54 protein-coding genes and 1 pseudogene (1 of these 55 cut by a window edge) are annotated in these 57340 nt (G+C 66.6%); 29 read left to right on the top strand and 26 right to left on the bottom strand.

Annotated elements, in window-relative coordinates; translation table 11 throughout:
* A partial coding sequence (locus KF871_RS05380) for a methylmalonyl-CoA mutase family protein (protein WP_291139267.1) occupies positions 1-324 on the top strand: 324 nt, incomplete at its 5' end.
* A complete protein-coding gene (locus KF871_RS05385) occupies positions 321-1247 on the top strand; it encodes a diacylglycerol kinase family protein (RefSeq protein WP_291139270.1) in 927 nt (308 codons plus the stop codon). The genes KF871_RS05380 and KF871_RS05385, both read left to right, overlap by 4 nt.
* On the opposite strand, the gene KF871_RS05390 is transcribed toward KF871_RS05385, so the two are convergent.
* Together KF871_RS05390 and KF871_RS05395 are read right to left on the bottom strand one after the other, a co-directional pair.
* Positions 1201-2301, bottom strand: coding sequence for a DUF6352 family protein (locus KF871_RS05390; protein WP_291139273.1), 1101 nt, complete (start codon positions 2299-2301; stop codon positions 1201-1203). The two genes, KF871_RS05385 and KF871_RS05390, sit on opposite strands and share 47 nt — an antisense overlap.
* A gap of 66 nt (positions 2302-2367) precedes the next feature.
* Complete coding sequence (locus KF871_RS05395) at positions 2368-3375, bottom strand: right-handed parallel beta-helix repeat-containing protein (protein WP_291139276.1); 1008 nt, start codon at positions 3373-3375, stop codon at positions 2368-2370.
* A gap of 107 nt (positions 3376-3482) precedes the next feature.
* Between KF871_RS05395 and KF871_RS05400 the strand changes: the two genes are divergently transcribed.
* Positions 3483-3830 carry a hypothetical protein gene (locus KF871_RS05400; RefSeq protein WP_291139279.1) on the top strand — a complete coding sequence of 116 codons (348 nt, stop codon included), beginning with the start codon at positions 3483-3485 and terminating at the stop codon, positions 3828-3830.
* A gap of 319 nt (positions 3831-4149) precedes the next feature.
* Positions 4150-5079 (top strand): arginase, encoded by a 930-nt coding sequence (rocF, locus tag KF871_RS05405; protein WP_291139282.1) that lies wholly within the window; start codon positions 4150-4152, stop codon positions 5077-5079.
* 3 nt (positions 5080-5082) lie between these two features.
* Here rocF and KF871_RS05410 read toward each other — a convergent pair whose 3' ends face one another.
* Entirely contained in the window at positions 5083-5382 is a 300-nt protein-coding gene (locus KF871_RS05410; protein WP_291139285.1) for an antibiotic biosynthesis monooxygenase, read from the bottom strand.
* Complete coding sequence (locus KF871_RS05415) at positions 5327-7021, bottom strand: choline dehydrogenase (protein ID WP_291139288.1); 1695 nt, start codon at positions 7019-7021, stop codon at positions 5327-5329. Before KF871_RS05415 ends, KF871_RS05410 begins: the two co-directional genes overlap by 56 nt.
* Before the next feature lie 163 nt (positions 7022-7184).
* On the opposite strand from KF871_RS05415, the gene KF871_RS05420 reads away from it, so the two are divergent.
* The 3 genes from KF871_RS05420 to gorA all read left to right on the top strand — a co-directional run bounded on the left by KF871_RS05420 (position 7185) and on the right by gorA (position 10197).
* Positions 7185-8042: a 3-hydroxybutyryl-CoA dehydrogenase gene (locus tag KF871_RS05420; protein ID WP_291139291.1), complete on the top strand. Its 858-nt coding sequence runs from the start codon at positions 7185-7187 to the stop codon at positions 8040-8042.
* Positions 8043-8156: 114 nt separating this feature from the next.
* Positions 8157-8699: a hemerythrin domain-containing protein gene (locus KF871_RS05425; RefSeq protein ID WP_291139295.1), complete on the top strand. Its 543-nt coding sequence runs from the start codon at positions 8157-8159 to the stop codon at positions 8697-8699.
* A gap of 97 nt (positions 8700-8796) precedes the next feature.
* Positions 8797-10197 (top strand): glutathione-disulfide reductase, encoded by a 1401-nt coding sequence (gene gorA, locus KF871_RS05430; protein ID WP_291139297.1) that lies wholly within the window; start codon positions 8797-8799, stop codon positions 10195-10197.
* Positions 10198-10222: 25 nt separating this feature from the next.
* Here gorA and KF871_RS05435 read toward each other — a convergent pair whose 3' ends face one another.
* On the bottom strand, positions 10223-11494 hold the full coding sequence (locus tag KF871_RS05435; RefSeq protein WP_291139299.1) for an MgtC/SapB family protein: 1272 nt from the start codon (positions 11492-11494) through the stop codon (positions 10223-10225).
* Between the two features lie 34 nt (positions 11495-11528).
* On the opposite strand from KF871_RS05435, the gene KF871_RS05440 reads away from it, so the two are divergent.
* From KF871_RS05440 to KF871_RS05450, 3 genes are read left to right on the top strand one after another with little or no spacing between them, the layout of a single operon-like run.
* Complete coding sequence (locus tag KF871_RS05440; RefSeq protein ID WP_291139302.1) at positions 11529-13037, top strand: AMP nucleosidase; 1509 nt, start codon at positions 11529-11531, stop codon at positions 13035-13037.
* 18 nt (positions 13038-13055) lie between these two features.
* Positions 13056-15329: a molybdopterin cofactor-binding domain-containing protein gene (locus KF871_RS05445; RefSeq protein WP_291139305.1), complete on the top strand. Its 2274-nt coding sequence runs from the start codon at positions 13056-13058 to the stop codon at positions 15327-15329.
* Between the two features lie 10 nt (positions 15330-15339).
* A complete protein-coding gene (locus KF871_RS05450; RefSeq protein WP_291139308.1) occupies positions 15340-15810 on the top strand; it encodes a (2Fe-2S)-binding protein in 471 nt (156 codons plus the stop codon).
* A 20-nt stretch (positions 15811-15830) separates the two neighbouring features.
* Here the strand turns inward: KF871_RS05450 and KF871_RS05455 are convergent, their stop codons facing one another.
* The 7 genes from KF871_RS05455 to asd all read right to left on the bottom strand — a co-directional run bounded on the left by KF871_RS05455 (position 15831) and on the right by asd (position 22446).
* Complete coding sequence (locus KF871_RS05455) at positions 15831-16973, bottom strand: ABC transporter substrate-binding protein (protein WP_291139311.1); 1143 nt, start codon at positions 16971-16973, stop codon at positions 15831-15833.
* A 286-nt stretch (positions 16974-17259) separates the two neighbouring features.
* The gene (locus KF871_RS05460) at positions 17260-18180 is read right to left on the bottom strand and encodes a LysR substrate-binding domain-containing protein (protein ID WP_291139314.1); all 921 of its coding nucleotides are present in this window, start codon (positions 18178-18180) and stop codon (positions 17260-17262) included.
* Between the two features lie 186 nt (positions 18181-18366).
* Complete coding sequence (locus KF871_RS05465; protein WP_291139317.1) at positions 18367-19095, bottom strand: anti-sigma factor; 729 nt, start codon at positions 19093-19095, stop codon at positions 18367-18369.
* Positions 19092-19664 (bottom strand): sigma-70 family RNA polymerase sigma factor, encoded by a 573-nt coding sequence (locus tag KF871_RS05470; RefSeq protein ID WP_291139320.1) that lies wholly within the window; start codon positions 19662-19664, stop codon positions 19092-19094. The genes KF871_RS05465 and KF871_RS05470 overlap by 4 nt, the downstream gene beginning before the upstream one ends.
* A 21-nt stretch (positions 19665-19685) precedes the next feature.
* Positions 19686-20234, bottom strand: a complete 549-nt coding sequence (locus KF871_RS05475; protein ID WP_291139323.1) for a DUF3455 domain-containing protein — start codon at positions 20232-20234, stop codon at positions 19686-19688.
* Between the two features lie 123 nt (positions 20235-20357).
* Positions 20358-21560: a formate-dependent phosphoribosylglycinamide formyltransferase gene (gene purT / locus KF871_RS05480; protein WP_291139326.1), complete on the bottom strand. Its 1203-nt coding sequence runs from the start codon at positions 21558-21560 to the stop codon at positions 20358-20360.
* 22 nt (positions 21561-21582) lie between these two features.
* The gene (gene asd / locus KF871_RS05485; protein WP_291139329.1) at positions 21583-22446 is read right to left on the bottom strand and encodes an archaetidylserine decarboxylase; all 864 of its coding nucleotides are present in this window, start codon (positions 22444-22446) and stop codon (positions 21583-21585) included.
* A gap of 69 nt (positions 22447-22515) precedes the next feature.
* On the opposite strand from asd, the gene KF871_RS05490 reads away from it, so the two are divergent.
* Entirely contained in the window at positions 22516-23451 is a 936-nt protein-coding gene (locus tag KF871_RS05490; protein WP_291139332.1) for an ATP-binding cassette domain-containing protein, read from the top strand.
* Complete coding sequence (locus KF871_RS05495) at positions 23451-24272, top strand: ABC transporter permease (protein ID WP_291139335.1); 822 nt, start codon at positions 23451-23453, stop codon at positions 24270-24272. The genes KF871_RS05490 and KF871_RS05495 overlap by 1 nt, the downstream gene beginning before the upstream one ends.
* A 40-nt stretch (positions 24273-24312) precedes the next feature.
* Here the strand turns inward: KF871_RS05495 and KF871_RS05500 are convergent, their stop codons facing one another.
* The 4 genes from KF871_RS05500 to KF871_RS05515 form a co-directional block, all read right to left on the bottom strand.
* Positions 24313-24570: a hypothetical protein gene (locus KF871_RS05500; RefSeq protein ID WP_291139338.1), complete on the bottom strand. Its 258-nt coding sequence runs from the start codon at positions 24568-24570 to the stop codon at positions 24313-24315.
* A 161-nt stretch (positions 24571-24731) separates the two neighbouring features.
* Positions 24732-25856 (bottom strand): YbdK family carboxylate-amine ligase, encoded by a 1125-nt coding sequence (locus tag KF871_RS05505; protein WP_291139340.1) that lies wholly within the window; start codon positions 25854-25856, stop codon positions 24732-24734.
* A gap of 4 nt (positions 25857-25860) precedes the next feature.
* A complete protein-coding gene (locus KF871_RS05510; RefSeq protein ID WP_291139343.1) occupies positions 25861-27081 on the bottom strand; it encodes a cation:proton antiporter in 1221 nt (406 codons plus the stop codon).
* An 81-nt stretch (positions 27082-27162) separates the two neighbouring features.
* Positions 27163-28047 carry an SAM-dependent methyltransferase gene (locus KF871_RS05515; RefSeq protein WP_291139346.1) on the bottom strand — a complete coding sequence of 295 codons (885 nt, stop codon included), beginning with the start codon at positions 28045-28047 and terminating at the stop codon, positions 27163-27165.
* 64 nt (positions 28048-28111) lie between these two features.
* Between KF871_RS05515 and KF871_RS05520 the strand changes: the two genes are divergently transcribed.
* The 3 genes from KF871_RS05520 to KF871_RS05530 all read left to right on the top strand — a co-directional run bounded on the left by KF871_RS05520 (position 28112) and on the right by KF871_RS05530 (position 30245).
* The gene (locus tag KF871_RS05520; protein ID WP_291139350.1) at positions 28112-29140 is read left to right on the top strand and encodes a serine/threonine protein kinase; all 1029 of its coding nucleotides are present in this window, start codon (positions 28112-28114) and stop codon (positions 29138-29140) included.
* Positions 29141-29319: 179 nt separating this feature from the next.
* Entirely contained in the window at positions 29320-29769 is a 450-nt protein-coding gene (locus KF871_RS05525) for a MarR family winged helix-turn-helix transcriptional regulator (protein ID WP_291139353.1), read from the top strand.
* Between the two features lie 47 nt (positions 29770-29816).
* Positions 29817-30245, top strand: a complete 429-nt coding sequence (locus KF871_RS05530; RefSeq protein ID WP_291139356.1) for an organic hydroperoxide resistance protein — start codon at positions 29817-29819, stop codon at positions 30243-30245.
* A gap of 72 nt (positions 30246-30317) precedes the next feature.
* On the opposite strand, the pseudogene KF871_RS05535 reads toward KF871_RS05530, so the two are convergent.
* From KF871_RS05535 to KF871_RS05575, 9 genes and pseudogenes are all read right to left on the bottom strand, one after another.
* Positions 30318-30653 (bottom strand): annotated as a pseudogene (locus KF871_RS05535) (hypothetical protein); the annotation flags it as partial.
* A 77-nt stretch (positions 30654-30730) separates the two neighbouring features.
* On the bottom strand, positions 30731-31690 hold the full coding sequence (locus tag KF871_RS05540; RefSeq protein WP_291139362.1) for a response regulator: 960 nt from the start codon (positions 31688-31690) through the stop codon (positions 30731-30733).
* Positions 31687-32868: a hybrid sensor histidine kinase/response regulator gene (locus KF871_RS05545; RefSeq protein WP_291139365.1), complete on the bottom strand. Its 1182-nt coding sequence runs from the start codon at positions 32866-32868 to the stop codon at positions 31687-31689. The genes KF871_RS05540 and KF871_RS05545 overlap by 4 nt, the downstream gene beginning before the upstream one ends.
* On the bottom strand, positions 32865-34190 hold the full coding sequence (locus KF871_RS05550; protein ID WP_291139368.1) for an ATP-binding protein: 1326 nt from the start codon (positions 34188-34190) through the stop codon (positions 32865-32867). The genes KF871_RS05545 and KF871_RS05550 overlap by 4 nt, the downstream gene beginning before the upstream one ends.
* The gene (locus KF871_RS05555) at positions 34187-35623 is read right to left on the bottom strand and encodes a class I SAM-dependent methyltransferase (RefSeq protein WP_291139371.1); all 1437 of its coding nucleotides are present in this window, start codon (positions 35621-35623) and stop codon (positions 34187-34189) included. Before KF871_RS05555 ends, KF871_RS05550 begins: the two co-directional genes overlap by 4 nt.
* 100 nt (positions 35624-35723) lie before the next feature.
* Positions 35724-37586 carry a molecular chaperone HtpG gene (gene htpG / locus KF871_RS05560; protein ID WP_291139374.1) on the bottom strand — a complete coding sequence of 621 codons (1863 nt, stop codon included), beginning with the start codon at positions 37584-37586 and terminating at the stop codon, positions 35724-35726.
* Between the two features lie 117 nt (positions 37587-37703).
* On the bottom strand, positions 37704-38978 hold the full coding sequence (locus KF871_RS05565) for an alpha/beta hydrolase (protein ID WP_291139377.1): 1275 nt from the start codon (positions 38976-38978) through the stop codon (positions 37704-37706).
* A gap of 76 nt (positions 38979-39054) precedes the next feature.
* Positions 39055-39825, bottom strand: coding sequence for a pseudouridine synthase (locus KF871_RS05570; protein WP_291139379.1), 771 nt, complete (start codon positions 39823-39825; stop codon positions 39055-39057).
* 727 nt (positions 39826-40552) lie between these two features.
* Positions 40553-41269 (bottom strand): Crp/Fnr family transcriptional regulator, encoded by a 717-nt coding sequence (locus KF871_RS05575; protein WP_291139382.1) that lies wholly within the window; start codon positions 41267-41269, stop codon positions 40553-40555.
* Positions 41270-41410: 141 nt separating this feature from the next.
* On the opposite strand from KF871_RS05575, the gene KF871_RS05580 reads away from it, so the two are divergent.
* The 13 genes from KF871_RS05580 to KF871_RS05640 all read left to right on the top strand — a co-directional run bounded on the left by KF871_RS05580 (position 41411) and on the right by KF871_RS05640 (position 55688).
* A complete protein-coding gene (locus KF871_RS05580) occupies positions 41411-43357 on the top strand; it encodes an AMP-binding protein (RefSeq protein ID WP_291139385.1) in 1947 nt (648 codons plus the stop codon).
* 11 nt (positions 43358-43368) lie between these two features.
* Entirely contained in the window at positions 43369-44211 is an 843-nt protein-coding gene (locus KF871_RS05585; protein WP_291139881.1) for an ABC transporter ATP-binding protein, read from the top strand.
* A 126-nt stretch (positions 44212-44337) separates the two neighbouring features.
* Positions 44338-45267, top strand: a complete 930-nt coding sequence (locus KF871_RS05590; RefSeq protein WP_291139388.1) for a branched-chain amino acid ABC transporter permease — start codon at positions 44338-44340, stop codon at positions 45265-45267.
* 47 nt (positions 45268-45314) lie between these two features.
* Positions 45315-46391 carry a branched-chain amino acid ABC transporter permease gene (locus tag KF871_RS05595; protein WP_291139391.1) on the top strand — a complete coding sequence of 359 codons (1077 nt, stop codon included), beginning with the start codon at positions 45315-45317 and terminating at the stop codon, positions 46389-46391.
* Between the two features lie 142 nt (positions 46392-46533).
* Positions 46534-47871, top strand: coding sequence for an ABC transporter substrate-binding protein (locus tag KF871_RS05600; RefSeq protein WP_291139395.1), 1338 nt, complete (start codon positions 46534-46536; stop codon positions 47869-47871).
* Between the two features lie 127 nt (positions 47872-47998).
* Positions 47999-48808, top strand: a complete 810-nt coding sequence (locus tag KF871_RS05605) for an ABC transporter ATP-binding protein (RefSeq protein WP_291139399.1) — start codon at positions 47999-48001, stop codon at positions 48806-48808.
* Positions 48809-48907: 99 nt separating this feature from the next.
* Positions 48908-50155 (top strand): phenylacetate--CoA ligase family protein, encoded by a 1248-nt coding sequence (locus KF871_RS05610; RefSeq protein ID WP_291139402.1) that lies wholly within the window; start codon positions 48908-48910, stop codon positions 50153-50155.
* A gap of 107 nt (positions 50156-50262) precedes the next feature.
* A complete protein-coding gene (locus tag KF871_RS05615) occupies positions 50263-51243 on the top strand; it encodes a TRAP transporter substrate-binding protein (RefSeq protein ID WP_291139406.1) in 981 nt (326 codons plus the stop codon).
* A 65-nt stretch (positions 51244-51308) separates the two neighbouring features.
* A complete protein-coding gene (locus tag KF871_RS05620; protein WP_291139411.1) occupies positions 51309-51836 on the top strand; it encodes a TRAP transporter small permease in 528 nt (175 codons plus the stop codon).
* Positions 51833-53116 (top strand): TRAP transporter large permease, encoded by a 1284-nt coding sequence (locus tag KF871_RS05625; RefSeq protein WP_291139414.1) that lies wholly within the window; start codon positions 51833-51835, stop codon positions 53114-53116. The genes KF871_RS05620 and KF871_RS05625 overlap by 4 nt, the downstream gene beginning before the upstream one ends.
* A 127-nt stretch (positions 53117-53243) precedes the next feature.
* On the top strand, positions 53244-54227 hold the full coding sequence (locus KF871_RS05630; protein ID WP_291139417.1) for a tripartite tricarboxylate transporter substrate-binding protein: 984 nt from the start codon (positions 53244-53246) through the stop codon (positions 54225-54227).
* Between the two features lie 103 nt (positions 54228-54330).
* Entirely contained in the window at positions 54331-54702 is a 372-nt protein-coding gene (locus tag KF871_RS05635) for a hypothetical protein (RefSeq protein ID WP_291139420.1), read from the top strand.
* Positions 54699-55688: a tripartite tricarboxylate transporter substrate binding protein gene (locus tag KF871_RS05640; RefSeq protein WP_291139423.1), complete on the top strand. Its 990-nt coding sequence runs from the start codon at positions 54699-54701 to the stop codon at positions 55686-55688. The genes KF871_RS05635 and KF871_RS05640 overlap by 4 nt, the downstream gene beginning before the upstream one ends.
* A gap of 33 nt (positions 55689-55721) precedes the next feature.
* Here KF871_RS05640 and KF871_RS05645 read toward each other — a convergent pair whose 3' ends face one another.
* Positions 55722-56048 (bottom strand): DUF1840 domain-containing protein, encoded by a 327-nt coding sequence (locus KF871_RS05645; RefSeq protein ID WP_291139426.1) that lies wholly within the window; start codon positions 56046-56048, stop codon positions 55722-55724.
* A 129-nt stretch (positions 56049-56177) separates the two neighbouring features.
* Here KF871_RS05645 and KF871_RS05650 point away from each other — a divergent pair, with 129 nt between their 5' ends.
* Positions 56178-57340, top strand: the 5' portion of a protein-coding gene (locus tag KF871_RS05650) for a bifunctional salicylyl-CoA 5-hydroxylase/oxidoreductase (protein ID WP_291139428.1). The gene runs 1195 nt beyond the window's last position; the window shows 1163 of its 2358 coding nt (coding positions 1-1163); its start codon is at positions 56178-56180; the stop codon falls past the right edge of the window.

The following is a 57340-nucleotide window of genomic DNA, read 5'->3' on the forward strand; positions in this document are numbered from 1 at the left end:
CACTACGAGATGCTCAAGCACACCGGCGAGCTGCCCATCATCGGTGTCAACACCTTCCGCAACCCGCACGGCGACCCGATCCCGCAATCGCTCGAACTCGCGCGCTCGACCGAAGACGAAAAGCAAAGCCAGCTCCAGCGCCTGCAGGATTTCCACACCCGCCACGCCAGCGAAGCACCGGCCATGCTCGAGCGCCTGAAGCAGGCCGTGATCGAGAACCGCAACGTCTTCGAGGTGCTGATGGACGCGGTGCGCTGCTGCTCGCTGGGTCAGATCACCAGCGCCCTGTTCGAAGTGGGCGGCCAGTACCGGCGCAACATGTGAGGGTTGTCCTCGCCAACCCGCGCGCCCTGGGCGGGCGCGTCGCACGCTGGTTGCCCGCGTTGCAAGCGGCGTTGCCGCCCGACGCACAGTTTCACGCCCCGGACCGGCTGGACGCCGCACTGGCCATCCTGCACGACTTGCCGCGTGGCACACGCGTGGTGGCCGTGGGCGGTGATGGCACCCTGCACCATTGGTTGCCAGCGCTGCTGGCCCGCGATCACGAACTCGGCGTGGTGCCGCTGGGCAGTGGCAACGACACAGCCCGGGCGATGGGCGTGCGCGGTGCCACCCCTTTGCAATGGCTCACCCACGGCCTGAACGGCGCTACCAGCGCCATGGACACAGGCCTTGTGGTCTGGCACGACCACCTCGGCGAACGACGCGAGGTGCCTTTCCTGTCCAGCCTGAGCGCCGGCTTCGACGCTGCCGTGGTGGCGCGCTCGCTCAATGGACCTAGCTGGCTCAGCGGCCTGCCGCGCTACTTGTGGGCCACACTCAACGAACTGGCGGCGCTGCGCACCTGGTCCATCGACATCACGGTGGATGGCAGCCACTGCCACGATGGCCCTGCCTTGTTCGCCGCCTCGCTGAACACCCCCACCTTTGGCGGCGGGATGCGGGCCACACCCGCGGCACGCACCCACGATGGCTTGCTCAACCTTTTGCTGGCAGGCCCGTTCACGCGCACGGGTGCCCTGGTCATGCTGCCGCGCTTGCTACTGGGCTGGCACCTGAGCCACCCGCGCATTCATACCCAGGCGTACGAAAGGATGACCCTGCTGGCGCAAGGCGATCTGCCATTGGCTGCCGATGGCGAATGGCTGGGTCATGCACGCACGGTCACGGTCGAGGCCAGGGTCGGCTCCCTGCGGGTGGTCAGAGCGATTGGGCGTGCTCGGTCGACGCGCTCAAGGGAAGGTTGAGCAACAGGTTCTGAGGCTTCAGTCGGAGCTGCTGCTGCGCGTTCATGGCCAGGCCGAGATAGACCGATTTGCCCCGGACGTCCTCACGCTGCTGGTCGGGGTCCGCAAACCGCAGGCGAAACAGGCTGAGCAAGCGACGCTGGCGGTCGTCGCTCAGTGTCTCGCCGTTGTAGAGGTCGTTGAGCAACAAAGTGGCTTCGGCATCCAGCCCCACGTGCCAGCGCCACGCCGGATCCTCCACGCGCGTCTGCACCTCGATGTGCACCTGCACCCCATGCAGGTGTTGAATCCAGCGCTCCAGCACCCGCGCCAACGCGGTCAAACCCGACTGCGCCCGGTCCATGGTCAGCACCAGGCCGTGGGGAAGGTTCTGTTGCACCGTATGAGTCAGGTCGAGCAAGTGACGAGAAGGTGCATCGCGCTGCACCGACCCCATGTAGGTCTCGGCATTGTCCGCACCCAGCACCGCCACCTCGACGCCAGCCAGGTGGGCACCCGCCTGTCGCAGCAAGCTGCCGATGCTGCCCAGACCGCCCGTCTCGTTGAGCATGTCCAGCGCCTGCTCGTCGCCACACAGCACACGCCCTTCGTGCAACTGGATGCGCTGGCGGCGAAACAGCAGCTCGGCCGCACGCCACACCAGCGCGTCGCGCTCACCCTCAAGCAGCCTGGCCACCATGGCCTGAACCAGCAAGTCCAGAAACAGCGGCGGCACATCGACAGCACCGCGGGCAAAGAAGCCGGCCCAGGCCGCCTCCAGTGTGCCGGCCTTTCTCACCGCATCGCGCAGGCGCAGAAAGTGCCGCCAGTTCTCACGCACGTCGGGGTCGCGCATGGCGTCGATCTGCCCGGCCATGACGCTGCGCGACGGTTGGTCGAGCATGGCGGCGTGCAAGGCCTCTTCGGCCACACAGGACTCGGGCACCAGGGCCAGCTCGGGGCGCCGCAACCAGGCGCGCCAGTAGTCGTCACTGGGGGACAACCAGGCGCGCTCGGAAACGCTCAGATGCTGCGCGCCAACGGAGGGCCAGGGAACAAGAGATGAATCGGGCATTTGGACAACCAGAGGAGGAGAGTTGTGCCTCCTCGGGTCGCCATTGTCGGTGTATTGCCCCAGGCTTCAGGGCGTCGACTGGATGGCGCCCGCGACCCGCGATGCACCCAAGGTGCGCAAGGTGTAGGGCTGCGGCGCATCGCTCACGTAGGACGCATCGGGAATCCCGCTGAGACCGATCTGGCCCTGCAAAGTGGCATTGGGCCAGAAGTTGGGGCTGGACACACTCGATGCGCCCGGAATGTTGCTGGCCGAGCTGGTCACGTTGCCGCTCTGAATGGCGTTGCCACTCGCAAAGCCCCCGGTGATCAGCGAAGGACTGCCCGTGCCTGCAAACAGGTTGGCCGTGAGGCGCACGGTGGTGGTGCCTGACGGCGCCGCCAGGAACGCGCCGCCGGAACGGGTGGACACCACCGTGTTGTGATAGAGCTCAAGCGTTCGCGTGCTGTTGCTGAACCCCTCCAGGGCATAGGCGATCACCGTGCCGTTCTGGCCGTTGGGTCCCTTCTGGAACAAGTTGCCGCGCAGAACGACGCGTCCGCCGTTCGGAAAGTCCGCCTGGTAGCTGGCAGTGCCGCTGCCACCATCCATGAAATAGCTGTGCTCGACGAGGTTGTCGCGCGCGCGGCTCTTCAGGTTGTGGCCGACCTTGGCTTCATGGAAGAAACTGCGTCGTACCGTCAACTGGTCGATCTGCCCAACGTAGATGTTGTGGCTGTAGCCATCGCCATAGCCATTGCGCGCGAACTCCGAGCCCTCAATGGTGATCGTGGACGAGCCGGCATTGGAGAGGATGCCGTTCTCGTTGTCGTAGAAGCCACTGTTGAGCACACGCAGCGCGCCCGTGTGCTCGGCGCGAATGCCTGCGCCGTTCTGATCGGGCACGGTGGCGTCGTGGAATTCGATGCTGTCGACCGTGACGTTGGCGCCTGAGATGACCCAGATGCCTTTGCCCGACGCGTTGCGTCCATTGGCGTACAGGCGCGCACGCCCGCCCTCGCCGCAGATGGTCAGGTTGCTGCGACTCCAGGATGCAACGTCACCCACATAGCTGCCAGCATCGATGCGGATCACATCGCCATTCTGCGAAGCCGCCGCCGCGGCACTTGGCGTCTGGTAGGTGCGGCTGGGACCGACCCGCAGGACACGGCCAGAGGCCGAATCACAGGCGGTGGTTCCAGGTGCAGGTGCAGGTGCAGGTGCAGGTGCAGGTGCAGGTGCAGGCGCTGGTGCAGGCGCTGGCGCTGGCGCTGGCGCTGGCGCTGGTGCAGGCGCTGGCGCTGGCGCTGGCGCTGGTGCAGGCGCTGGTGCAGGCGCTGGTGCAGGCGCTGGTGCAGGCGCTGGTGCAGGCGCTGGTGCAGGCGCTGGTGCCGAACTGGTCTGGGCAACATCGGAGGCCCCGCCGCCGCCGCCACCTCCGCCGCAGGCAGCCAGGGTCGCTGCAAACAGCGTGGCCAGGGTCAGGCGGGGCAAGGACGAGGTGGACGAGGATTCCATGGAGATTCGGGCAGGCAAAGGCGGCGAGATAAGCGATGGCGGGGAACCGTCGGCGCGAACAGCCGAGGTGCGGCGGCGTGTCAGGTCAGTTTGCTGGTAACCGCCAGCGTGATTTCCGTCACACCGATTGACGGGCAGAGGCGACGAGCGAAGCGAGTGTCGACCGCCATGCGGCCTCGAGGGGGCTACAGAAGGTTGGAATTCGTAAGTCGCCGAGCGCATTCAGTGGAGTCCGGCAAGGTGACTCGGGCTGGCGTGGTGACAATCGATACAGCTGGATACGCTTGGCGCCGTGACGCAGGCCAGCGTCGCCCAGTGCTTACCCATACTTTTGTACTCAGGCATGCAGTCATGACGACCTCCATCTCGCTCATTGGCGTCCCCACGGACATTGGCGCTGGCGCGCGCGGCGCCTCCATGGGCCCTGAAGCCCTGCGCGTGGCTGGCCTGGCCCAGGTGCTGAGTTCGCACGGACTCGACGTGCATGACGTTGGCAACCTGAGCGGTCCGGGCAACCCTTGGGAAGCACCCGTGCAGGGATACCGCCACCTGCCCGAGGTTGTGGCCTGGAACGTCGCACTGCACGAGGCCGTTTACACCGGACTCTCACGCGGGCACTTGCCCATCGTCCTGGGCGGTGACCATTGCCTCGGCCTGGGCTCCATCAGTGCGGTGGCGCGCCACTGCCGGGAGCAACGTCGCAAACTGCGGGTGCTCTGGCTCGACGCACACGCCGACTTCAACACCGCCACCCTCACCCCCAGCGGCAACATCCACGGCATGCCGGTGGCCTTGCTGTGCGGCCTGGGTCCCGCGGAACTGACCGGAATTGGCGGGCACACACCCGCCATCACACCCGACGTGGTGCGACAGATCGGCATTCGAAGCGTGGACCCAGGCGAAAAGCAGCTGGTGCACGAACACGGCCTGGAGGTGTTCGACATGCGCTACATCGACGAGATGGGTATGCGCCAGACCATGGAGCGCGCGCTCGCCGGCCTGGACGACAACACCCACCTTCACGTGAGCTTCGATGTCGACTTTCTCGACCCGGAGATCGCACCCGGCGTCGGCACAACCGTGCCCGGTGGTCCGACCTATCGCGAAGCGCAGCTGTGCATGGAAATGATTGCCGACACCGGGCGCCTGGCCTCGCTCGACGTGATGGAGTTGAACCCGGCGCTCGACGTGCGCAACCGAACGGCCGAACTCGCGGTCGACCTCATTGAAAGCCTGTTCGGCAAGTCCACCTTGATGCGCCAGCAGGCGCCGCGCGGCTGAGCCTCAGCTCTTGCCGACCAGCTCGAGGTGTTCGACCACCGGGGCTTGCGCGAAGTACGGGCCGACGATGGCGCGCCATTCGGCAAAGGCGGGCGAGCCACGGAAACCCACGGTGTGGTCTTCCAGCGTGTCCCAGTAGATCAACAGCAGGTAGCGGCCGGGGCTTTCAATGCTGCGGTTGACCTTGAAGCCCTTGAACCCCTTGGCCTTGGAGACGACGGTGTTCACCCCGAGCAGGATGGCTTCTTCAAACGCCGAGGCCTTCGAGGGATCGATGCGGATGTCCGCGTGTTCCAGGATCATGGGCTGTCTCCGATGGGTTGCTTCGCTCGGCCAGGATCATATCGACGGCCTTCTCGGCCATCATGATGACGGGGGCATTGGTGTTGCCACCGACGATCTGCGGCATCACCGAGGCATCGACCACGCGCAGGCCCCGCACCCCATGCACGCGCAGACTGGCATCCACTACAGCGTTGGCGTCGGCGCCCATGCGGCAGGTGCCGACCGGGTGATAGATCGTGTCGGCATGGCCACGCACAAACTGCTCAATCTGCGCATCGGTCTGTGCATCGGCCGACGCACGCGATTCGCTGCCGCCGAAACGCGCCAGCGCTGGCTGCCCCAGCAGTGCGCGCATGCGCTTGAAGCCCAGCACCAGCCGCGCCACGTCGTCCGGGTCGCTCAAAAACGCCGGGTCGATCAGCGGCATCACCTGCGGATTGGCGCTGGCCAGGCGCAAGCTGCCGCGACTGCGCGGGCGCAGCAGACACACGTGGCAGGAGTAGCCATGCCCGAACACCGTCTTGCGCCCATGGTCAACCAGCTTGCCGATCACGAAGTGCAACTGCAGGTCGGGGATGGCTTCATCGGGTGCGCTCTTGATGAAGCCACCGGCCTCGGCGAAGTTGGTGGTCAGCATGCCGGTGCGCGCGCGGCGCCATTCGCCCACGCCACGCAGCATGTTGGCCACGCCCTTGAGCGACAACCCGAACAGGTCGGTGGCGCGCGGCGCGTTGACCACCTGCACCACGTCCACATGGTCGTGCAGGTTGCTGCCCACACCGGGCAGGTCTTTCACCACGCCAATCGCGTGCTGCTGCAAATGCTCTGCCGGGCCGATGCCCGATAGCATCAGCAACTGTGGCGACCCGAACGCCCCCGCGCTGAGCACCACCTCCCCTGTGGCATGGCATTGCAGCCGCTGCACCTGGCCGCGCCCGCCCTGTGCACGGAACTCAACGCCCACCGCGCGCGGCGCTTCGCCGTCGCGCTGGTCCATCACCACTCGGGTCACCAGCGCGTCGGTGACGACGGTGAGATTGGGACGCGCAAGGTGCGGCGTCAGGTAGGCCTTGGCGGCACTGAACCGCTCGCCCTGGCGGTGAGTGACCTGGTAGGCCCCCACGCCCTCTTGCTCGGCGCCGTTGAAATCGGCATTGACGGGGTAGCCGGCTTCGCGCCCCGCGGCCACGAAGTGGGCAGCGAACGGATTGGGGCTGGTGAGGTCCTGCACGTGCAGTGGCCCACCAACACCGTGGTAAGTGTCAGCACCGCGCTGGTTGTCTTCGGCGCGCTTGAAGTACGGCAGTACGTCGGCCCAGGCCCAGCCCGGGTTGCCGGCCGCGGCCCAGCCGTCGTAATCGCTGGCGTGGCCACGCGCATAGATCATGGCGTTGACCGAGCTCGATCCGCCCAGCACCTTGCCGCGAGGCTGGTAGCCACGCCGACCATTGAGCCCGGCTTGCGGCACCGTCTCCAGGCACCAGTTCGCCTGACCCGTCTTGGCCAACACCGCCAGACCGGCCGGGCAGTGGATGAGCACGCTGCGGTCGGGCGGGCCCGCTTCGATGAGGGCCACGCGCATGGCCGGGTCCTCACTCAGGCGACCCGCCAGCACACAACCGGCCGAGCCACCGCCCACAATGATCACGTCGTACATGCTGTCTCCTGCGTCGCTGCAGCGCAGCACGGCTGCGCGACAATCGGCGGCCAAGTTAACAGGCGACCCGCGCAGGGTGTAGGTGGGCTCACCTAGGGGCGACACCTTCGCGACGCGGGTTTTCCCGACCCCAGCGCAACCATTCACTCAGAGGTTTCATCGCATGAGCAGCAACAGCATCCAGACCGTCGGCATCATCGGCTCGGGCACCATGGGCAACGGCATCGCCCAGGCCTGTGCGGTCAGCGGCATCCGCGTGGTCATGGTCGACATCGCCCAGGCCGCCCTCGACAAAGGCATGGCCACCGTCGCCGGCAGTCTCGATCGGCTCATCAAGAAGGAGAAGATGACCGCCGAGGGCAAGGCCCAGGCGCTGTCGCTGATCAAGGCCAGCACCAGCTACGACGACCTCAAGGGCGCGCAACTGGTGATCGAGGCGGCCACCGAGAACGAAGGCCTGAAGGTCAAGATCCTGCAACAGCTCGATGGCTTGCTGGCGCCCGAGGTGATCGTCGCCACCAACACCAGCTCGATCAGCATCACCAAGCTGGCCGCCGCCACCCAGCGCGCCGACCGCTTCATCGGCATGCACTTCTTCAACCCGGTGCCGATGATGGCGCTGGTGGAGATCATCCGCGGCCTGCAGACCAGCGACGCCACGCACGACACCGTCAAGGCCCTGGCCGAAGCGCTGGGCAAGTCGCCCATCACGGTCAAGAACGCGCCCGGCTTCGTGGTCAACCGCATCCTGGTGCCCATGATCAACGAGGCCTTCTTCGTGCTGGCCGAAGGCCTGGCCACGCCCGAAGACATCGACGCCGGCATGAAGCTCGGCACCAACCAGCCCATTGGCCCGCTGGCGCTGGCCGACATGATCGGCCTGGACGTCTGCCTGGCAGTGATGAACGTCTACATGGCCGAGTTCAACGACAGCAAGTACCGCCCCGCGCCGCTGCTGAAAGAGATGGTGGCCGCCGGCTGGCTGGGTCGCAAAACCGGGCGCGGGGTCTACGCCTATTGAGTCCGGTCAAGCCGCACGGCAGATCACCAGCCGTGCGGCCCGCGGATTTGCGCCAGATCAAAGCCCCCTGCGCAGGGCGCCCAAAAAATGCGGGCGTCACTTCAGGAGGTCGACATGGGCAAAACCACCACCAGCGCCGCACCGGTCTTCGAGTTTCTCGATGCGGCACACCGCGAGATCCAGGTTCAGTTGGTCGCACTGCGCGATTTGGCGCTGGCCATCGTCGATGACCGCTTCGGCCCTGCCGAGCAGTTGCAGGCCAAGGCCGTGCTGGCGCATTTCAATGGCGCGGCGCGCGACCACCACCTGGACGAAGAGAAGCACATTTTCCCCGCGCTGCTGCGCAGCCACAGCCCCGATCTGGTGCAGGCCACCGAGCAGCTGGTGCAGGACCACGGCTGGCTCGAAGCCATGTGGCTGCAGATCGAACCGTCGCTCGATGCCGCGCGCCACGGCAACACCTGGTTCGATCCCAGCGAAATGCTGCAGGCCGTCGAGGTGTTTCAGCAGCTCTATCACGAGCACATCGAGCTGGAAGAGTCGATCGCGTACCCACAGGCCCGCAAGTTGGTGGCGCCCGGCGACGCGCTGACCATGGGACGCGAGATGGCCAAGCGCCGCGTCGTGGCGCAGACGGCGGCGTCGGCCGGCGCCTGAATTCACTGACATTCAGGGCCCGCATGGCCCTGTGGCGTGCGGGCCCTTGCGCCGACCCATCGCACGCGCGCAGCCAGGCCTGCCTACCATCGCACCCATGAGCAATTTCGACTTCGATCTCTTTGTCATCGGTGGCGGCAGTGGCGGCGTGCGCGCCGCCCGCATGGCGGCCCAACGTGGCCTGCGCGTGGCGCTGGCCGAGGTGCTGGGTACCGATGGCCTTGGCGGCACCTGCGTCAATGTGGGCTGCATTCCCAAGAAGCTCTACAGCTACGCGGCGCACTACCACGACGCGTTCAACGAATCGCGCGGCTTTGGCTGGTCGGTCGATGGCGTGCGCTTCGACTGGGCGACGCTCAAGGCCAACCGCGCCAAAGAGATCACCCGCCTCAATGGCGTGTACGGCAATCTGCTGCGCGGCGCAGGCGTCACCCAGCTCGATGGGTTCGCGCGCTTGGTGGGCGACCACGAGATCGAAATCGCCACGCTCAACGCCGACGGCTCGCCCGGGCATCAGCGCTTGAGCGCCGCCAACATCCTGATCGCCACTGGCGGCACGCCACACGTGCCGCATTTCACCGGTCGCGAGTTCGTGCTCACCAGCAACGACATCTTCGACATCGACCCCTTCCCGCAACGCCTGGCCATCGTGGGCGGCGGCTACATCGCCAGCGAGTTCGCCTCGATCTTCAACGGCCTGGGCTCGCGCGTGACGCAGCTCTACCGGGGCGAGCAGATCCTGCGTGGCTTCGACGACGAGGTGCGCCATTTCGTCGCCGCCGAAATGATCAAGTCGGGTGTGGACCTGCGTCTGAACGCCGGTGTGGTGGACATCCGCCGCCAGGACGATGGTCTGCATATCGAATGCGAGGGCGGCAACCGCTTGGTGGTTGACGCCGTGCTCTACGCCACGGGGCGGGTGCCCAACACGCGCGACCTGGGGCTTGACGCCGTGGGCGTGGCCACCGGGGCGCAGGGCGAGGTGCTGGTTGATGCGCACTACCGGACCAACGTGCCACACATCTGGGCCGTGGGCGACGTGACCAACCGCGTGCAATTGACACCGGTGGCACTGGGCGAGGCCATGGTGGTGGTTGACCAGCTGTGTGGGCCGGCACCGGGCAAGGCCGCGCGCAGCATGGCCTACGACTTCATTCCCACAGCGGTGTTCACGCACCCCAACATCGGCACCGTCGGCCTCACCGAGGCACAGGCCCGCGAACGCCATGGCGAGGTCACCGTTTTTCGCAGCGAGTTCAAGGCCCTCAAACACACTCTGTCCGGCAGCAGCGAACGCACCCTGATGAAACTGGTGGTCGACACCGCCAGCGACCGCGTGGTGGGCCTGCACATGGTCGGCGCCGACGCGGGCGAGGTGGTCCAAGGCTTTGCGGTGGCGCTCAAGGCCGGCGCCACCAAGGCGGTGTTCGACAGCACCATCGGCATCCACCCGACGGCCGCCGAAGAGTTCGTCACCATGCGCGAGCCCGCGCGCTGAGACCGAGCAACAAGCGAACGCTGCCTCAGCCCAGCACCAGCCAGGCCATGGCCAGCGCCGTGTGCACCCAAAGGCCGGGTGCCAACCAACGCAGGTAGGCACCACGCCCCGCCACATAGGCGGTAATCGACTTGCTTGCCGCATGCAGCCCCAGCGCCAGGGCCAGCGCGTGTCGGGCCACGGGCGACGGCGCCGCATCGGCAAACACGGCCGCGGCCGACGCGTGCAGGTCGGCCAGCGAACCCAGGGCCACAGCCACAGTGAGGCCGGCATCCCCCATCCACTGCTGCAGCCCATGCACCAGGGCCTGGATGCCGACCAGCAGCCCCGCCACCATGAGCGCGCCGCCCAGGCTGAACATGCGGTCCTCGTGCGCGGCGGGCAGCGCCTCGGCGCGCGGTGTGGCCCCCGACACTGCCACCGAGGCCCCGTCGCCGCGCACCAGCCAGCCACCCCACAGCAGCGCGATCAGGGCCGAGACCGACACCGGCAACCACAATGCAGCCAGCCAGGCCGGGCGAACCGCTGAGGCCACCACCACCAGCTGCAGCAAGGTGCTCACGCACGAGAGCAAACCACCCCCGGCCAGCACCCTGGCTGGCGCCTTGCCCTGCCGGGCGGCCAGACCGAGGCTGGCGATGGTCGCGGTGCTGGAAACAAAACCCGACGCCAGCGATGACAGCGCCAGGGCGTGCTGCGCCGCCAGCAGACGGCGCCCGAGATGGGCCACGGACTGCAGCGTCAACAACAGCGCCAGCAACTGGCCGATGCCGCGCGGGTTCAGCGCGTCGCCCCACAAGGGCACATCAGGCAACAAGGGCAACCCCAGCAGCACCAACGCAGCGAGCAACAAGCCGTCGCGCATCTCGCTCGGCCGCAGCCATTGGGTCACGGCGCGGTGCGCTCGCTCGCGCAGGAACAGCACCACGGTCAGCACCACCGCCAGGCCGGCCGCCAGCGCCGTGCTGTGTGCGGCCAGCACGCCGATCAGGTAGGTCAGCAGCAGTGCCACCTCGGTGGTCACACCGGGGTCGTTCGATCGGTCCTTCGCGTAGGCCACCACGGCCAGCCCCGCCACAAAGGCCGCACCCGCGACCACCACGCCCGCCAGGCCGGTCAATGCCGCAGCGGCGCCTGTGACGCAGGTGAGCGCAAAACTGCGCAAGCCGGCCAGCGCCCGACCCGGCCCACTGCCCTTGCGGCGCTCGCGCTCCACGCCCACCAGCAAGCCACAGCCCAGTGCAACGGCCAGCACGGTGGCCGCGCGGGTAATGTCAGGTGAGGCGAGTTCGTTCAAACAAAGGTCCGATTTGGCGGTTCACAATAGGTGCATGCAACGCTCGCCCGACTTTACCGCCCCGCAACTGTTCACCGACCCCGACGCTGCGCTGGCGCAGGTGCGACGCATCTACGACCAGAACGTGGATTTCCTGCGCCGATCCATGCACGAGTACGTCAGTGGCGCCCCCTTCGATGGCGTGCGCGTGCGTGCGTGCTACCCCTATGCCCGCCTGCACACACACAGCAACCTGCGCCAGGGCGATGGCCTGGACGAAACCGGCCGCAAGCGCCTGAGCTACGGCTTTGTGGCCGGCCCCGGCCGCTACGAAACCACACTGACACGCCCTGACCTGTACATCGACTACTACCGCGAGCAGTTCGCCTTGCTGCTGGCCAATCACGGCGGCGAACTCGAAATCGGCACCAGCACGCAGCCCATTCCGATCCACTTCTCGTTTGCCGAACACGACCACGTTGAAGGTCAGATGAGCGCCGAGCGGCGCGCCTTCATGCGCGATGTGTTCGACCTGCCCGACCTCACCACCATGGATGACGGCATCGCCAACGGCACTCACGAACCCGGCCCGGGCGAAGCCCATCCGCTGTCGCTGTTCACCGCGCCCAGGGTGGACTATTCCCTGCAGCGGCTGCGCCATTACACCGGCACCTCGCCCGACTGGTTCCAGAACTTCGTGCTGTTCACCAACTACCAGTTCTACATCGACGAGTTCATTCAGCTTGGGCGTGCCGAGATGGCCAAGGCCGACAGTCCTTACGTGGCCTTTGTCGAACCGGGCAACGTCGTGACCCGGCGCGTGGGCCTGGCCAGCGAGCCCGGAGATGAACTCGGCCATGCCCCGCCGCGCTTGCCGCAAATGCCGGGCTACCACCTGATGCGAGAAGACCGCAGCGGCATCACCATGGTCAACATCGGCGTTGGCCCGGCCAACGCCAAGAACATCACCGACCACATTGCCGTGTTGCGCCCGCACGCGTGGCTCATGCTGGGTCATTGCGCCGGTCTGCGAACCACCCAGCAGCTGGGTGACTATGTCTTGGCGCATGCGTATGTGCGCGAGGACCACGTGCTCGACGAGGAACTGCCCCTGTGGGTGCCGATCCCCGCACTGGCCGAAATCCAGCTCGCCCTGGAAGCCGCCGTGGCCGACGTGACCGGCGTGGCGCCCGGCGAGCTCAAGCGCATCATGCGCACCGGCACCGTGGCCAGCACCGACAACCGCAACTGGGAGCTGTTGCCCGACAACACGCCGCAGCGGCGCTTCTCGCAGTCGCGCGCGGTGGCGCTCGACATGGAAAGCGCCACCATCGCCGCCAACGGCTTTCGTTTTCGGGTGCCCTACGGCACCTTGCTGTGCGTGAGCGACAAGCCACTGCATGGCGAGATCAAGCTGCCCGGCATGGCCAATCACTTCTACCGCGAACGCGTCGACCAGCACCTGCGCATCGGCATCCGCGCGGTCGAGCGGCTGCGCGAAGGCGGTGTGGATCAGCTCCACAGCCGCAAGCTGCGCAGCTTTGCCGAAGTGGCGTTCCAGTAAGGCAGCGGAGGCAAACAGATGGGCACGCGACGCAAGTTCATTCTCGGCACGCTGGGTGTGACGGGGGCGCTGGCCATCGGCTGGGGCGTGCTGCCACCGCGCCAACGCCTCAATACCGCCACGCCTTTGCCCACCGATGAAGGCGAGGTGGCATTCAACGGCTGGGTGAAGATTGCGCGCGACGGCACTGTCACGGTCACGCTGGCCAAGAGCGAGATGGGGCAAGGCGTCGTCACCGCACTGTGCATGCTGCTGGCCGACGAACTCGATGCCGACTGGTCGCGCGTGCGATGGCAGCAGTCGCCCATCGACAAGATCTACAACAACATCGCCACGGTGATCGACGGCCTGCCCGTGCACCCCGACACACACAACCTGGCACTGGACGTGGTGCGCTGGCTTGCGGCCAAGACCATGCGCGAAGTCGGCGTCATGATGACCGGGGGTTCGTCCAGCGTGAAGGACCTGTGGCTGCCGATGCGCCAGGCGGGCGCCGCCGCCCGGCAGATGCTGGTGGCAGCAGCTGCTGCGCAATGGGGCGTTGAGGCCGCCAGCTGCAGCGCCGAGAACGGCGAGGTGATTGCCCCCGATGGTCGTCGCATGGCCTATGGCGCGCTGGCCGCTGCGGCGGCTCAGCAGCCGATGCCCTCCACGCCCGCCCTCAAGTCGCCCGAGCAATTCAAGCTGATCGGGCAAGCCACGCGCCGCATCGACACGCCGGGCAAGATCGATGGCAGCGCACGCTTTGGCATCGACGCCCTGCCCGACAAACTGCACTACGCCAGCGTGCGGATGTGCCCCACCCTGCGCGGCCAGGCAATGCACCACGACGATGCCGCGGCGCGCCAGCATCGCGGCGTGAAAGCCGTGGTGGTGGTGCCACCGCTCAACGGCGGCACCGGTGGCGTGGCGGTGATCGCCGACCACCCGTGGCGCGCGCGCCAGGCGGCCGACACCCTGGATGTGACCTGGGACCACGGTGAACTCGCCACCTTCAGCAGTGCCGCCGCGCTGGCGCAAATTGCCCAGGCCACGCGCAGCGACAAGGGCTTCGCTTTCTATGAGACCGGTGAGGTGGACGCCGCGCTGGCGGCTGCCAGCCAACGCATCGAGGCCGAGTACCGTGCCCCCTGGCTCGCCCACGCTGCACTCGAACCCATCAACTGCACCGTGCTGTTCGAAGGCAACAAGGCCACGGTGTGGGTCTCCACCCAGGTGCCCGGCCTGGCGCGCAGCGCTGCCGCAGACGCGCTGCGCCTGCCTGCCGAAGCGGTGACCGTGAACGTGATGCTCCTGGGTGGAGGCTTTGGTCGCCGACTGGAAGTGGATTTCGTTGCCCAGGCCGCCGCGATAGCCAAGGCCTTGCCAGGCCTGCCGGTGCAGACGATCTGGAGCCGGGAGCAGGACACGAAGCACGACCTCTACCGCCCGGCCTGCGTGGCGCGATTCGAGGCCGGGTTTGACGCCGCCCAGCGACTGGTGGCCTGGAAGAACACCAGCGCCGGTCAGGCCATCGTGCCGCAAGTCCTCAAGCGCATCTTCGGCCTGCCCGGCGGCGGGCCCGACAAAACCACCAGCGAGGGCGCGTTCGACCAGGCATACGAATGGCCCGCCGCGCGCATCGCACACGTGGCGGTCGACCTCCCGCTGCAGGTGGGCTTCTGGCGCTCGGTGGGTCACTCGCACCAGGCCTTCTTCAAGGAGAGCTTCGTGGACGAGTGCGCGCACGCCGTCGGCGCGGACCCACTGGTGTTTCGTGAAGCGCTGCTCCAGCAACACCCGAAGCAGCTGGCCGTGTTGCGTGCCGTGGCCAAAGCGGCCGACTGGGGCACCCCGTCGCCTCCCGCTGCCGATGGCGCGAAGACCGCGCGCGGCATTGCGCTGCACGACTCCTTCGGCACCAGCGTGGCGCAAGTGGTCGAGGTATCCATCGGATCCGACAAAAGCATTCGCGTGCACCGCGTGTGGTGTGCCGTCGATTGCGGCCTGGCGGTCAATCCGGCCGGCATTCGCCAACAAATGGAGAGCGCCGTGATCTTCGGCCTGTCGGCGGCGCTGCACGGCGGCGTAGAGATCGTCGACGGCCAGGTTCAGCAGGGCAACTTCCACGATCAACCGGTTGTGCGGCTGAACGAAGCGCCGCTGGTGCACACCGTGATCATGCCCAGCGCAGAGCACCCCGAAGGCGTTGGGGAGCCGGGCCTGCCGCCCCTGGCGCCCGCGGTCGCCAACGCGCTGTTTGCACTGACCGGCCAACGTCTGCGCAGCCTGCCCCTCAAACTTGCGGCATGAGGATCACGCCATGACCACCACGCTCAACATCAACGGTCGCGCGGTCACCCTGGACGTGGCCCCCGACACGCCCCTGCTGTGGGTGCTGCGCGCCGATCTGAAGCTCACCGGCACCAAGTTCGGCTGCGGCATGGCCCTGTGCGGCGCGTGCACGGTGCATGCCGACGGGCAAGCCATTCGGTCCTGCGTCACGCCGGTCTCTGCCGTGTCACAACAGACGATCACCACCATTGAAGGTCTTGAAGGCCCTGAGATCACCGCCTTGCGTGCGGCCTGGACAGACCGGGACGTGGTGCAGTGCGGCTATTGCCAAAGCGGGCAACTGATGAGCGCTTGTGCGCTGCTCAAGGCCAACCCGAAACCGGACACGAACGCTGTCGAGGCGGCCATGGCCGGCAATGTGTGCCGCTGCGGCACGTATCAGCGCATTCGGGAGGCCGTGGTGGCCGCGGCAGACCAGTTGGCGGCGCAGGGCCGCTGAACGACGCCCGGCTCAACTGATCAACGCATCAGTCGACCATCGTCGCCCATTGTTGCCAGATCGGTGTAGGTGCTGCCCTCTCGCGGATTCTGGCTGGCGAGCTGGAATCCGCCGACCTGGGTGATTCCTTCCAGCGCCTGGACGAACTGTTCCCGCGTAGCCAAAGGGCCGGCGGCCCGCAAGGCCTGAACGATCAGACGCGCCGAGATGTAGCCTTCCAGCCCGAACCCGGACGTGGCGACGTTGTGACCAATGGCCGCATCGCGGTAGTCCCGAACCACGGGAAGCACGCTCGATCGCACATCGGGGAACACTTGCGCCATCGTGATGCCTGCACACAGCGGGCCAAGCTCCCTGAACATGCGCGAAGCGTCCGTCACCGACAGGCCGAAGAGCCTCGACCGCCCGCCGGCGCCGAGAAAGGCACGAATGAACTTCTCCACCGTCGGGCCGGCGCTGCCAATGATGATGGCCTGAGGCCTGGCCGAAACCAGCGCCCGCACTGCGGGCATCACCGCGTCAACGGTAGGCTGGTTGGGTGGCAATGAGCAGGTCTCCTGCAGGGAGAGCCCGCGGCAAGCGAGAGATGCTCTCATACCGGCCATCACACTGTGTCCGCAAGGCTCGTCTTCGTAGAAGGCGGCAATCCGCTGTATGCCCAATGCGTCCAGATGCGCCACGATCCGATCCATCTCGAGTCCATAGCTGGCCCTGAGGAAAAATGCCTGTCGTGAGCTCCTCGCCGGTGGACGCAGAAAATCAGCGCCTGTGATGGGATGGACAAGCGCAATGCCTGCCCTGTCGGCAAAGGGCAGCACGCGCGCGGTGACGTCGGTTCCCACAAGGTGGATCAGAGCCAGGGCGTGGTGCTTTTCGACCAGGTGCCTCGCATTCGCTTCAGCCCGATCGGTGTCGTAGCCGTCGTCCAACTGAGCAATTCGGATGGGCCGCCCCTGAACGCCCCCTTCGGCGTTGGCCTGTGCAAACCCCAAAGCGGCACCCTCCGAGTAGGCTCGGCTGATGGCCGCTCGCGTGGAAGAGAAGTCCGCAGTCTGTCCCAGAACGATGGGCTCCAGGGTGCGATGCGTGTGCTGATTCATGGCGTTGGCAACCGGCGACAAGGCTGCGCCGGCGAACGCTTCAATGATCCGTCTGCGATGCATGCTTCACCTCGGCGTTGGTTCTGATGGCCGCGATGGGCGGCGGCCCAGGAACGCCGGGACCTGTCGCCTTCCTCTGTGAGGCCGTCGCCGACGGGGTGTTGTCGGGCGGAGCCGGGAAGAGCATGCTGCGGCCCTGGGTAAGGGCTATGGAGCGGGTGTGGCGAAAGTCTACGGACTGAGCGCATGTCAGAGAAATATCGAATCCCTATCCGGCGATAAGTGAAAGCGATGGCCTTGTCGGTTCCACCCTGGCGATCAATGCAGGCCGCCGATTCAGGTTCTCAAGTCAGAGCGGACTGACGCCCTGCCATTTCCCGCTCTTCACCTGGTCGCGCGTGAGATGGATCAGCAAGTCGCGAACGGCCTCAGCAGCCATTGACGTTGCCGCCGACTTCGCGGTGCACAGCGATACCCGTCGCGTGAGTCGTGGATGCAAGGGCGTGAGCTTGATCCGCCTGGCCGCCACCGAGTCACTCACGCTGGCCCAGGTCAGAACGCTGCAAACAGTGCCTGACTCAACCAGCCGCCGCATGATGCCCAGGGAATTTGCAACGATGGACGGCGCCAGCGGCAACATGCCATGCGCACGCACAGCGGCGTCGACCATGGCGCGAACCCCGTGTCGCTGACCAGGCAATGTCAGCGGCAAGGTACCAAGCTGCTGAATGCCAACACAATCGCCCAGCACCCGCTCGGGTGTCGAAGCCAGAAACAGCTCCTCCTGCATCAGCATCACGGCATCCACCACCTCAAGGTCCTGATCGTTGACCAGAATCGCCAGATCAAGCTGCCCGGCGTTGAGCTGGCGCAACAGGTTGCCGCTGAGCTCCTCATAGATCTCGAGACTGATCGATGGATGGTGGCGCTGCAACGCTTCGATCAGCGGCGCAGCAAACTGCATGGCCGAGCTTTGTGGCAACCCCAACGACACCGACCCTCGCAATTCGTCTCGGCATCGCGTCACGGCGTTCGGCAGGTCGTCCACCAGTTTGACCACCCGCTGCGCATGGGCAAAGAAGGCCTCGCCATGCTCCGTCATCTGCACGCCGTTGTGCCGTCGATGAAACAAGGCGCAACCCAGTTCACCTTCCAGTTGCGCCATGCGCTGGCTCAAAGCCGGCTGGGCAATGTGCAGCGCGAGCGAGGCTTTGGAGAAGCTGCCCAACTCGGCAATTTTCAGGAAGTACTTCAGCTGTCGGAGTTCCATGGGCGATCCCGTCAGACCACGGAATGGCCCGCGGATGGCACCACCGCCGGGCGGTGTGCGACGAAGTCTAGGCGCGCCATGCCCGAGCCGCCATGGGGTGAAAAGCCTAGGACATGCCCTTACCGGGATAGGTAGATCCTGTTCACACCACCATTTCAGGATGCGTTGTGAATCAAGACGGGCACTTCAACCCAACCTCACCGAGCGCCCGATATAGAGCACGGGCCCCGTCGGCCTGCCAGTGGGAGAGCCGTTGTAGGGCTCCAGCGTGATCTCGAACAACTGGTTGGGCACCAGCGGTGGCAGTCGGTCGATCGGCACCTCCAGCGCCTGGCCGGGCTGCACCAGCCCCAGGGACACCGGCGCGTCCCAGGTGTCCGCCTTGGTCCAGAACTGCAGCGAGCGCTGCGCCGGCAAGTTCGTCGTCCCCAGTGGTTCAAGACGCAGGGAATGGGGGCCGCTGGTGCGTACCACCCACCCGGGCGCCGTGCTGTTGGGCGCCACCAACACCACCATGTACTGGGGCTCGGCGGGCGCAAACAGCCCGGTGACCGGCACCAGCGCCACCAGCGAGGCGGTGGCAAAACCCGTGACCGCCACCGCACGCCAGAACCACAGGCTGCGCCACCAGTCTTGCCAGCCGCGCTGGGTGACTGACCTTGCCCGCCTAGCTGTCGCGACCGGGGACGGTCCAATGGACGCGTCAATGCGCGCCCACACGGCCGGAGACGGTGCCACGGGTTCGGTCAGGGCGGTCAATGGCATCAGGCGCTCCTCCCATGCCTGCACCCTGGCGCGCAGTTCGGCATCGGTGATCAGGCGTTGCTGCACCTCGGTGCGGCGTGCCGCCGACAAGGTGCCCAGCACATAAGCAGACGCCAGGGCGTCGTCGCGGTCGCGGGCGTCGGGTGTCATGCGAGGCACTCCCGCAACGCCAGCAGACCACGGCGGATCCAGGCTTTCACGGAACCCAGCGGCGCTCCCAGGCGTTCGGCAATCTCGCCGTGGGTGCAGCCGTCGACATAGGCGTAGAGCACGCAGTTGCGCTTGGCGCTGTCAAGCCGCGCCAGACAGTCGTCCAGGCGACCAAGGCCGGCACTCAACGCGAACGCTTCGGCCATGTCCGGGGTCGCCACCGCGGCCGCGTCGGCGTCGAGCAAGGCGTCCAGACCGTCGTCATCCACCGCCACCTGGCGCGCACCGGCCCGAACCACATCCAACGCGCGATGCCGCACGATGGACGTGATCCAGCCCCGCGCATCGCCGCGCGCCGGGTCAAAGCTGGCCGCGCGCGTCCAGATGCTGACGAAGGCGTCGTGCAACACGTCCTCGGCAGCCGCCCGGTCTCGCACGATGCGCAGCGCCACCCCCAGCAAAAACCGCCCTTCCCGCTCGTACAGCGCACGCAGCGCCGACCGATCGCCCCGTGCGCAATCGGCCAGGGCGGCGGCGTGATCGAAGTCGCTGGTGGGTGGTGGCTGCAAGGTGGTGCGTTGCGGTGGGTCTCAGGACGCCTTATAGAACACGTAGTCCGCTTGGTACTGCACGATTTCCCTTGCTCCCTGGTTGCCGGCAGCGCAAGGCAGCGCAGGTGCCACGCCGCCTTTGGTGGCCGAGCGTTGCACATAGGTCACGCCGGTCATGGCGCCACTGCCCATGGCGGGGTTGGACTTGACCAGCTGGAACGGGATGTTGCCCGTGCCGCCCGGAGCCACCGCCAACTGGGTGCCGGTGAACTTCGAGCCATCCATGGCTTCCCAGGTGGCGGGCGGGCCGTAGTACTTGCCCACCTGCTTGCCGCTGCGGTCCAGCAGCCGGGCGTCCGGGCCGGCAAACACCCACTCGAACTGACCCGCCATGTCTTTCTTGGCGCGGCATTCGTAGGTGATCTGGCCAACGCCCACGGTTTCCATGGCGACCTGGTGCCCGGCCGGCACCTTCACGGCGTCGGGCAGACCGGCCTGGGAAAAGGCCATGGCCGGCGCACCCATGTTGGCGGCGCAGGCGGTGAGGGACAGGGCGGCCGTGGCGGCCAGGGTGGATTTCAGCAACATCAGAAGCTCCTCGGTTGGGTTGCAATCAACAGCGCCCATTGCGCTGCTGTCTGCACTACGGCCGAGACGGGCTTCTGGATGCAGTGACCTGAAAAAAATCCGGAAAAACCGCGAAACCGCCGATCAAGCGGCGCGCGGACGCACCTTGGCGGCCGCCAGCTTGGCATTGGCGCGGGCCTGCTCCACGTCGCCGTGGCGGGCCAGCGCAACGCCCATGCGGCGCTTGACGAAGCTCTCGGGCTTGCCGAACAAGCGCAGCTCGGTGCCGGGCACGCGCAGGGCCTCGTCGACCCCGTCAAAGGCGATGCCGGTGGCGTCCACCCCGCCGTAGATCACGGCGCTGGCCCCCGGGCTCTTGAGCGAGGCATCGACCGGCAAGCCAAGGATGGCGCGCGCGTGCAGCTCGAATTCGTTTTGCCACTGGGTGGCCATGGTCACCATGCCGGTGTCGTGCGGGCGGGGGCTGACCTCGCTGAACCACACCTGGTCGCCCGCCACGAACAGCTCCACGCCAAACAGCCCCAGACCGCCCAGGTTGTCGGTGATGGCCTTGGCGATGTCGCGGCTCTTTTGCAGGGCCACCGCGCTCATGGGGTGCGGCTGCCAGCTTTCCACGTAGTCGCCGCTGACCTGCACGTGGCCGATCGGGTCGCAGAAGTGGGTCTCGATCTGGCCGTCGGCGCCACGGGCGCGCACCGTGAGCTGGGTGATTTCGTAGTCGAAGCGGATGAAGCCCTCGACGATGATGCGGCCGTGGCTCACACGGCCACCTGCCATGGCGTAGTCCCAGGCCTTCTGCACGTCGGCCGGTCCGTCGATCTTGCTCTGGCCCTTGCCACTGCTGCTCATGACCGGCTTGACGATACAGGGGTAGCCGATCCCGTTGTCGATGGCCGCCTGCAGCTCGGCCAGCGAGTCGCAGAACCGGTAGGGACTGGTCGGCAGGCCCAGCGTTTCGGCGGCCAGGCGGCGAATGCCCTCGCGGTCCATGGTCAGGCGCGCTGCACGCGCGGTCGGGATCACCGTGACCACCCCGGCCGCCTCCAGCTCCTGCAGCATGGGCGTGGCGATGGCTTCGATCTCGGGCACCACCAGGTGCGGTCGCTCCTGCTCGATCAGTGCCTTGAGCTGCGCCGGATCGCTCATGGCGATGGTGTGGGCGCGGTGCGCCACCTGGTGGCCAGGCGCGTTGGCGTAGCGATCGACCGCGATGGTTTCGACACCCAGGCGCTGCAAGGCGATCAGCACCTCCTTGCCGAGCTCGCCGCTGCCCAGCAGCATGACTTTGGTGGCCGAAGGGGACAGCGGGGTACCGAGCGTGGTCATGGACAGGTCCTGAAACGAAAATTCAAACGGCGCCGCCGATGGCCTCGCCCATTGCCTCACCCATGCACACAGGTCGAGCGGGCGCCCAGTCGGCGTTGAAGCGGATCGAGCCTTTGGGCCACAGCAGCACCACGGTGGAGCCAAGCAGAAAGCGCCCCATCTCGGCGCCGCGCGCCAGGGCCACCGGCGCGTCGTCGTAGCGCCATTCGCGCAGCACGCCCGGGCGCGGTGGGTTGACCACGCCGTGCCAGGTGGTGGCCATGCTGCCGACGATGGTGGCGCCCACCAGCACCAGCGCAAACGGCTGGCTGCGCCCCTGGTGCGGCATGTCGAACACGCACACCACGCGCTCGTTGCGCGCAAACAGGCCAGGCACGCCCGCCGCCGTGGCCGGGTTCACCGAGAACAGGTCGCCCGGCACATGAACCATGCGCTTGAGCGTGGCGGCCGCCGGCATGTGGATGCGGTGGTAGTCGCGTGGGCTGAGGTAGATGGTGGCGAAGTCACCGTCCTCGAAGGCCGATGCCAGCGTGGCGTCGCCGCCCAGCAGCGCGCGGGTGCTGTAGTGGTGCCCCTTGGCCTGGAAGATCTGGTCGCGCTCGATGCGCCCGAACTGGCTGATGGCCCCGTCGACCGGGCAGACAAATGCCGCGTCGCTCAGCGGTCGGGCGTCGGCGCGCAACGCACGGGTGAAGAAGTCATTGAAGCTGGCGTAGGCCGTGGGGTCGGGGGTGGCCGCCTCGGCCATGTTCACGCCGTAGCGCCGGATGAATCGGCGAATGGCCCATTGCGTGACCGCCCCGCCCTGCCAGCTGGCAAAACGACCCGCGAGCTGCGTGAGGGCCTGCTTGGGCAGCAGGTACTGGAGTTGAACGGCCAACGACATGGGAGCCGGATTGTAGGAGGCGCCATGGCCGCCGACGGGGGTATGGCGGCGCGGGCACAATCCACCGCCATGACGCCACCCTTGTTCGAGGTCACCGACCTGGTCAAGCGCTATGGGGAGTCCACCGTCGTCGACGGTCTCGGCTTTGCCATCCACCCGGGCGAATGCCTGGGTGTGATCGGCCCCAACGGTGCGGGCAAGACCACCACCATCCGCATGTGCCTGGGCCTGACCGCCCCCGACGCCGGGCGCATCACCGCCTTCGGGCTGGACATGCCGCGCGACGCACTGGCCATCAAGGAGCGCCTCGGTGTGGTCGCGCAGATGGACACGCTCGACCCCGACTTCACCGCCGAAGAGAACCTGCTGGTCTATGGCCGCTACTTTGGCCTGAGCGACGCAGTCATCCGCCCGCGCATTCCGCGCCTGCTCGAGTTCGCCGCGCTCACACACAAGGCCAAGGCCCGTCCGGGTGAGCTCTCCGGTGGCATGAAGCGGCGCCTGTCGCTGGCGCGTGCGCTCGTCAATGACCCGCAGCTGCTCATGCTGGACGAACCCACGACCGGGCTGGACCCGCAGGCACGCCACCTGATGTGGGAGCGGCTGCAGCTGCTGTTGCAGCAGGGCAAGAGCATCCTGCTCACCACCCATTTCATGGATGAGGCCGAGCGCTTGTGCTCGCGCCTGCTGGTGCTCGACCACGGCCGCAAGATCGCCGAAGGCCGGCCCCGCGCCCTGATTGCCGAACACCTGGAGCCCGACGTGGTGGAGGTCTACGGCCCGGGCGCGCTCGACATCGCACAGCGCGACGAACACGCGCCACTGCGGGCACTGGCAGCACGCGTCGAAGTCAGTGGCGAGACGGTGTTCCTCTACACCGCGCAGGCCCAGCCCATCCTGGCTGCGCTGGCCGAGCAGCATGCCTGGCGCACGCTGCACCGCCCGGCCAACCTGGAGGACCTGTTCCTCAAACTCACGGGCCGACAGATTCGGGAGGACGGCTGATGCAGAGCACCGCACCCAACCCCTGGGCACCGCCGCGCCTGTCGTCGCGCTGGTGGCCGGTGTTCCTGCGCAACCTGCTGGTGTGGCGCAAGCTGGCCATTCCCAGCGTGGTGGCCAACATCGCCGAACCGCTGATCTGGCTGGTGGCCTTTGGCTACGGGCTGGGCGCGCTGGTCGGCACGGTGAACCTGCCGGTGGCGGGCGGCACCACGGTGGCGGTGCCCTACATCCTGTTCCTGGCCAGCGGCAGCATCTGCATGAGCGCCATGAACGCCGCCACCTTCGAGGCGCTGTACTCGGCGTTCTCGCGCATGCACGTGCAAAAGACCTGGGACGGCATCATGAACGCGCCGGTGCGCCTGGACGACGTGGTGCTGGCCGAGATGTTGTGGGCGGGCTTCAAGGCCTTGTTCACCGTGACGGTGATCCTGCTGGTGATGCTGGGTCTGGGCATCACGCATTCGCCCAAGTTGCTGGTGGCCTGGCCGGTGCTGTGGGCCACGGGCATCACCTTCTCGTGCATCGCGCTGGTGTTCAACGCGCTGGCCAAGGGCTACGACTTCTTCAGCTACTACTTCACGCTGGTGCTCACGCCCATGATGTTTCTCTCGGGCGTCTTCTTTCCCCGCGAACAGCTACCGGCACCGGTGCTGCTGCTGTCTGACCTGTTGCCGCTGACCCATGCGGTGCAGCTGGTGCGTCCGCTGTTTCTGGACCAGTGGCCTACCCACATCGCGCTGCATTTTGGGGTGCTGGTCTTCTACGCGGTGGCCGGTTTCTGGCTGGCCCTGGCGCTGACCCGCAAGCGCTTCGCACGGTAGCCAGGGTGGTGGTGCGGCGCAGGGCGCCGGCGCCACCCGCTCAGTGCACCGACGACAGACCAGGCTGGGCTTCGAGGTAGGCGTCCATGCCGGTGTCCATGAAGGTCTCGGCATCGATGGCGGCGTCGAATTCGTGCACCGTGGTGTTGAACAGCTTGGGAATCAGCGGCTTGTCCAGCGGGCGGCAGACCCGGCCACCCAGACCCTGCAGGGGGCGGCTGGCTTCCATGGCGCTGATGACGGACTCGGGGTCGAGCATGAGCACGAAGGGGTTGGTGCGGTCGGCGATCGGTTTCATGGCGGCGTCCTGTTCAAAACGGGTGAGACAAAGGGTGTGTCGATGGAAACAAACTGTATCGATGCCCTTTTCGACCGTTAAGTCGGCGCACGGCCATTCGCCATGTAGGAAGTTGTCCGACAGGTGTCGGGATTGCCCCGGCAAGCCGATCGTGACGGAAATCACGGTCCGTGCCGCAGAGCCTCCACGCTCGACCGCACAACCGCTTCCACGCTCCGGCTGTCCCGATAGCGGTTGCGCAGGAAGCTCGCGTGGTTGCCGGCGCGCGCGGCCGTGCGCTCGATTTCATCGAGCGCGGCGAGGCTGCCCAGGGCCTGCGCATGCGGCACCAGATGGCGCACCGTGGCCAGCACGTCCTCGCGGATGCTGATCTGCTCGCGCGTCTTGGGGTTGACCATCATCCCGTCCAGGCCAAAGCGGCAGGCCTGGAAGCGGTTGTAGGTGTAGACGAGGTAGTCGTCCTCCTCGGGCGGCGCCTCGGTGCGCTCGAGCAGGTGCCGGCACAGGGCCTGCAGGTAGCAGGCCAGGGCGGCTGCACGCTCCACCGTCAGCGGTGTGTCGCACACGCGCAGTTCGATGGTGCCGTACTCGGGCTTGGGCCGGATGTCCCAGTAGAAGTCCTTCATGGACTGCACCACGCCCGTGCTTTCCATCTTGGTGAAGTAGCCGCTGGTGAAGTCGTCCCAACTCAACACGAAAGGCGCGCGCCCGCTGAGCGGGAAGGCGAACACCGAATTCAGGCGCGCCGAATCGAACAGGGTGTCGACCCCCTGCGAAAACGGCGACGACGCTGACAGGGCGATGAAGTGCGGCACGTAGCGGTTGAGCGAGTGCAGCAGAAACAGGGCTTCGTCGGGCGAGGCGCAGCCGATGTGCACGTGCTGACCGAACACGGTGAACTGCTTGGCCAGGTAGCCGTAGAGCCCCGAGAGCTGCTTGAAGCGCGGCTTGGAGAAGATGCGCTGCTCGAACCAGCGCTGAAACGGGTGCGTGCCACCACCCGCAAGTTCGATGTTGAGCCGGTCGCCCGCGGTCACCAGCGTGTCGCGGATCTGCTGCAGCTGCTGGAGCAAGGGGCCGTGCTCGGTGTGAATACCGGTGGCCACCTCGATCATGCTCTGGGTCATTTCGGGTGTGACCACACCCGGAAACGGCTTGCGGCCCAGCAACTCGAGCAGGTCGTTCGAGCTGCTGGACAAGTCGTGGTCGTAGCTGTTGACAAGCTGCAGCTCCAGCTCGACGCCCATGGTCAGCGACGCGGACGGCTTGAAGGGTTCCAACGGCATGGGCTCAGCCCTCCTTGGTGACGTGGGTTTCGCGCGCCGCCATGAGCGCGCGTTGTGTGACCACCGGGCCCAGCAGCTCCTGCAGCAGCATCATGCCGGCCATGGCCGCCAGCACCTGCACCGCTGGCTCGAAGCCATAGAGGCGCGTCTGCTCGATCAAGAGGATGGCGAACGCCGACATCGGCGTGAGCGCCAGACCGGTGAGCGCGCCCTTGCGCTCAGTGATGCCCGACAGGCGCGCCAGGGCCACGTTGCACGCCACCTTGGAAGCTGTGCGCACCGCGATGAAGACAACGCCCATGAGGATGGTCGCGCGCACGTCTGTCCAGGTGAGCAGGGACGCGATGTAGATGAAGAGGAACGCCGACAGCAGATCGCCCGCGGTGCCGAAATCACGCTGCGCGCTGGTGAGGGCCACCCGACGCTCCCGCGCCACGATGCCGAAGGTCAACGCGGCCAGCAGAGGCGAAAGCTTGAGGCCATAGGCTGCGGTGGTGAGCAACAACACCGACAGCGCAAACACCACGGTCACGCCGCGCTCGTGCGTGTTGCGCAAGCGAAGCAACCAGGGCACCACCATGCCCAGCAAGGCGCCGACCGCGATCGAGGTGCCCACCACGTGCACGCTGCCATAGGCTGCCAGCGCCAGATCACCTGACGTGGACAAGGTCCAGTAGGCCACCACCAGCTTGAGCGCAAACACCGACATCAGGCAGTTGATGGCGCACAGGTGCAGCACACGCTCGGTGGCCTGCCCAGTGCTGCGCAGCTCGTTGGCCACACGCAGCACACCAGCGGGCGACGCCGACATCGACAGCGCCGCGATGATCAGCCGTTGGTCAAGCGGCAACGGAAACAGACCCGAGGCCCAGTAAACAACCCCGAAGGTGATCAGCGATTCCAGGACGCCCAGCAACAGCACCCAGGGGTTGTGCCGGAACCAGCGCAGGTTGATGCGGTAGCCCAGTTCGAACAGCACCAGCGCCAGCGCGATGTTGGCCAGAAATGCCAGGCCGGGAATGTCGTTGGTGAGGCCGGGCAGGTTGATCAGGCTGCCCACCAGGCCCACGGCCACATAGCTGGTCACGCGCGGCACGTGCCAGCGCTCCTGAAGCCATTCGGCCAGAAACCAGGCGATCAGCAGGGCCAGTGGCCAGGCGACGGCCTGCAGCAAAAAGTTGAAGTCAGCGATGACCACGTGGGATGCCTCCAGGATGGCAGCCATCGGTGCCCACCCGACGCGGGGTGAACTCGATCGCTGCTTCAGCGGTTCTCGGGGTCGGCGCGCGTGCCGCTGCGCCGGCGCTCAGACCGCAAAGCGGGTCTGCATCGCTTGCAGGCCGAACGCGTCGAGCACCTGCAGCAATCGCTCGCGGGCGCGTTCGCGCTGGCCGTGGCGATCGTCCGGCATTTTACGGGCGAGGATCAGCTCGTTCTTCATCGAATGCTCCCAGCCGACGAGCTCCGTGACCGTCACCTGGTAGCCATGCGCTTCCAGGCGCAGGCAGCGCAACACGTTGGTGATCTGGCTGCCCATCTCGCGCGTGTGCAAAGGGTGGCGCCACAGTTCGGCCAGCGGCGTGCGCTTGAGCGCCAGCGCCTTGTGCTGGCGCATCACGCCCGCGGCCTCGGCCTGACAGCAGGGCACCAGCACCATGTGCTGCGCCCCGTGCGCCAGACCGAAGTCGATCGCATCGTCGGTGGCGGTATCGCAGGCATGCAATGCCGTGACCACGTCGATGCGCTCGGGCATGTCGGGGTGGTCCATGGACTGTTGCACCGTGGTGGCCAGAAACCGCATGCGCTCGAAACCGAGCTCGGTCGCCAATGCGCGCGAACGGATGACCAGCTCCTCGCGTGTTTCCACGCCGATCACCTGCCCCGCCGGGCGCGGTCGCAGCACCAGGTCGTACAGGATGAAGCCCAGGTAAGACTTGCCCGCCCCGTGATCGGCCAGCACCACGTCACCGCGCGCATCAAGCACCTCGGTCAGCAAAGGCTCGATGAACTGCACCAGGTGATTGACCTGCTTGAGCTTGCGCCGGGTGTCCTGGTTGAGCTTGCCTTCGCGCGTGAGGATGTGCAGCGCCTGCAGCAACGCCACCGACTGGCCTTCGCGCAATTCGGGCAACTGCTGCTGAAGACTGGGCGCGGGCTGACGCGAAGGGCGGTGTCGGGCGGCGGAAGGCATGGGTGCGAATGATAGGAGACGCGATAGAAGGTCCGACAGGAGAGGCGGCGCGGGACAATCGGGCATGTCCACCGAAACCCCGCACCCGTTCGATGCCCTGACGCCCGACGTCGTGCTCGACGCACTCGATGCCGCCGGCCTGTATGGCGACGGCCGCCTCATCACCCTTAACAGCTACGAAAACCGCGTCTACCAGATCCCGCTGGAGACGCCGTACGAGGGGCACGATGTCGTTGTTGCCAAGTTCTACCGGCCGCAACGCTGGCACCGCGCGCAGATCGAAGAGGAACACGTCTTTGCGGCCGAATTGGCGGCCGCCGAAGTGCCCGCGGTGGCGCCGCTTTGCCCTCAAGGTCGAAGCCTGCACGAGCACCGGGGCTTTCTGTGGAGTGCGAGCCCGCGTCGCGGCGGACGCCGCCCCGAGTTGGACGATGTTGAGGTGCTGGAATGGATCGGCCGCTTTCTGGCGCGCCTTCACACCGTGGGCGAGGCCAGACCCTTCGAACACCGCCACCGGCTGGACGTCCAGCGCTACGCACGCGAGCCGCTTCAGTGGCTGAACGACCACGACACCGTGCCCATCGAAGTGGCACGCGAATGGCGCGAAATCAGCGCCGAGGCGGTGGCCTGCGTCGAACAGCATGGCGTGCTCTCGGGAGTGCCGACGCCGGAGGGGCCGGCGTGCATCCGGCTGCATGGCGACTGCCACCCGGGCAACATCCTCTGGACGCCGGAAGGCATGCCGGGCGCGGGGCCCCACTTCGTGGATCTCGACGACGCCTGCATGGGCCCCGCGGTGCAGGACCTGTGGATGCTGCTCAGCGGTGATCGCGCGCAGCAGATCCGCCAGCTCGGGGCGCTGGTGGACGGCTACGAGCAGTTCCGTCCCTTCGATCGGCGCGAGCTGGCGCTGATCGAGCCGCTGCGCACGCTGCGTCTGATCCACTACAACGCCTGGATCGCGCGCCGCTGGGACGACCCCAGCTTTCCCCCCAGCTTTCCCTGGTTCGCCCACCCCGACCATTGGCGTGGCCAGATCCGCTTGTTGCGCGAACAGATCGACGCCATGCAGCTGCCGCCCCTGGTGGCCTGAGCGCCGGCAATAGCCCCACCCCCATCCGGTTCTGGGGGTGGGCAGAATCGCTGGCGTGCTCCTCTCCGCACTAGCCGAGAACCTTTGGCGAGCGCACGCCCGATCGCCACAACCACAGCGGCTCAAAGGTTTCTCTCAATTCAATTGCACGCAATTTAATTGCTCGAAATAATACCGCCATGGCTTCACCACGCCCCACCGCCGACGACCTGCTCAAGCTTGATCACCAGCTCTGCTTCGCGCTGTATTCCGCGTCGCTGGCCATGACCAAGCTCTACAAGCCCTGGCTGGAGGAACTCGGCCTCACCTACCCGCAGTACATCGCCATGCTGGCGCTGTGGGAGGAAGACGGCATGACGGTGTCCACCCTGGGCGAGCGCCTGCATCTCGACTCCGGTACGCTGACGCCCCTGCTCAAGCGCCTGGAAGCCGCCGACTACGTGGTCCGCCTGCGTGACGTCGACGACGAGCGCCGCGTGCGCATCCGCCTGACCACGGCGGGGCGACGCCTGCGCACACGCGCCGCACGCATCCCGGCCTGTGTGCTCGAAGCCACCCAATGTTCACCGGGCGATGCCATCGCCCTGACCCAGCAGGTCCGCGCGCTGCGCGATCGGCTGGGCGAATGAGTTCATACCCACCCGCTGCCCCGCAGCCCACAACCCCAGGAGGCCCCATGCCCACCACCCTCGACAAAGTTCTGTACACCGCCCACGCACACACCACCGGTGGCCGCGACGGCGCTTCGCGCTCCGATGACGGCCTGCTCGAGGTCAAGCTCTCGCCGCCGAAGGCCATGGGTGGCGCCGGCACCGGCACCAACCCGGAACAACTCTTCGCATCGGGCTACTCGGCCTGCTTCATGGGCGCGCTCAAGCATGTGGCGGGCATGAAGAAAGTGCCCGTGCCGGCGACCGCCGCCATTGACGCGGAAGTCGACATCGGCCCGGTTCCCCAGGGTTTCGGCATCGCCGTGCGCATGACCATCCACCTGCCGGGCATGGACCGCGCCGTCGCGCAGGACCTGATCGACACCGCCCACCAGGTGTGCCCCTACTCGAATGCCACCCGCGGCAACATTCCGGTCACGCTGACCCTGGGCTGAGCAACCGGCGCCCAGGCAAAAGCCCGCCAGATGGCGGGCTTTGTTGCATCTGGCGGCGCTCTATTTGTTCTTGGGTTCGTGAATCACCGTGCTGGTGCCCACGCCAACGCCAGCGCGCACGCCGCTGTTGCCAATTTCGGTGCTGGCGCCCACGCCGGCCCCCGCGGTGACGCGCCCGGACTGGTTGACCCCCACCCCCACGCCGACCGGCCCGACGCTGGTGCCCACACCCAGGTTCACCCCATGGTTGCTGGCCCCCACACCGATCGTCACCGGCCCGACCGGTATGCCGATGCCCACGCCGACGCCCATGCTGCCGCAGCCGCTGAGCAGCAGCGCCACCAGCGCCAACAGTGCCGCCGGGGCGGCCAGGCGGCGCTGGTTGGCCACAAGGCGTGAGAGGAACATGGTCAGGCTCGAGAGATCAAGAGATGCCGATTGTGAGGCCTCACATCGTCCGCAGGTTCCCGGCGCCGGGCAGGCAGTTACACGCCCTGCGGCTCGGCGGCCTCGATGGCGGTACTGAGCCAATCCGCGGGCGGCGCCAGCGCATCGGCGGTGCGCACCGAACACACGGCGCCATCGACGCTCAGGCGCGCCGCACCCCCCACCCAGAGCAACCAGGCCAGGCCCGCCGCGTCACCGTCGTTGACCAGAGAGCCCGGAGCGCCGCCCAGCACCTCGGTGAACGGGGTGCAATCGACCAGACGGCAGGCGCCGTCCACGACCGCGCCGCCAAGCGCTTGCGCCAGCAGCGACAGACGCTGATCGGCCGAGGGCGCCGCGGTGTTCCATCGATCCCACCAGCTGCGAACAGAGCGCACCAGGCGCACGGCCCGATCGGCCTCGGCACGCTGCAAATCGACGTGGTCCCAGTGGCGCCAGTCGACGGCCGGTGACGCGACCCCGGCGGCCAGCGCCGCGCGCACATAGGTGTGCAGCGCCGCCTCGTACCCGTCGCCGCCGAGGGATGCACCCATCAGGCACAGCTGGCCCAGGCGCTGGCCGAGCAAGCGACCCTGCTCGACCATGAGCTTCTGCCGCAGCAGGCTGTCGCGCTCGGCGCGCAACTCGGCCAGATCGAGCGCATTGCGCAGGTCGGCCCGCAGGTGCTCCAGCGTCCAGGGCTTGCTGATGTACCGATAGATTTCGCCGCTGTTGATGGCCTCGATCGCTTCGCCGATGTCGGAATAGGCCGTGGTCAGCATGCGCACCACCGTCGGGTGGTGGTCGCGCGCATGGCGCAGCAGCTCGTTGCCGCGCGCGCCGGGCATGCGCTGATCGCACACCAGCACGGCGATATCGGCACCGTTGGCATCGAGCACCGATCGCCCTTCGTCCACCGACGAGGCAGTCAGCACGGGTGCCAGCGGCCCCACCAGGCGCTCGAAGTACTTGAGCGCCATGGCCTCGTCGTCCACGTACAGGATCTTCTTGGGGTTCACTTGTCGTCCTCCTGACTTATGTCGGGGAAATGCAGCACCACCGTGGCGCCTCCCCCCGGTGTGTCGCGTACCGATATGTCGCCGCCGACCGAGACCATCACCCGGCGGCAGAACAGCAAGCCCATGCCGCTGCCGCCCGACCCAGGCCGGCTGTTGACGGGCTCGCGCGTGAGGCGGTGGATGAGCTCGGGTGGGATGCCGGGCCCGTTGTCGGCCACCACCAGCGCCGGGCGCTCGGCCGAGCCGTCGGGCGACGCCAGTCGACACAGGGAGATGTCGATGGCGGGCGCGGGGTCGTTCTGCGCGGCCTGTGCCTGCAGGGCGTTCTTCACCAGCGTGCACAGCACCAGATACAACAGGTCGCGCTGGCGTGCCGGCAGCGCGAAATCGGCGCCGAGGCTGGACCGCAGCCGCTGGCGCTCGTGCTCGTGCTCGTCGAAGGGATAGTCCTGCTCGACGGCGCGCACAAGATCGCTGGCACTCAATGCCTCGACCGCTTCGGGCCGATAGGCCTCGCGGGCGGTGTTCACGAAACTGGTGACCAGCGACTGCGCGTAGTCGGCCCGCCGCTGGGCGGCCTCGATCATGCGCAAGGTATCGCCCGGCGCGGCTTGCAAGGTGTCAGCACCGGGCGCATCACCACCCGCATGCCGGTCGCGCAAGGCGGTGAGGTAGCCGCTGACGGTGGCCAAGGGCGTGCGGACCTCGTGCGCCAGAAAGCCCAGGGTCTCGCGCAGCATGGCCGCGCGGCGCTCGCCGAGCGCGCGGTCGTTGGCACGGCGGCGCGATTCGTCGCAGGCCGTACGCAGCACCTGCCGCGTCAATGGTTCATCCAGCGGCTTTTCCAGGATGTGTTCCACGCGGCCGTGGTTGACCGCCTGCATGGCCACGTCCTTGTCGGCATAGGCCGACATCAGCACGCGCACCACGTGCGGATGGGCCTCGCAGACCGCGGCCAGCAGATCGACGCCGTTGCGCTCGGGCATGCGGTAGTCGGTGAGCAGCACCGCCACCTCGTCGCTGCGTTCAGCCAACGAGGCCAGCGCCTCGACCACACCGCCGGCCACATGCACCGTGAACTCGTCACCGTAGCGGCGCGCGAACCACTTGCAGGCCTGCGGTTCGTCGTCGACGAAGAGCACCGCGTGCGGTCCGGAAGAAAGCGGGGGCTGGCTCATACGGGACGGGGAAGGTCGAAGCGGAATTCGGTCCAGGCGCCGGGCTGGCTGTCCACCGACAGCGTGCCACCGTGGCGCTGAATGATGCCGTAGCTGATGCTCAGGCCCAGTCCCAGGCCGCTGCCCACGTCGCGGGTGGTGAAGAAGGGTTCGAACACGCGCGCCAGGTTCTGCTCGCTGATGCCGGTGCCGTTGTCACGCACGCTCACCACCAGCCGGCTGCCTTCGATGACCGCCTTGACCCGGATCTCGGCTTGGTCGCGACCGGCCTGGCGCACGGCATGGGCGGCATTGCTCAGCAGGTTGATGACCACGCCGATCAGCGCCGGCTCATCGCCCAGGACGTGGGTGTCCTGGGGCAGATCCAGGTTCACCTCGACCCCTTTCAGATCGAAGCCCGCCAGCCGGATGGCCGAACGCACGGCGTTCTCCAGCAGGAAGGGCCGCAGGCTTTCGTCGCCCGGTTTCTGGTAGGCGAAGGTCTTGAGGTCGGTGACGATGTTCTGGATGCGCACCAGACCTTCACGCGCGTCATCCAGGCTTTCCTTGAGCAAGGCGTCCTGTTGCGCGGGCGGCAGTTGCCGCCCCATGTCGATGGCCATCAGGCTGAAGTTCACCGGGTTGTTGAGTTCGTGCAGCAGACCCGCCGACAGCGTGCCGATGGCCGCCATCTTCTCGCGATGTACCAGTTGCCCCTTGACCTCGGTCAGTGTCTGGTTGATGTCCACCAGCGACGCGTTCTTGACACGCACCTCGCGCTGAAGCGCGAACAGGCGCAAACGCGCCCGCTCGTTGAACCAGGTGCACACGGCCGCCGCAGCGGCCGAGAAGCCGATGAACAAGGCGTTGGTGACCACCATGCCCGTGGGCGCCAGCCCGTTGGCGTTGAGCGCGCAGGCCAGCAGGTACATGCCCAGCGTGATGACGCCGAAGCTGACCGACTCGAAAAAGCTGATCGGCAGGATGATGCCCACGGCATAGAGCGCCAGGTGCAGACCCACGAAATAGATCGACGCCGCGCCATCGGTCTGCTGGATCATCCAGGCGATCATGGCCTGCGGCAGCAGCAGCCAGATCATGGTCAGTCCGCGCACATGGCGTCGCCCGCCCGGGAAGAACAGCCAAACCAGGATCATGGCCGTCAGCAGCGAGACCACCACCCGGGCGGCCAGAAACTGCACCCAACGATCCGGGTAGCTCGACAAGTCCAGCCCGACGCCACCGAGCACCAGGACGATGGAGGTGATGCTGCCCGCGCGGCTGTAGGTGACACGAAAGTCGGCCAGCTCCTCCTCGTAGTCCTGGGCAACCGGCGGCTTCATGGGCTGCGCTCGGCAACGCTGGTCACGGGGCTGGCCACCGGTGCGCCGAACTCGGCGAACAGGTTGACGCCGGTGTCATCGGTGTAGAGCCGGATCGGCCCCCGCGTCTCGGGCACGATGGCACGCATCTGCGCCTCGTCGCGGTAGATGAGGTGCCACTCCAGCAAATGCTCCATGCCGAAACGCTCGGGGTTGCCGGCGTGCACGTTGGTCACCATGACGCGCGCGCCCGGGTTGCAGCGAAACAGGAAGTAGCGCATCAGCCGGTTGCACACCCTATCCGACAGGTAGTCGAACAGCCCGGCGCAATAGACGATGTCCTCGCCCTCGCCCGGCGCCGGTGGGTCCTGGCGCGCGGGGCGCTTGAGCAGGTCGTGCACCGACTCGTGCACGTACTCGACCGACACGCTGCGCCCGTGTTGCCGCGAGGTTTCCTCGATCCGGGCACGGGTGTAGTCGAGCGTCTCCCGGCTGAAGTCGACCAGGGTGATGTGCAGGCGAGACAGGTCACGCCCGCTCTCGATGAGCCGTTGCAGTTCGACCGCCGGGCCGCAGCCGACATTGAGCACCCGCACGACGCGCCCGTCCTGCTCGGCGGCGTCGATCGCCTTGGTGAGGAAGTCCACCAGGATGTCGATGCGGTTGCGGTGCGCCTGCGCCACCGCAGCGCGCAGGAACATGGCGTTGACGATCTGGAAGTAAGTGCTGTTGCCTTGGCGCGGGTCGCCCAGGATCTGGTTGACCATCTCGTAGTCACCGGCGTAGCCCAGGGGTTTGGCAAAGGTGCGCCAGACAAACGGCGCGCGCAACAGCAGGGGGTGCAAGGCACCTTGCGCGAAGGCACGGTGCAAGGGTGCGTCCTCTTCGGGCAGGCCGGCGGCCTCGGCCTCAAGGCGCACCAGAAACTCCTTGCCCTTGACCATCAAGGGCTCGGCCATGGCCACGAAGACCTCATCGGAGAGCCGGCCGTCCGGCCCTTTGGGCAGCGACTCGATCAGATCGGCCTGGTCCACCCAGCGCGCCGTCTCGGCCAGAAAGGCGCGGAACTCGCTGATGGCCACCTGGTAGCTGTGGCGCACCTTGAAGCGCTCTTGCCAATCCTCAACGAAACGCTGGGCTTCGTCGCGCACCTGCTCGACATGGCCACGCACCGCATTGAGGTCGGACCACTCGTCGATGAGGGCCACCGACACCACAGCCATGAGGCCGGTGTTGACCATGCCGACCACCACCGCCTTGCCCTTGTACAGCGCCTGCTCGCCCGAGCGGATGGTCAGCTCGTTGAGCACCTCGCTGACCTGCACGATGGAGTACGGGTTGTAGATCTCCATCACCAGTGAGCGCCGCTGCACACTGGTCAGCGTGCCGCGAGCGGACTCTCCCTGGCTGTTGCGAAACGAGACGGCAGGATCGTAGGGGCGCTGGAAGTGCACGGCGAATGGTGGTGATCGGCGTCTTCAGGCGGAAGACCCCGCACTGGACTTATCCGCCGAGTGTAGTGAAGGCTCTGGACATTTGTTCAGGGTTCAACAGTCAGACCAGCAGACTATTGATCCGCCGTACATATGCCGCGGGGTCCTCAGGCAGGCCACCCTCGGCCAGCAAGGCCTGGTCGAACAGCACCTGGGCCAGGTCGTCGAAGCGCTCGCTGGTCTCCAGTTTCTTCACCAGGGCGTGGCCGGAATTGACCTCCAGGATGGGTTTGACCTCGGGCGCCTGCTGGCCGGCCTGCTTGAGCAGGCGGGCCAGCTGCATCGAATAGTCGCCGTCCTCGACCACGAGGCAAGCGGGTGAGTCGACCAGGCGCGAGGTCACGCGCACGTCCTTGGCCTTGTCCTTGAGGCTCTCCTTCAGGCGCTCCAGCACCGGCTTGAAGGTTTCGGCGGCGGCTTCGGCGGCCTTCTTTTCGGCCTCGTCCTGCAGGTCGCCCAGATCGACCGCGCCCTTGGCCACGCTTTGCAGCGGCGTGCCGTCGAACTCGGGCAGGAAGGACAGTGCCCATTCGTCCACCCGGTCCACCATCAGCAGCACCTCGATGCCCTTCTGGCGGAACACCTCCAGCTGCGGGCTGTTGCGCGCCGCGGCCAGCGTGTCGGCCGTGAGGTAGTAGATGGCCTTCTGCCCCTCCTTCATGCGCGCCTTGTAGTCGGCCAGCGCCGTCGGCGCGTCCTGCGTGGTGCTGGCAAAGCGCAGCAGTTTGGCGAGGCGGTCGCGGTTGGCAAAGTCCTCGCCCAGGCCTTCCTTGAGGACAGACCCGAACTCGGCGTAGAACCGGCCGTACTTGTCGGCGTCCTTGGCCAGGTCGTCGAGCAGGCCCAGCACGCGGCGGGCGTTGCCTTCGCGGATGGCCTTGACGTCCCGGCTTTCCTGCAGCAGCTCGCGGCTGACGTTGAGCGGCAGGTCGCTGGAATCGACCACGCCCTTGACCCAGCGCAGGTAGGCCGGCATGAGGCTCTCGGCCTCGTCCATGATGAATACACGCTTGACGTAGAGCTTGATGCCGGCCTTGCGCTCACGGTTCCAGAGGTCTTGCGGCGCCTTGGACGGGATGTAGAGCAGTTGCGTGTACTCGGTGCTGCCCTCCACCCGGTTGTGGCTCCAGGCCAGCGGCGCTTCGCTGTCGTAGCTGATGTTCTTGTAGAACTCGACGTACTGCTCGTCGCTGATGTCCTTCTTGGGGCGCGACCACAGCGCGTTGGCCGAGTTGACCGCCTCCCATTCGTCCTTGAGCACGTACTCGCTCTTGTCGGCGTCCCAATCCTCTTTCTGCATGCGGATGGGCAGGCTGATGTGGTCGCTGTACTTACCGATGATGGACTTGAGCTTCCAGTGGTTGAGGTACTCGGTCTTGTCCTCGCGCAGGTGCAGCGTCACGCTGGTGCCGCGGGCCGCGCGCTCGATGGTCTCGACCTCGAAGTCGCCACTGCCGCCACTGGTCCAGCGCACGCCTTCGGCCGCCGGCAGGCCGGCGCGGCGGCTCTCGACGACGATGCGGTCGGCCACGATGAAGCCCGAATAAAACCCCACGCCGAACTGGCCGATGAGCTGGGCGTCGGACTTCTGTTCGCCCGTCAGGCGGCTCACGAAGTCGCGCGTGCCGCTCTTGGCGATGGTGCCCAGGTGGTCGATCGCCTCCTGCGCGCTCATGCCGATGCCGTTGTCGGTGATCGTGATGGTGCGCGCGTCCTTGTCGAAGGCGACACGCACTTCGAGATCGGGCGCGTCTTCATACAACCCGGCGTTGTTGAGGGCTTCGAAGCGCAGCTTGTCGCAGGCGTCCGACGCGTTGGAGACCAGCTCGCGCAGGAAGATGTCGGGGTTGGAGTACAGCGAGTGCGTGACCAGGTGCAGCAGCTGGGCCACTTCGGCCTGGAAGGAATGGGTCTGTTTGCTCATGACAGGTTCAAGGTATGACTGGAATGGATGCCCGCGCGGACGGCGCGTGCCGGCCCAGCGGCAGGCGACAACCCGCTGCCGACTTGGGGATGCATGGGTCGTTTTCAAGGGGCCGCATCAATCCGCGGCACCCAGGGTTGTCGAGGGCGGGCTCAGCCACAGGCGCAGCTGATCGGCCACGGCCGGGCTGGAGAGCAATTCAAGGTGGCCCGTCCGGTAGACGGTACGCAAGCTCTCGCGCGCGAACCGCAGGCGCCGCGCCGGGTCGTCGTGCTCCCCCCTCGCGCTGCGCAAGGGCACCAGCCCATCGCCAACCAGGCGCTCGGCCAGCAGACCGCGAGCCGGTGCCAGGCAGGCCGCCACACCGAAGCACGCCACGCCGGGCGGCAAACCCACGGGCGCATCGGACGGCCCGTCGTCGGGTGAGCGCAGATGCCCATATCGCAGATCGGTAATGCCCGCACTGCGCAAACGCCCCAGGCGCGCCAGCGGCGCCGAAAACGGCGACGACGCCAGCAGCAGATCGGCACCATGGCCGGCACGCTCCAGCGGCGCACCGTGATGCGGTGTCCCCAGAAACACCAGGTGTTTGAGCAATCCGGGCCACCCGTGGCCGGCCCGCAGGCCCTCGTGCACCGCACTGCGCGCCACCAGCCCGCCCATGCTGTGACCCACCAGGGTGATGCCCTCAAGGGCGGCGGGCCATTGCCGCGACAACGCCTGCAACAGCGCCGCCAGGGACCGACCGTTGGTGGCGATGTGCAGACCGCTGTTGTAGCGCAGGTAGAGCGGCTGCGTGTGCAGCGCGGCCCCCAGCCACTCACCGTGATCGTGGCCGTCGCGGCGCCATTGCAGGTCGTTCATGCACAGACCGTGCACCATCACCAGCGCGTGCGAGCCCACGGCTTTCGCCAGCGCTGGGTTTCGATCAAAGGGTGCCGGCCGATGGGGCGCGCCGATCGCCAGCGGTTGTCCGGCGGCGCACAGAACCATCGGCTGCGCCAGCGGATTGCCCAGGGCAGCGAGCCGGTCGCCCAGCACGCCGTTGAGCGCGGCCACCACCGCCGCGCGAGCGGGCGAGTCGGCATCGTCGTCGGGCGCGGTGTCCAGCAGCGGTTGCAGGCTTCGCAGCACCCCGTCAATGCCACCACCAATGCCCTGTGCCACTCCCCGCACGGCGGCGTAGATGCGCCCGGTCAGACCACCGGCACGCTCAGGCAGGGCGCCGGCCGGCAGGCCAATGCGCCTGCGCACCGCCTGGTGCACCCCCTCGGTGATCCCGATCACGCCCAGCGTGGCCTGCGTCGCCAGCTGCGCACCCGCTTGCAGGTCGCTGGCGCGCAGGTGCCGGCCGGACGGCCTGCGCGGTGGGGAAGGGGGCGAGGCGCTCATGGGGCATTGTGGCCATCGCCAAGACCACGCCGCCGTCGGCCGGACCGAAGGCGGCGTGTGCGGTCCCCGGATGGGATCAGAAGTGCTCGTCAGCGCCCAGGTAGCGCCACTGCCCGGGCGGCAGCTTGCCCAGCAACACCCGACCAATGCGCACCCGCTTGAGGCCGACCACATGCAGGCCCACGGCCTCGCACATACGGCGGATCTGGCGCTTCTTGCCTTCGGTGAGCACAAAGCGCAGCTGCTCGGGGTTGAGCCACTCCACCACGGCGGGCTTGAGCGGCGCCCCGTCCAGCGACAGCCCATGGCGCAGCAAGGCCAGCTTGTCCGCCGGAAACACGGCCTGCACGTCCTGCGCGACCACGCCCGGCCCCTGCGGGCCCTGTGGCGCCCACTGCACCCGCACCATGTATTCCTTCTCGACGCCGCTGTCCTCGCCGATCAGCGTGCGGGCGATGCGCCCGTCCTGCGTCAGCACCAGCAAGCCGGTGGAGTCGATGTCGAGCCGCCCGGCGGGCGCCAGGCCCTTGAGCTGGACGGGCGAGAAACGGCGGTGGCTGTGGTCGTCGCGCCAATGGCTGCGCGACTGCACCAGGCTGACCGCCGCCGCGTGCCCGTCCTCGGGCTGGCCGCTGACGTAACCCACGGTCTTGTGCAACAGGATGGTCACGCGCTCTTCCTGCGACTGGTAAGCCTCGGGCTGCACCTCGATGTGCGCATCGGACGCCACCGGCTGTCCCATGCGGGCCACCTCGCCGTCGACCAGCACCCAGCCGCGCGCGATCCAGTCGTCGGCCTCGCGCCGTGAGCACAGGCCGAGCTCGGCCAGGCGCTTGTTCAGGCGCACACCGTCGCGGGGCGTGGTGACGGGCGCCTCTCGCTGCGGGGGCGGCAGGGGCGCCGTGGCAGGGACTGGCGTCGGTGCGACCCTGGCTGGCGGGGACGCCGGCCGGCTGCGCGACGGCGGTGCCGTGCCGGTGGGCGGCGCAGGCCGGCTGCGCGACGGCGGTGCCGTGCCGGTGGGCGGCGCAGGCCGTCTCGGGCGTTCGCCCCAGGGCGCCGGCGCTTCACGCCCCGGGCGGGTGGGCGCGTCGCGTCCTGCACCGGCACGGGCTTCCCCGGTCGTGGCATCTCTTCGGCCATGGCTTCTGGCATCGCTTCGGGTGTCACCCCGGGCATCCCGCGCGGGTGCGGGGCCTCGGTTGTCGCGCGCGTCGCGGCCATCCCGCGACGCCCAGGCATCGCGTTGGGATGAAGCCGGCTTGCCGCGCCCGGCTGCCGCAGGCGGTCGCCCAGGATCGCCCGGCTCGCGCCGGCGGTTGCCTGCAGGCTCGCCACGGTCAAAGGTCCGCTCGGCTGGCGCCCGGCGTGGACGCTCGCTGGGCGCCGCCTCGGGATTCGATGGCTCCGGGGCACGGGCCGCGCGCGGCGGCGCAGCGCTCATGGGTTTGGCGCGCGCCGGGCCGGGGGGCCGCACGGGGGCCCGACGGGGTGCGCGCGGATCGGCAGGGGGTTTGGGCGCCGCGGGCTTGAGCTTGAGCGTGCGCTTGGTGGAATCGGAAGACATGGCTCGATCATCCCAGATCACTGCTGCGCAGGGCCTGCAGATCCAGCACCCGCAGCCCGCCGTACTCGATGCGAATCCAGCCCTTGTCCTGCAGCGTGCGCAGTGCCTCGTTCACGCGCTGGCGCGACAGGCCCACCAGATAGGCCAGCTCCTGCTGGGTGATGCGCAGCACGCCACCCACGTTGGGTGAGAGCAGCGGGTGGAACAGCGCCGCCAGGTTGCGCGCCACGCGCAGGTCGGGGCTGGTGATGCGGTCGATCTCGCGCGCGGCGATGAACTGGCCCAGCCGTTCGTTGAGCTGCAGCATCACGAAGCGGTTGAAGGCAATCGAGTGGTCAAGCAACCAGTCGAAAGTGGTCACCGGCAAGCCGGCGATCAGGCTGCTGCGCAAGGCCTGGATGTTGTAGCGGTAGTGCTCGTGCTTGAGCACCGTGCCTTCGCCGAACCAACCGCCCGGTGCCACGCCGGTGAAGGTGATGGCCGGGCCCTGCGAATCGTCGTTGCCCATCTTGAGCAGGCCGTCGACCAGGCCGAACCAGTAGGTCACCGGGCGGCCGAAGCGACAGACGTAGTCGCCCACCTCGGCCTCGCCCACCACCAGCGCTTCCAGCGCCCGTTCGCGCGCTTCACCGTCGAGTTGCGTCAGCCAGGGGATGCCCGCGAGCTCCGTCTCGGTGGGGCGTCGCGCGCGTTCGCGGATCGGGCTGCGCCGGGCAATGAACATGCGGGTAAGTCCTAGGAGGGATGACCCGCAATTGTCGTCGGACCGACAACACGACGTCAAACCGAGTCCTACCATGCGCAGCAACGGATCCGGGGGCGTGTGTGCACGCTGCCTTCGAGAACCGGGCACAGGAGACAAGGCATGCAGAGCACCTTTCCACGCATGTTGCTGGAGCACGCGAAACAGCGACCGGACGCGCCTTCGATGCGAGAGAAGGAGTACGGCATCTGGCAGACCACCACGTGGTCGCAGATGGCGCAGCTGGTGCGTGCGATGGCCTGCGGCCTGCACCAGGCGGGCCTGCAGCGTGGCGAACACATGGTGGTGATCGGCGCCAACCGCCCGCGGCTGTACGCCGCCATGCTGGCCGCGCAGTCGCTGGGCGCTATTCCCGTGCCGCTGTACCAGGACGCGGTTGCCGGCGAGTGTGTCTTCCCGATCAACAACGCCGAGGTGCGCTTTTGCGTGGTGGAAGACCAGGAGCAGGTCGACAAGATGCTGGAGATCCGCGAGCAGTGCCCGCAGCTCTCGCACATCTGGTACGACGACCCGCGCGGCCTGCGCAACTACGACCAGCCCGGTCTGCAAAGCGTCGAAGGCCTGGTGGCCGCCGGGCACGCGCACGACAAGGAGCACCCCAGTCTGTTTGATCAGCAAGTGGGCGCTGGCGACCCGGACGACGTGGCCGCCATGTTCTTCACCAGCGGCACCACCGGTAACCCCAAGGGCGTGGTGCACAGCCACCGCACCTTGCTCGACCGCGCCGCGGTGGGCACCCGCTTCGACAAGCTCGGCCCCACCGATGAAGTGCTGGCCTACCTGCCGCCGGCCTGGATCGGCCAGAACATCTTCTCGTACGCCCAGTGGCTGGTCACGGGCTACGTGGTCAATTGCCCCGAGAGCAGCAGTACCGTCACCATCGACCTCAAGGAGGTCGGGCCGACCTATTACTTCGCGCCGCCCCGCGTGTTCGAAGGCCTGCTCACGAGCGTGATGATCCGCATGGAGGACGCAGGCGCACTCAAGCGCAGCATGTTCCACCGCTTCATGAACCTGGCGCGCCGCATCGGGCCCGACCTCATGGACGGCAAACCGGTCGGCCTGATGGACCGCATCGCCTACCGCGTGGGCGACTGGATGGTCTATGGCCCGCTGCGCAACAACCTCGGCATGAGCCGCGTGCGCGTGGCCTACACCGCGGGCGAGGCCATCGGCCCCGATCTGTTCAGCTTCTACCGCTCGATCGGCATCAACCTCAAACAGCTCTATGGCTCGACCGAGACCGCAGTGTTCGTCTGCCTGCAGCCCGACCACGAGGCGCGCGCCGACACCGTGGGTGTGCCCTGCGAAGGCGTGGAGATCAAGCTCAGCGACAGCGGCGAAATCCTCGTGAAATCGCCAGGCCTGCTCAAGGGCTACTACAAGAACCCGCAGGCCACGGCCGAGGTGCTCGACGCCGATGGCTGGTACCACACCAGCGACGCCGGCTTCATCGACGCATCGGGCCACCTCAAGATCATCGACCGCGTCAAGGACGTCGGCCGCCTCATGGGCGGCGAGCACGACGGCGCCATGTTCGCGCCCAAGTACGTCGAGAACAAACTCAAGTTCTTCTCGCACATCAAAGAGGCGGTGGCCTTCGGCGACAAGCGCGAGAAGGTCTGCGTGATGGTCAACATCGACTTCGATGCGGTGGGCAACTGGGCCGAGCGACGCAACCTGCCCTACACCGGCTACACCGATCTGGCCAGCAAGCCCGAGGTGTACGCGCTGATCCAGGAATGCGTCGAAAAGGTCAACGCCGACCTCTCGCGCGACGACCTGCTCGCCGGCAGCCAGATCAGCCGCTTCCTGGTGCTGCACAAGGAGCTCGACGCCGATGACGGCGAGCTCACGCGCACCAACAAGGTTCGCCGCGGCTTCATCGGCGAGAAGTACCAGGTGCTGGTCGATGCGCTGTACGGCGGCAAGAGCAAGCAGTTCATCGAAACCCAGGTCAAGTTCGAAGACGGGCGCACCGGCTCGGTCAGCGCCACCCTGCAGATCCGGGACGCGAAGACCTTCGCGCCGGTGAAGGCCGCCGCATGAGAAGCATCACCATGAACAACAACGAATCGGGCAGCGCAGGCGCCCCGGATACCGCCACCGGGCAAAAGAAGATCGGCGACGTGATCCTCGAGGTCAGGAACATCAGCCTGCGCTTTGGCGGCGTGAAGGCACTGACCGATATCAGCTTCGACGTCCGCGAGCACGAGATCCGCGCCATCATCGGCCCCAACGGCGCTGGCAAGAGCTCCATGCTCAACTGCATCAACGGTGTCTACGCGCCGCAGGAAGGCTCCATCACCTTTCGGGGCCAGACCTTCAAGCACATGAACAGCCGCCAGGTCGCCGAGATGGGCATCGCGCGCACCTTCCAGAACCTGGCGCTGTTCAAGGGCATGAGCGTGATCGACAACATCATGACCGGGCGCAACCTGCGCATCAAAAGCGGTCTGCTGTCGCAAGCGTTTCGCAACCCCTTCGGCCTGGGTGGCGCACAGAAGGAAGAAGAGCAGCACCGCGAATTCGTCGAACACATCATCGACTTCCTCGAGATCCAGGCCTACCGCAAGACGCCTGTCGGCACCCTGCCCTACGGCCTGCAAAAGCGCGTCGACCTGGGCCGCGCACTCGCCATGGAGCCGCAGATGCTGCTGCTTGACGAGCCCATGGCCGGAATGAACCTCGAAGAGAAGCAGGACATGAGCCGCTTCATCCTCGACGTCAACGACGAGTTCGGCACCACCATCGTGCTCATCGAGCACGACATGGGCGTGGTGATGGACATCTCCGACCGCGTGGTCGTGCTCGACTACGGCAAGAAGATCGGCGACGGCACCCCCGACGAGGTGCGCAGCAACGAGGAGGTGATCAGTGCCTATCTCGGAACGTCTCACTGAGGATGACGAATGACGAATGACTTCGCCTTCGGCGGCAATGACCAACGCCAACGCCCATCCTCCAGTCATCTGTCACGCGCCGGCGCTGCCGCGCAGTCATTTGCCATCAAGCGCTGAGCAACCACCATGGCCTTCTTCCTCGAAACCCTCATCGGCGGCCTCATGGCCGGCATGCTCTATTCCCTGGTGGCGCTGGGCTTCGTGCTCATCTTCAAGGCGTCCGGGGTGTTCAACTTTGCGCAGGGCGCCATGGTGCTCTTTGCCGCTCTGGCCATGGCGCGCTTCTCGCAATGGGTGCCGGGCTGGCTGGGCATCGAGAGCAAGCTGCTGGGCAACATCGCCGCGTTCGCACTGGCCGGCGCCTTGATGCTGGCCATCGCCTGGGTGGTGGAGCGGTTGGTGCTGCGCCATCTGGTGAACCAGGAAGGTGTGACCTTGCTGATGGCCACACTGGGCATCACCTACTTCCTCGATGGTCTGGGTCAGACCCTGTTCGGCTCGGACATCTACCAGATCGACATCGGCATGCCCAAGGACCCGGTGTTCCTGCTCGAGAACGTGTTCGAAGGCGGCGTGCTGGTGAACCTGGAGGACGTCTATGCCGCCTGCGTGGCCGCCCTGCTGGTGGCCGCCCTGTCGCTGTTCTTCCAGAAGACCGCCACCGGCCGCGCGCTGCGCGCCGTGGCCGACGATCACCAGGCCGCCCAGTCGATCGGCATTCCGCTCAACCGCATCTGGGTGATCGTGTGGTTCGTCGCCGGCATCACCGCACTGGTGGCCGGCATGATCTGGGGCTCCAAGCTGGGCGTGCAGTTCTCGCTCACCACCGTGGCCCTGCGGGCGCTGCCCGTGATCATCCTCGGCGGCCTGACCTCGGTGCCCGGCGCCATCATCGGCGGACTGATCATCGGCGTGGGCGAAAAGCTCTCCGAGGTCTACCTCGGCCCCTTCGTCGGCGGCGGCATCGAAATCTGGTTTGCCTACGTGCTGGCGCTCGTCTTCCTCCTCTTCCGTCCCCAGGGCCTGTTCGGGGAAAAGATCATCGATCGCGTGTGATGCGCAGCCACGCCCAACGCTGAACGCCCAACGCAGGACTCCACACCATGTTCTACAGAGAAAACGGTCAGTTCAAGACCTCCTACCGCGCCGATCAGCAGATCTTTCCGATCGCGCAGGACCGCTGGGCGGTGCTGGCCATCATTGCCTTTGCCTTCGTCGGTGTGCCGCTGCTGGCCGACGAATATCTGTTCCGCGCCATCTTCATTCCCTTCCTCATCCTGGCGCTGGCCGCCATCGGTGTGAATGTGCTGGTGGGCTACTGCGGCCAGATCAGTCTGGGATCGGGCGCCTTCATGGCGGTGGGGGCCTACATGGCCTACAACGCCTTCGTTCGCATCGAGGGCATGCCTCTGATCGTGGCGCTGCTCATCGGTGGCTTCTTCGCCACCATCGTCGGCATCTTCTTCGGCATCCCGAGCCTGCGGGTCAAGGGCCTGTACCTGGCCGTGGCCACGCTGGCGGCGCAGTTCTTCTGCGACTGGATGTTCCTGCGCATTGGCTGGTTCACCCACAACACGGCCTCAGGCTCGGTGTCGGTGTCGAACCTGCAGGTGCTGGGCTGGCGCATCGACACGCCGCACGAGAAGTACCTGTTCTGCCTGGGCTTCGTGGTGGTGTTCGCCCTGCTGACCAAGAACCTGGTGCGCTCGGCCATCGGGCGCGAGTGGATGGCCATTCGCGACATGGACGTGGCCGCCTCGGTGATCGGCATCCGCCCCATGTACGCCAAGCTCAGCGCGTTCGCGGTCAGCAGTTTCATCATCGGCGTGGCCGGTGGCCTGTGGGGCTTCGTGCACCTGGGCTCGTGGGAGCCGGCCGCGTTCTCGATCGACCGCAGCTTCCAGCTGCTGTTCATGGTGATCATCGGTGGCATGGGCTCCGTCATGGGCAGCTTCTTCGGCGCCGCCTTCATCGTGGTGCTGCCCATCTTCCTCAACCAGTTCCTGCCCTGGGCGGGCTCACTGGTGGGCATCTCGATTTCCACCGCCGCGGTCTCGCACACCGAATTCATGATCTTCGGCGCCCTGATCGTCTGGTTCCTCATCGTGGAGCCGCACGGCCTGGCGCGCCTGTGGAGCATCGGCAAACAGAAGTTGCGGCTCTGGCCCTTTCCGCACTGACGAGGCTCGATGCGCCGCGGCCCGCGCGGCCACCGGGACAACCCGCATGGGGACAGTCCCGATGACCAACGGACCGCGACGCATTGAACTCAAGGGCCCACCAAATGGTGTTCGTGTTGTTGGTTCATATAGGAGACATCTGATGAAGCTGCGCAATCTCGTCCTGGCTGCCGCCGTGGTCGCCACCGGTCTGTCCTCCGCGCTGGTCGCTCCCAGTGCGATGGCGCAGGCCAAGGAACAGTTCTTCCCCGCCCTGGTGTACCGCACCGGTCCCTACGCCCCCAACGGTGTGCCGTTTGCCAATGGCTACATCGACTACCTCAAGCTCACGAATGCCCGCGGTGGCATCAACGGCGTGAAGGTCAGCTGGGAAGAGTGCGAGACCGGCTACGCCACCGACCGCGGCGTGGAGTGCTATGAGCGCCTGAAAGGCAAGAACGGCGGCGCCACGGTGTTCCAGCCGCTGTCCACCGGCATCACCTTCGCGCTGACCGAGAAGGCCCCCAACGACAAGATCCCGCTGATCACCGCCGGCTATGGCCGCAGCGAGTCGGCCGACGGTGGCGTCTTCAAGTGGAACTTCCCCATCGCCGGCACCTACTGGGTCGCCGCCGACGTGTTGATCCAGCACATCGCCAAGAAGGAAGGCGGCCTGGACAAGCTCAAGGGCAAGAAGATCGCGCTGGTCTACCACGACAGCCCGTTCGGCAAAGAGCCGATCCCGCTGCTGCAGGAACGCGCCGCCATGCACGGCTTCCAGCTGATCCTGTTGCCGGTCACCCACCCGGGTGTGGAACAGAAGGCCACCTGGCTGCAGATACGCCGCGACCGCCCCGACTACGTGCTCAACTGGGGCTGGGGCGTGATGAACTCCACCGCCCTGAAGGAGGCGCAAGCCACTGGCTACCCGCGCGAGAAGATGTACGGCGTGTGGTGGGCCGGCGCCGAGCCTGACGTCAAGGACGTCGGCATGGGTGCCAAGGGCTACAACGCCGTGACCATGCAGCACGGTACCGAGCGCAATGCCGCCGTCGTCAAGGAAATCCTCGAGAAGGTGCACGGCAAAGGCCAGGGCACCGGGCCGAAGGAAGAAGTGGGCGAAGTGCTGTACATGCGCGGCCTCATGAGCGCGATGTTCGCCGTCGAAGGCGTGCGTGCTGCGCAGGACCGCTATGGCAAGGGCAAGGTCATGACCGGCGAACAGGCTCGCTGGGGTTACGAGAACCTCAACCTGACCCAGGCCAAGCTGGACTCGCTCGGCTTCAAGGGCGTGATGCGCCCGGTCTCCACCAGCTGCCAGGACCACATGGGCGCCAACTGGGCCCGCGTGCACACCTGGGACGGCACCAAGTGGGAATTCAGCAGCGACTGGCTGCAGGCCGATGAACAAATCATCAAGCCGATGGTCAAGGCCGCCGCTGACAAATACGCCGGCGAGAAGAAGCTGACGCGCCGCACTGGCGCCGACTGCCAGAGCTGATGGCATGACGGATGACGCGCGCTGCGCGCTGCATGACAAATGACCTTGTCATGCGCCGCAGGCGTGTCATCCGCCATCAAAGCTCAGCGCCGCGCGCGGCGCTGAGCTTTGATAAGGGTCATTCGTCATGAGCAATCCCACTCCCGTTCTCAACGTCAACGGCATTGAGGTCATCTACAACCACGTGATCCTGGTGCTCAAGGGCGTCTCGCTCACCGTGGCCGAAGGCCAGATCGCAGCCATCCTGGGTGGCAACGGCGCTGGCAAGACCACCACGCTGCGCGCCGTGTCCAACCTGCTCAAGGGCGAGCGAGGTGAGGTCACCAAGGGCAGCATCGAATTGCGTGGCGAGCGCATCGAGAACCTCACGCCAGCCGACCTGGTGCAGCGCGGCGTGGTGCAGGTGATGGAAGGGCGCCACTGTTTTGCGCACCTGACCATCGAAGAAAACCTGATGACGGGCTCCTACACGCGCACCGACAAGGCCGAGGTGGCGCGCAACCTGGAGAAGGTCTACACCTACTTCCCGCGTCTGAAGACGCGGCGCACCAGCCAGGCCGCGTACACCAGCGGTGGCGAACAACAGATGTGCGCCATTGGCCGCGCACTGATGGCCAACCCCAGCGTCGTGTTGCTTGACGAGCCGTCGATGGGCCTGGCACCGCAGATCGTGGAAGAGGTGTTCGAGATCGTGAAGGACCTCAACCACAAGGAGCGCGTGACCTTCCTGCTGGCCGAGCAGAACACCAACATGGCGCTGCGCTACGCCGACTATGGCTACATCATGGAAAGCGGGCGCATCGTGATGGACGGACCGGCCGCCGATCTGCGCAACAACGAAGACGTCAAGGAGTTCTACCTCGGCATGGGGGGTGGCGAACGCAAGAGCTTCAAGGACGTTAAGAGCTACAAGCGACGCAAGCGCTGGCTTGCCTAGATGCATCGCCGTTGAGCGTTGGGGGTTGTGCGTTGAGCGCGCCCAACCACCTTCGCTGACGCTCAACGCCACACGCCCAACGCACAACGCACCAAGCCCATGACCGAACACTTCGATGCGCTGGAGACGCGAACACCCGCCCAGCGCGAATCCGATCAAATGCTGGCGCTGTCGCGCCAGGTGGCCCATGCCCAGGCGGCCAGCACCGCGTTCGCCGAGATTCTTGGTGGCGTGAATGCCGCCGGCGTCAACAGCCGCGCAGCACTGGCCCAATTGCCCGTCACCCGCAAGAGCGAGTTGCTGGAGCGGCAGAAGGCGCAGCGTGCGCAGGACCCCTTTGGCGGCTTTTCGGCGCTCACCCGCGGCCCGCAGATGACCCGCATCTACGCCTCGCCCGGCCCCATCTACGAACCCGAAGGCGCGACCCGCGACTACTGGCGCACCGGACGCGCGCTCTACGCCGCCGGCTTTCGGGCCGGCGATCTGGTGCACAACGCTTTCAGCTACCACATGACGCCCGGCGCCTTCATTCTCGAAGCCGGCGCGCACGCGGTGGGCTGCACGGTGTTCCCGGCCGGCACCGGCCAGACCGAGCAGCAATTACAGGCGATCGCCGAGCTGCGGCCCGACGCCTACACCGGCACGCCGAGCTTTCTGCGCATCCTGATCGAAAAGGCCGCCGAGGCCGGCGTCGATGTGTCGACCATCCGCAAGGCATCGGTGGGCGGCGAGGCCTGCCCCCCCAGCCTGACCGCGTGGTTCGCCGAGCAAGGCGTTGCTGTGTACCAGACCTACGCCACCGCCGACCTCGGGCTGGTGGCCTACGAAACCACGGCCCGCCAGGGCCTGGTGGTGGAAGAAGACGTCATCGTCGAGATTGTTCGCCCGGGTACCGGCGAGCCGGTCCCCGACGGCGAAGTGGGCGAACTGGTGATCACCACGCTCAACCCAGCCTACCCATTGATCCGTTTTGGCACCGGCGACCTGTCGGCGGTGTTGACCGGCCAATGCCCCACCGGACGAACGGCGCCCCGGATCAAGGGCTGGATGGGGCGTGCCGACCAGACCACCAAGGTGCGCGGCATGTTCGTGCACCCGGCCCAGGTGGCCGACATCGCCAGGCGCTTTCCGCAGATCCGCAAGGCGCGCCTGGTGGTCAGCGGCGAGATGGCCAACGACCAGATGTGCCTGCGCGTCGAGGCCAGCGAAGGCGATAACGCCCTGCGCGAGCTCATTGCCGCGGCGGTGCGCGACGTCACCAAGCTGCGCGCCGATGTGGAGCTGCTGGCCCCCGGTTCGCTGCCCAACGACGGCAAGGTGATCGAGGACGCGCGCAGCTACCAGTAGTCTGAATCGGGCCGCGTGCGGGTTATTACTGACGTGGACATCACTATGCGCGAAGCCCCCACAAGGGGGTACGCTGACGCCTCCCGTTCACGCCACAGGAGGCACACATGAAACTCAAGATCGCTCTGGCGGCCGCGTTGCTGGCTGTCGGCTTTGGCGCACAGGCCGCCCCCATGGTCATCAAGTTCAGCCACGTCGTGGCCGACGTGACCCCCAAAGGCCAGGCCGCGCTCAAGTTCAAGGAACTGGCCGAGAAAAAGCTGCCCGGCAAGGTGGAGATCCAGGTCTTCCCCAACAGCCAGTTGTTCGGCGACGGCAAGGAAATGGAAGCCCTGCTGCTGGGCGACGTGCAGATCATTGCGCCGTCGCTGGCCAAGTTCGGCAAGTACACGCCCAAGCTGCAGATCTTTGACCTGCCCTTCCTGTTCGACGACCTCGCCGCGGTCGACCGCTTCCAGGCCAGCAAGGAAGGCCAGGGCCTGCTGACCTCGATGTCCAAGAAGGGCATCACCGGTCTGGGCTACCTGCACAACGGCATGAAGCAGCTCTCGGCCAACAAGCCGCTGGGCATGCCCGCCGACGCCAAAGGCCTGAAGTTCCGCATCCAGGCCTCCGACGTGCTGGAAGAACAGTTCAAGGCCGTGGGTGGCAACCCGCAGAAGCTGGCCTTCGCCGAGGTGTATCAGGCGCTGCAGACCGGTGTGGTCGATGGCACCGAGAACCCGTGGTCGAACATCTACAGCAAGAAGTTCCATGAGGTGCAGAGCTACATCATGGAGAGCAACCACGGCGTGCTCGACTACATGGTCATCACCAACACCAAGTGGTGGGACGGCCTGCCGCCCGACATCCGCAAGGGCCTGAGCGAAGCCATGACCGAAGCCATCAAGTTCGGCAACAAGGTCGCCAACGAAGAGGACGCCAACTTCCGCGCCAAGGTGATCGCCGACAACAAGGCCAAGGTCCTGCCGATGAGCAAGGAGCACCTCACCGCCTGGCGCACCGCCATGCAACCGGTGTGGAAGAAGTTCGAAGGCGAGATCGGCCCTGACCTCGTCAAGGCGGCACTCAAGGCCAACAACCACTGAGCGCGCACCGCCGCACGCCCACCGATCCCCCCGGCTTGCCCGGGGATTTTTTTGGGAAGCCCGTCATGAAACTCCTGGATCACCTCGAAGAGTGGATCATGTCCCTCATGCTGCTGGCCATGACCTCGCTGGCCTTCATGCAGGTCGTCAACCGCTACGTCTTCAACTCCGGCTTCTCCTGGACGCTGGAGCTGACCACGATCTGCTTCGCCATCATGATCTTCGTGGGCATTTCGTACGGCGTGCGCGTCGGTTCGCACATCGGCGTGGACGCCCTGGTCAAGCTGCTGCCCTCGCGCGGCCAGCGCATCGCCGGCGCCATCGTGGTGGTGCTGTGCCTGGTGTACGTGGGCTTCGTGATGACCGGTGCCACGCAGTACGTGAGCAAGATGTACGACGTCGGCATCGAGTTCGAAGACCTGCCCATCGAGCGCTGGAAGGTGCTCATCGTGATGCCGATCGGCTATGCGCTGGTGGCCTACCGCTTCCTGCAGATACTGTGGAACCTGATCACCGGCAAGACCTCCAGCCTGCACCTGGCCGATGAGGCCGCCGATGCGCTCAAGCTCAAAGCCGAGGGGGATGCACCATGAACACCATCGTCCTGTTCGCCTGCCTGTTCCTGTTCATGGCGCTGGGCATGCCAGTGGCCATCAGCCTCGGTCTCTCAAGCCTGCTGACCATCTTCTTCTTCTCGCAGGACTCGCTGGCTTCGATGTCGATCAAGCTGTTCGAGACCAGCGAGCACTACACGCTGCTGGCCATTCCGTTCTTCGTGCTGGCGGGCAACCTCATGTCCACCGGTGGCGTGGCGCGGCGCATGGTCAAGTTCGCCATCGCGGCCGTGGGTCACCTGCGCGGCGGCCTGGCCATCGCCTCCATCCTGGCCTGCATGCTGTTTGCCGCGGTGTCGGGTTCGAGCCCAGCCACGGTGGTGGCCATCGGCTCCATCGTGATCGCCGGCATGGTCAAGAACGGCTACACCAAGGAGTTCGCCGCGGGCGTCATCTGCAATGCCGGCACCCTGGGCATCCTGATCCCGCCGTCCATCGTGATGGTGGTCTACGCCGCGGTGACCGAGGTGTCGGTGGGGCGCCTGTTCATGGCCGGCGTGGTGCCGGGCATCCTGCTGGGCCTGATGCTGATGGTGGCCGTGTGGTGGCGGGCCGGACGGCTGCAGCTCACACCACCGCCCAAGGCCAGCCTGGGCGAGGTGCTGCGCGCGCTGCGAGAGTCCATGTGGGGCCTGGCCCTGCTGGTGATCATCATGGGCGGCATCTACGGTGGCGTATTCACCCCCACCGAGGCGGCCGCCGTATCGGCGGTCTACGCCCTGTTCGTGGCCCTGTTCATCTACCGCGACCTGGGCTTCAAGGACCTGCCGGAGGTGTTCCTGGAATCGTCCAAGACCACGGTGATGCTGATGTTCATCGTGGCCAACGCGCTGCTGTTCGCTCACGTGCTGACCACCGAACGCATTCCGCAAACGATCGCCGAGCACATTCTGGCCGTGGGCATGGAGCCCTGGATGTTCCTGCTGGTGGTCAACGTGATCCTGCTGGTGGCGGGCAATTTCATGGAGCCCACGGGCATCATCCTGATCCTTGCGCCCATCCTGTTTCCGATCGCCAGCCAGCTCGGCATCGACCCGATCCATCTGGGCGTGATCATGGTGGTGAACATGGAGATCGGCATGGTCACGCCGCCGGTGGGGCTGAACCTGTTCGTCACCAGTGGCGTCACCGGCATGAACCTGGTGCAGGTCACCAAGGCAGCCCTGCCCTGGCTGGGCGTGCTGCTGATCTTCCTTCTGCTGGTGACCTACCTCCCGTTCATCAGCCTGGCATTGCCCAACGCGATCTTTGGCCCCTGAGCGCCCCACCCGGGCTTGCCCGGGTGAGGGTTGGTCCCAGGGTGGGGCTACGTACTTTCCGCGATGGCCGCCCCGAGCGGCCCATCTAGCATTCGCGGGCACTCAACCCCCCCTCAGGAGGCTTTCCATGAAGAAGCTCGTCGCCCTGGCGCTGGCCACGGCTGTGTCGGCCACTGCGTTTGCGCAGGACTATCCCAACAAGCCCGTCACCTTTGTGGTGCCCTTTGCGGCCGGCGGCCCGACCGACCTGGTCGCGCGCCAGCTGGCCGAGGCCATGCGCAAGCCGCTCGGCGGCGCCAACATCGTGGTGGAAAACACCGCCGGCGCAGGCGGCACCATTGCCGCCACCCGCGTGGCCCGTGCCCCCAAGGACGGCTACACCCTGCTGGTCTGGCACATCGGCATGGCCTCGACCGATTCGCTCTACAAGAAGAAGCAGTTCAACGCGCTCGAAGACTTCGAGTACCTGGGCATGATCAACGACGTGCCCATGACGCTGCTGGGCTCGAACAAGCTCAACGCCAACACCTACCGCGATTTCGAGGCCCACATCCGCGCCAACGGCGGCAAGCTCAACCTGGCCCACGCGGGTCTGGGTTCGGCCTCGCACCTGTGCGGCCTGATGTGGCAATACGCCGTGAAGCTGGACAAGTCGATGACCACCATCGCCTACCGCGGCACCGGCCCGGCCATGAACGACCTCATCGGCGGCCAGGTCGACGTGATGTGCGACCAGACCACCAACACCACCGCCCAGATCGAAGGCGGCCGCGTGAAGGCCTTCGCCGTGACCACGGCCCAGCCGCTGAGCACCCACCCGGTCCTCAAGCACTACCCGACGTTGCAGGAGATGGGCCTCAAGGACTTCAACCTGTCCATCTGGCATGGCCTGTACGCGCCCAAGGGCACTCCGCCCGACGTGCTCAAGAAACTCAACGACGCCCTCAAGGTCGCGCTGAAGGACCCTGAGTTCGTCAAGCGCCAGGCCGATCTGGGCGCCCTGGTGGTGACCGACAGCCGCGTCACCCCGGAAGGTCACAAGAAGTTCGTGGCCGACCAGATCGCCAAGCTCAAGACGGTGATCGACGCCGCCGGCCAGTACGCCGATTGACCAGGCATCCCCCCGGCGGCACTTCGCGCCTTCCCCCCGCCGGGGGACGACACCAGCGGCCCGGCCGAGCCGGCGCCGCGGTGTCACTGGATGGAGAACAGCCTTGCTGTCCCTGCGCATCATCGACTCCATCACCGAGCTGCAGCCCGCCGACGCGGGCTGCATTGCTTTGAGCGGCTCGCACGGAGGGCTGAGCTCGGCCCGCTACGCGATCGCCGCCCGGCCGCTGCTGTCGGTGTTCAACGACGCCGGCGTGGGTCTGGACGGTGCCGGCATCGCCGGGCTCGCGCTCATGCAGGCCAGCGGGCTGGCGGCCTGCGCGGTGTCGCACATGAGCGCACGCATCGGTCAGGCCGCCAGTACATTCGAGCAAGGCGTGGTCAGCCACGCCAACGAAGCCGCCCGCGCACTGGGCATCGAAGCCGGCCGCCCGCTGCGGCCGCAGATAGAAGACCTCAGCAGGAGACACACATGAGCCTGAACCGCCGCACCCTCGTCACCCTCGCCGCCACCTTGGCCTTGCCCGCCGCTGTGCTGGCGCAGGACGCATGGCCCAGCAAACCGATCCGCATCGTGGTGCCTTTCGCCCCTGGCGGCACCACCGACCTGCTGGCGCGCACCATCGCGCCCGAACTCACCAAGGCGCTGGGCCAACCCGTGGTGGTGGACAACCGCGGTGGCGCTGGCGGCAACATCGGTGCCGAAGCGGTCGCCAAGTCGCCCAACGACGGCTACACCTTTCTGATGGGCACGGTGGGCACGCACGGCATCAACAAGTCGCTCTACAGCAAGCTGCCCTACGACCCGCAGAAAGACTTTGCCCCCGTGACCCTGGTGGCCGGCGTGCCCAACGTGATGGTGATGAACACCAAGCGCGCGCAAGAGCTGGGCATCAAGTCGGTGGCCGACTTCGTCAAATACGCCAAGGCGCACCCGGGCCAGCTGAACATGGCCTCCAGCGGCAACGGCACCTCGATCCACCTGGCAGGCGAGCTGTTCAAGGTCCGCAACGGTATCTTCATGACGCACATCCCCTATCGCGGGTCCGGCCCGGCCATGACCGACATGCTGGCCGGCGCCATGGACGTGATGTTCGACAACCTGCCCTCGGCCATGCCGCACATCAAGGCCGGCTACCTGACCGCCTTCGCGGTAACCAGTGGCGTGCGCTCCGACGCCCTGCCCGATGTGCCCACCGTGGCCGAGGCCGGCAAGCTGCCTGGCTTCGAGGCCAGCTCCTGGTTCGGCCTGCTGGCGCCCGCCGGCACACCGGCCGACATCGTCAAGCGCGTGCAGCAAGAGACTGCCAAGGCACTGAGCTCGCCGGCCGTGAAGGAACGACTGCTGGCACAGGGTGCCATCCCGGGCGGCAACACGCCCGAGCAGTTCGCCGCCATGATCGACGCCGAGATCAAGAAGTGGGCCCCCGTGGTGAAGGCCTCCGGCGCCAAGGTGGACTGAAGCCAGCTCACCACCCCGAGGTGGTGGCGGGGATCAGACGCCCCACACCACCTCGACCTTTTCCTTCATGCATCGCTGCAGCATCTCGATGAAAGGGGCGCTGCGCATGCGCAGGCTCACCGAGTCGAACTGAGGTTCGGGCTCGCCCCGAGCCCGCGCTTCTTCCACCAGTTGCTTCTGGTGCGCCTCGTCGGCCACCACCGCGGCGCGAATGGCGTCGATCGCACGCGGCATGTCCTCGGCCAACAGCACCCCAGGCGTCTCGGGGTCCTTGCCGATGATCTCCAGCAGACGCTTGCCGTGCGGGCGCAGCATCACCAGATCGCCCGTTTCGCGGGACTTGAAGCGATAGACCGTCATTGGACTGGAACAGGCGCCATGGGTTGAACGCGCAAGATACGCCGATCCGCCCCCCGGTGCCACAGTTGCCGACTGTGATGCGGGTTTACCCGGTTGTGGGTGAATATTTCAGGTCTAAACTAATTAGACATGAATACCTCCCTGCAGCGCATCCTGTGTATCGGCGGCGGACCGGCCGGTCTCTACTTCGCCCTGCTGATGAAGCAGCGTCAGCCCTCGCTGCAGGTGACCGTGGTCGAGCGCAACCGCCCCTTCGACACCTTTGGCTGGGGCGTTGTGCTGTCCGACCAGACGCTGGGCAATCTGCGCCAGGCCGACGCCGCCACCGCCAAGGAAATCGGCGACGCCTTCAACCACTGGGACGACATCGAGGTGTTCTACAAGGGCCGCAGCGTGCGCAGCACCGGCCATGGCTTCTGTGGCATCGGGCGCAAGCGGTTGCTCAACGTGCTGCAGGCACGCTGCCAGCAGCTGGGCGTGGACCTGGTGTTCGAGACCGACGTCACCGACGACCAGGCCCTGGCCGCGCAGTACAACGCCGATCTGGTGATCGCCAGCGACGGCCTCAACAGCCGCGTGCGCACGCGCTACCAGGACACCTTCCAGCCCGACATCGACACCCGCCAGTGCCGCTTCGTGTGGCTTGGCACCAAGAAGAAGTTCGACGCCTTCACCTTCGCCTTCGTCGAGACCGAGCACGGCTGGTTTCAGGCCCACGCCTACCAGTTCGACGCCGACACCTCGACCTTCATCGTCGAGACGCCCGAGGCCGTGTGGCAGGCGCATGGCATCGACCAGATGGAGCAGACCGAAGCGATTGCCTTCTGCGAGAAGCTGTTTGCACCCTACCTCGATGGTCATCCGCTCATCAGCAACGCAGCGCACCTGCGCGGCTCGGCCATCTGGATCCGGTTCCCACGCGTGATCTGCAACACCTGGGTGCACACGCAAGACATCGCCGGCAAGCCCACGCCCATCGTGCTCATGGGCGACGCCGCCCACACCGCGCATTTCTCCATCGGCAGCGGCACCAAGCTCGCGCTTGAAGACGCGATCGACCTCGCCGTTGAATTCGAACGCCACCCCGAAGCCGATGTGGCCACCGTGCTGCAGGCTTATGAGGCACGCCGTAGCGTGGAGGTGCTCAAGATCCAGAACGCGGCGCGCAACTCCACCGAGTGGTTCGAGCACGTGGACCGCTACACCGGCATGGAGATCGAGCAGTTCGCGTATTCGTTGCTCACGCGCAGCCAGCGCATCAGTCACGAGAACCTGCGCCTGCGCGATGCGAA

The sequence above is a fragment of the Hydrogenophaga sp. genome (assembly GCF_019635465.1).
Classification (GTDB): Bacteria; Pseudomonadota; Gammaproteobacteria; order Burkholderiales; family Burkholderiaceae_C; genus Hydrogenophaga.

Bases quoted from the DNA above. Each gene is read 5' to 3' on its own strand.
- KF871_RS05450 (WP_291139308.1), top strand. From the start codon at position 15,340: ATGACCACCACGCTCAACATCAACGGTCGCGCGGTCACCCTGGACGTG.
- KF871_RS05510 (WP_291139343.1), bottom strand. From the start codon at position 27,081: ATGGCTGCCATCCTGGAGGCATCCCACGTGGTCATCGCTGACTTCAAC.
- KF871_RS05595 (WP_291139391.1), top strand. From the start codon at position 45,315: ATGTTCTACAGAGAAAACGGTCAGTTCAAGACCTCCTACCGCGCCGAT.
- KF871_RS05640 (WP_291139423.1), top strand. From the start codon at position 54,699: ATGAGCCTGAACCGCCGCACCCTCGTCACCCTCGCCGCCACCTTGGCC.
- KF871_RS05460 (WP_291139314.1), bottom strand. From the start codon at position 18,180: ATGGAACTCCGACAGCTGAAGTACTTCCTGAAAATTGCCGAGTTGGGC.
- rocF (WP_291139282.1), top strand. From the start codon at position 4,150: ATGACGACCTCCATCTCGCTCATTGGCGTCCCCACGGACATTGGCGCT.
- KF871_RS05420 (WP_291139291.1), top strand. From the start codon at position 7,185: ATGAGCAGCAACAGCATCCAGACCGTCGGCATCATCGGCTCGGGCACC.
- KF871_RS05440 (WP_291139302.1), top strand. From the start codon at position 11,529: ATGCAACGCTCGCCCGACTTTACCGCCCCGCAACTGTTCACCGACCCC.
- KF871_RS05475 (WP_291139323.1), bottom strand. From the start codon at position 20,234: ATGTTGCTGAAATCCACCCTGGCCGCCACGGCCGCCCTGTCCCTCACC.
- KF871_RS05495 (WP_291139335.1), top strand. From the start codon at position 23,451: ATGCAGAGCACCGCACCCAACCCCTGGGCACCGCCGCGCCTGTCGTCG.
- KF871_RS05590 (WP_291139388.1), top strand. From the start codon at position 44,338: ATGGCCTTCTTCCTCGAAACCCTCATCGGCGGCCTCATGGCCGGCATG.
- KF871_RS05575 (WP_291139382.1), bottom strand. From the start codon at position 41,269: ATGTTCATTGCCCGGCGCAGCCCGATCCGCGAACGCGCGCGACGCCCC.
- KF871_RS05600 (WP_291139395.1), top strand. From the start codon at position 46,534: ATGAAGCTGCGCAATCTCGTCCTGGCTGCCGCCGTGGTCGCCACCGGT.
- KF871_RS05515 (WP_291139346.1), bottom strand. From the start codon at position 28,047: ATGCCTTCCGCCGCCCGACACCGCCCTTCGCGTCAGCCCGCGCCCAGT.
- KF871_RS05410 (WP_291139285.1), bottom strand. From the start codon at position 5,382: ATGATCCTGGAACACGCGGACATCCGCATCGATCCCTCGAAGGCCTCG.
- KF871_RS05530 (WP_291139356.1), top strand. From the start codon at position 29,817: ATGCCCACCACCCTCGACAAAGTTCTGTACACCGCCCACGCACACACC.
- KF871_RS05545 (WP_291139365.1), bottom strand. From the start codon at position 32,868: ATGAGCCAGCCCCCGCTTTCTTCCGGACCGCACGCGGTGCTCTTCGTC.
- KF871_RS05620 (WP_291139411.1), top strand. From the start codon at position 51,309: ATGAAACTCCTGGATCACCTCGAAGAGTGGATCATGTCCCTCATGCTG.
- KF871_RS05610 (WP_291139402.1), top strand. From the start codon at position 48,908: ATGACCGAACACTTCGATGCGCTGGAGACGCGAACACCCGCCCAGCGC.
- gorA (WP_291139297.1), top strand. From the start codon at position 8,797: ATGAGCAATTTCGACTTCGATCTCTTTGTCATCGGTGGCGGCAGTGGC.
- KF871_RS05625 (WP_291139414.1), top strand. From the start codon at position 51,833: ATGAACACCATCGTCCTGTTCGCCTGCCTGTTCCTGTTCATGGCGCTG.
- KF871_RS05415 (WP_291139288.1), bottom strand. From the start codon at position 7,021: ATGTACGACGTGATCATTGTGGGCGGTGGCTCGGCCGGTTGTGTGCTG.
- KF871_RS05465 (WP_291139317.1), bottom strand. From the start codon at position 19,095: ATGACACCCGACGCCCGCGACCGCGACGACGCCCTGGCGTCTGCTTAT.
- KF871_RS05500 (WP_291139338.1), bottom strand. From the start codon at position 24,570: ATGAAACCGATCGCCGACCGCACCAACCCCTTCGTGCTCATGCTCGAC.
- KF871_RS05455 (WP_291139311.1), bottom strand. From the start codon at position 16,973: ATGCATCGCAGACGGATCATTGAAGCGTTCGCCGGCGCAGCCTTGTCG.
- KF871_RS05605 (WP_291139399.1), top strand. From the start codon at position 47,999: ATGAGCAATCCCACTCCCGTTCTCAACGTCAACGGCATTGAGGTCATC.
- KF871_RS05550 (WP_291139368.1), bottom strand. From the start codon at position 34,190: ATGAAGCCGCCGGTTGCCCAGGACTACGAGGAGGAGCTGGCCGACTTT.
- KF871_RS05565 (WP_291139377.1), bottom strand. From the start codon at position 38,978: ATGAGCGCCTCGCCCCCTTCCCCACCGCGCAGGCCGTCCGGCCGGCAC.
- KF871_RS05505 (WP_291139340.1), bottom strand. From the start codon at position 25,856: ATGCCGTTGGAACCCTTCAAGCCGTCCGCGTCGCTGACCATGGGCGTC.
- KF871_RS05585 (WP_291139881.1), top strand. From the start codon at position 43,369: ATGAACAACAACGAATCGGGCAGCGCAGGCGCCCCGGATACCGCCACC.
- KF871_RS05490 (WP_291139332.1), top strand. From the start codon at position 22,516: ATGACGCCACCCTTGTTCGAGGTCACCGACCTGGTCAAGCGCTATGGG.
- KF871_RS05445 (WP_291139305.1), top strand. From the start codon at position 13,056: ATGGGCACGCGACGCAAGTTCATTCTCGGCACGCTGGGTGTGACGGGG.
- KF871_RS05425 (WP_291139295.1), top strand. From the start codon at position 8,157: ATGGGCAAAACCACCACCAGCGCCGCACCGGTCTTCGAGTTTCTCGAT.
- KF871_RS05580 (WP_291139385.1), top strand. From the start codon at position 41,411: ATGCAGAGCACCTTTCCACGCATGTTGCTGGAGCACGCGAAACAGCGA.
- KF871_RS05525 (WP_291139353.1), top strand. From the start codon at position 29,320: ATGGCTTCACCACGCCCCACCGCCGACGACCTGCTCAAGCTTGATCAC.
- KF871_RS05645 (WP_291139426.1), bottom strand. From the start codon at position 56,048: ATGACGGTCTATCGCTTCAAGTCCCGCGAAACGGGCGATCTGGTGATG.
- asd (WP_291139329.1), bottom strand. From the start codon at position 22,446: ATGTCGTTGGCCGTTCAACTCCAGTACCTGCTGCCCAAGCAGGCCCTC.
- htpG (WP_291139374.1), bottom strand. From the start codon at position 37,586: ATGAGCAAACAGACCCATTCCTTCCAGGCCGAAGTGGCCCAGCTGCTG.
- KF871_RS05615 (WP_291139406.1), top strand. From the start codon at position 50,263: ATGAAACTCAAGATCGCTCTGGCGGCCGCGTTGCTGGCTGTCGGCTTT.
- KF871_RS05520 (WP_291139350.1), top strand. From the start codon at position 28,112: ATGTCCACCGAAACCCCGCACCCGTTCGATGCCCTGACGCCCGACGTC.
- purT (WP_291139326.1), bottom strand. From the start codon at position 21,560: ATGACCACGCTCGGTACCCCGCTGTCCCCTTCGGCCACCAAAGTCATG.
- KF871_RS05390 (WP_291139273.1), bottom strand. From the start codon at position 2,301: ATGCCCGATTCATCTCTTGTTCCCTGGCCCTCCGTTGGCGCGCAGCAT.
- KF871_RS05630 (WP_291139417.1), top strand. From the start codon at position 53,244: ATGAAGAAGCTCGTCGCCCTGGCGCTGGCCACGGCTGTGTCGGCCACT.